Origin of the sequence: Spirosoma oryzicola, from assembly GCF_021233055.1 — a bacterium.
GTDB classification, from domain to species: domain Bacteria; phylum Bacteroidota; class Bacteroidia; order Cytophagales; family Spirosomataceae; genus Spirosoma; species Spirosoma oryzicola.
The window spans coordinates 4,014,203-4,071,873 of sequence record NZ_CP089538.1; the positions used below are offsets into that span (position 1 = coordinate 4,014,203).

At 51.1% G+C, this 57,671-nt stretch carries 50 protein-coding genes (2 of these 50 running past the window's edge); 31 read left to right on the forward strand and 19 right to left on the reverse strand.

The features are described 5' to 3' along the window. Together LQ777_RS16995 and LQ777_RS17000 are read right to left on the reverse strand one after the other, a co-directional pair. Positions 1-206 carry the 5' portion of a hypothetical protein gene (locus LQ777_RS16995; RefSeq protein ID WP_232559128.1) on the reverse strand. The gene continues 169 nt to the left of window position 1, outside the view, so the window shows 206 of its 375 coding nt (coding positions 1-206); its start codon is at positions 204-206; the stop codon falls past the left edge of the window. Between the two features lie 9 nt (positions 207-215). Then, complete coding sequence (locus LQ777_RS17000) at positions 216-1,532, reverse strand: hypothetical protein (protein ID WP_232559129.1); 1,317 nt, start codon at positions 1,530-1,532, stop codon at positions 216-218. 182 nt (positions 1,533-1,714) lie between these two features. Between LQ777_RS17000 and LQ777_RS17005 the strand changes: the two genes are divergently transcribed. The 8 genes from LQ777_RS17005 (at position 1,715) to LQ777_RS17040 (ending at position 10,826) form a co-directional block, all read left to right on the forward strand. Beyond that, positions 1,715-3,532: an Ig-like domain-containing domain gene (locus tag LQ777_RS17005; protein WP_232559130.1), complete on the forward strand. Its 1,818-nt coding sequence runs from the start codon at positions 1,715-1,717 to the stop codon at positions 3,530-3,532. Positions 3,533-3,634: 102 nt separating this feature from the next. Beyond that, positions 3,635-4,429 (forward strand): 16S rRNA (adenine(1518)-N(6)/adenine(1519)-N(6))-dimethyltransferase RsmA, encoded by a 795-nt coding sequence (gene rsmA / locus LQ777_RS17010; RefSeq protein WP_232559131.1) that lies wholly within the window; start codon positions 3,635-3,637, stop codon positions 4,427-4,429. 77 nt (positions 4,430-4,506) lie between these two features. Beyond that, a complete protein-coding gene (gene mgtE, locus LQ777_RS17015) occupies positions 4,507-5,859 on the forward strand; it encodes a magnesium transporter (protein WP_232559132.1) in 1,353 nt (450 codons plus the stop codon). Between the two features lie 36 nt (positions 5,860-5,895). After that, entirely contained in the window at positions 5,896-6,348 is a 453-nt protein-coding gene (dtd, locus tag LQ777_RS17020; RefSeq protein ID WP_232559133.1) for a D-aminoacyl-tRNA deacylase, read from the forward strand. Positions 6,349-6,553: 205 nt separating this feature from the next. Next, the gene (locus LQ777_RS17025) at positions 6,554-7,195 is read left to right on the forward strand and encodes an O-methyltransferase (protein ID WP_232559134.1); all 642 of its coding nucleotides are present in this window, start codon (positions 6,554-6,556) and stop codon (positions 7,193-7,195) included. A gap of 44 nt (positions 7,196-7,239) precedes the next feature. After that, positions 7,240-9,660, forward strand: coding sequence for a LysM peptidoglycan-binding domain-containing protein (locus LQ777_RS17030; protein WP_232559135.1), 2,421 nt, complete (start codon positions 7,240-7,242; stop codon positions 9,658-9,660). A 207-nt stretch (positions 9,661-9,867) separates the two neighbouring features. Further along, the gene (locus tag LQ777_RS17035) at positions 9,868-10,434 is read left to right on the forward strand and encodes a DUF3109 family protein (protein WP_232559136.1); all 567 of its coding nucleotides are present in this window, start codon (positions 9,868-9,870) and stop codon (positions 10,432-10,434) included. Positions 10,435-10,490: 56 nt separating this feature from the next. Then, a complete protein-coding gene (locus tag LQ777_RS17040) occupies positions 10,491-10,826 on the forward strand; it encodes an MGMT family protein (RefSeq protein WP_232559137.1) in 336 nt (111 codons plus the stop codon). Between the two features lie 157 nt (positions 10,827-10,983). Here the strand turns inward: LQ777_RS17040 and lgt are convergent, their stop codons facing one another. After that, positions 10,984-11,832, reverse strand: coding sequence for a prolipoprotein diacylglyceryl transferase (gene lgt, locus LQ777_RS17045; protein ID WP_232559138.1), 849 nt, complete (start codon positions 11,830-11,832; stop codon positions 10,984-10,986). Positions 11,833-11,929: 97 nt separating this feature from the next. Here lgt and yidD point away from each other — a divergent pair, with 97 nt between their 5' ends. From yidD to LQ777_RS17060, 3 genes are all read left to right on the forward strand, one after another. Beyond that, complete coding sequence (gene yidD, locus LQ777_RS17050) at positions 11,930-12,139, forward strand: membrane protein insertion efficiency factor YidD (protein ID WP_232562866.1); 210 nt, start codon at positions 11,930-11,932, stop codon at positions 12,137-12,139. 473 nt (positions 12,140-12,612) lie between these two features. Continuing rightward, on the forward strand, positions 12,613-12,990 hold the full coding sequence (locus tag LQ777_RS17055; RefSeq protein ID WP_232559139.1) for a co-chaperone GroES: 378 nt from the start codon (positions 12,613-12,615) through the stop codon (positions 12,988-12,990). Positions 12,991-13,112: 122 nt separating this feature from the next. Continuing rightward, a complete protein-coding gene (locus LQ777_RS17060; RefSeq protein ID WP_232559140.1) occupies positions 13,113-13,496 on the forward strand; it encodes a DUF4174 domain-containing protein in 384 nt (127 codons plus the stop codon). A 50-nt stretch (positions 13,497-13,546) separates the two neighbouring features. Here LQ777_RS17060 and LQ777_RS17065 read toward each other — a convergent pair whose 3' ends face one another. After that, a complete protein-coding gene (locus LQ777_RS17065) occupies positions 13,547-15,526 on the reverse strand; it encodes a sialate O-acetylesterase (protein WP_232559141.1) in 1,980 nt (659 codons plus the stop codon). 171 nt (positions 15,527-15,697) lie between these two features. Here LQ777_RS17065 and LQ777_RS17070 point away from each other — a divergent pair, with 171 nt between their 5' ends. Further along, a complete protein-coding gene (locus LQ777_RS17070; protein ID WP_232559142.1) occupies positions 15,698-16,585 on the forward strand; it encodes an SDR family oxidoreductase in 888 nt (295 codons plus the stop codon). A gap of 21 nt (positions 16,586-16,606) precedes the next feature. Here LQ777_RS17070 and LQ777_RS17075 read toward each other — a convergent pair whose 3' ends face one another. The 5 genes from LQ777_RS17075 to LQ777_RS17095 all read right to left on the reverse strand — a co-directional run bounded on the left by LQ777_RS17075 (position 16,607) and on the right by LQ777_RS17095 (position 21,653). Further along, the gene (locus tag LQ777_RS17075; RefSeq protein ID WP_232559143.1) at positions 16,607-18,076 is read right to left on the reverse strand and encodes a phytoene desaturase family protein; all 1,470 of its coding nucleotides are present in this window, start codon (positions 18,074-18,076) and stop codon (positions 16,607-16,609) included. 84 nt (positions 18,077-18,160) lie between these two features. Continuing rightward, positions 18,161-19,447 (reverse strand): O-acetylhomoserine aminocarboxypropyltransferase/cysteine synthase family protein, encoded by a 1,287-nt coding sequence (locus LQ777_RS17080; protein ID WP_232559144.1) that lies wholly within the window; start codon positions 19,445-19,447, stop codon positions 18,161-18,163. A gap of 88 nt (positions 19,448-19,535) precedes the next feature. After that, the gene (locus LQ777_RS17085) at positions 19,536-20,423 is read right to left on the reverse strand and encodes a cyanophycinase (RefSeq protein ID WP_232559145.1); all 888 of its coding nucleotides are present in this window, start codon (positions 20,421-20,423) and stop codon (positions 19,536-19,538) included. 155 nt (positions 20,424-20,578) lie between these two features. After that, a complete protein-coding gene (locus tag LQ777_RS17090) occupies positions 20,579-20,851 on the reverse strand; it encodes a hypothetical protein (RefSeq protein WP_232559146.1) in 273 nt (90 codons plus the stop codon). A gap of 73 nt (positions 20,852-20,924) precedes the next feature. Beyond that, a complete protein-coding gene (locus tag LQ777_RS17095; RefSeq protein ID WP_232559147.1) occupies positions 20,925-21,653 on the reverse strand; it encodes a peroxiredoxin family protein in 729 nt (242 codons plus the stop codon). A 296-nt stretch (positions 21,654-21,949) separates the two neighbouring features. Between LQ777_RS17095 and LQ777_RS30530 the strand changes: the two genes are divergently transcribed. Next, a complete protein-coding gene (locus LQ777_RS30530) occupies positions 21,950-22,075 on the forward strand; it encodes a hypothetical protein (protein ID WP_255720716.1) in 126 nt (41 codons plus the stop codon). 38 nt (positions 22,076-22,113) lie between these two features. Here the strand turns inward: LQ777_RS30530 and LQ777_RS17100 are convergent, their stop codons facing one another. Together LQ777_RS17100 and LQ777_RS17105 are read right to left on the reverse strand one after the other, a co-directional pair. After that, positions 22,114-22,983 carry a hypothetical protein gene (locus LQ777_RS17100; protein WP_232559148.1) on the reverse strand — a complete coding sequence of 290 codons (870 nt, stop codon included), beginning with the start codon at positions 22,981-22,983 and terminating at the stop codon, positions 22,114-22,116. A gap of 224 nt (positions 22,984-23,207) precedes the next feature. Further along, positions 23,208-23,741, reverse strand: a complete 534-nt coding sequence (locus LQ777_RS17105; protein ID WP_232559149.1) for a DUF2911 domain-containing protein — start codon at positions 23,739-23,741, stop codon at positions 23,208-23,210. Positions 23,742-24,097: 356 nt separating this feature from the next. Here LQ777_RS17105 and LQ777_RS17110 point away from each other — a divergent pair, with 356 nt between their 5' ends. From LQ777_RS17110 to LQ777_RS17125, 4 genes are all read left to right on the forward strand, one after another. Next, positions 24,098-25,126 (forward strand): YheT family hydrolase, encoded by a 1,029-nt coding sequence (locus LQ777_RS17110; RefSeq protein ID WP_232559150.1) that lies wholly within the window; start codon positions 24,098-24,100, stop codon positions 25,124-25,126. Between the two features lie 30 nt (positions 25,127-25,156). Continuing rightward, the gene (serA, locus tag LQ777_RS17115) at positions 25,157-27,076 is read left to right on the forward strand and encodes a phosphoglycerate dehydrogenase (protein WP_232559151.1); all 1,920 of its coding nucleotides are present in this window, start codon (positions 25,157-25,159) and stop codon (positions 27,074-27,076) included. A 77-nt stretch (positions 27,077-27,153) separates the two neighbouring features. After that, positions 27,154-28,230 (forward strand): aminotransferase class V-fold PLP-dependent enzyme, encoded by a 1,077-nt coding sequence (locus tag LQ777_RS17120; protein ID WP_232559152.1) that lies wholly within the window; start codon positions 27,154-27,156, stop codon positions 28,228-28,230. A 163-nt stretch (positions 28,231-28,393) separates the two neighbouring features. After that, complete coding sequence (locus tag LQ777_RS17125) at positions 28,394-29,092, forward strand: porin family protein (protein ID WP_232559153.1); 699 nt, start codon at positions 28,394-28,396, stop codon at positions 29,090-29,092. Positions 29,093-29,139: 47 nt separating this feature from the next. Here LQ777_RS17125 and LQ777_RS17130 read toward each other — a convergent pair whose 3' ends face one another. Beyond that, on the reverse strand, positions 29,140-29,625 hold the full coding sequence (locus LQ777_RS17130; RefSeq protein WP_232559154.1) for a DinB family protein: 486 nt from the start codon (positions 29,623-29,625) through the stop codon (positions 29,140-29,142). 246 nt (positions 29,626-29,871) lie between these two features. On the opposite strand from LQ777_RS17130, the gene LQ777_RS17135 reads away from it, so the two are divergent. Then, on the forward strand, positions 29,872-31,005 hold the full coding sequence (locus LQ777_RS17135) for a spore photoproduct lyase family protein (protein WP_232559155.1): 1,134 nt from the start codon (positions 29,872-29,874) through the stop codon (positions 31,003-31,005). A 41-nt stretch (positions 31,006-31,046) separates the two neighbouring features. Here LQ777_RS17135 and LQ777_RS17140 read toward each other — a convergent pair whose 3' ends face one another. Next, on the reverse strand, positions 31,047-33,092 hold the full coding sequence (locus tag LQ777_RS17140) for a M13 family metallopeptidase (RefSeq protein ID WP_232559156.1): 2,046 nt from the start codon (positions 33,090-33,092) through the stop codon (positions 31,047-31,049). Positions 33,093-33,267: 175 nt separating this feature from the next. On the opposite strand from LQ777_RS17140, the gene LQ777_RS17145 reads away from it, so the two are divergent. Beyond that, positions 33,268-33,723, forward strand: a complete 456-nt coding sequence (locus LQ777_RS17145; RefSeq protein WP_232559157.1) for a DUF4920 domain-containing protein — start codon at positions 33,268-33,270, stop codon at positions 33,721-33,723. Between the two features lie 596 nt (positions 33,724-34,319). Further along, positions 34,320-35,597: an amidohydrolase family protein gene (locus tag LQ777_RS17150; RefSeq protein ID WP_232559158.1), complete on the forward strand. Its 1,278-nt coding sequence runs from the start codon at positions 34,320-34,322 to the stop codon at positions 35,595-35,597. A 34-nt stretch (positions 35,598-35,631) separates the two neighbouring features. Here the strand turns inward: LQ777_RS17150 and LQ777_RS17155 are convergent, their stop codons facing one another. From LQ777_RS17155 to uxuA, 3 genes are all read right to left on the reverse strand, one after another. Further along, entirely contained in the window at positions 35,632-36,498 is an 867-nt protein-coding gene (locus LQ777_RS17155; protein WP_232559159.1) for an alpha/beta fold hydrolase, read from the reverse strand. 99 nt (positions 36,499-36,597) lie between these two features. Next, entirely contained in the window at positions 36,598-38,025 is a 1,428-nt protein-coding gene (gene uxaC, locus LQ777_RS17160; RefSeq protein ID WP_232559160.1) for a glucuronate isomerase, read from the reverse strand. A 154-nt stretch (positions 38,026-38,179) separates the two neighbouring features. Next, a complete protein-coding gene (gene uxuA / locus LQ777_RS17165; RefSeq protein WP_232559161.1) occupies positions 38,180-39,361 on the reverse strand; it encodes a mannonate dehydratase in 1,182 nt (393 codons plus the stop codon). A 147-nt stretch (positions 39,362-39,508) separates the two neighbouring features. Between uxuA and LQ777_RS17170 the strand changes: the two genes are divergently transcribed. The 4 genes from LQ777_RS17170 (at position 39,509) to LQ777_RS17185 (ending at position 44,262) form a co-directional block, all read left to right on the forward strand. After that, complete coding sequence (locus LQ777_RS17170) at positions 39,509-40,870, forward strand: MFS transporter (protein WP_232559162.1); 1,362 nt, start codon at positions 39,509-39,511, stop codon at positions 40,868-40,870. A gap of 64 nt (positions 40,871-40,934) precedes the next feature. Further along, positions 40,935-41,927: a sugar kinase gene (locus LQ777_RS17175; protein ID WP_232559163.1), complete on the forward strand. Its 993-nt coding sequence runs from the start codon at positions 40,935-40,937 to the stop codon at positions 41,925-41,927. A 79-nt stretch (positions 41,928-42,006) separates the two neighbouring features. Then, complete coding sequence (locus tag LQ777_RS17180; RefSeq protein ID WP_232559164.1) at positions 42,007-42,669, forward strand: bifunctional 4-hydroxy-2-oxoglutarate aldolase/2-dehydro-3-deoxy-phosphogluconate aldolase; 663 nt, start codon at positions 42,007-42,009, stop codon at positions 42,667-42,669. A gap of 84 nt (positions 42,670-42,753) precedes the next feature. Further along, the gene (locus LQ777_RS17185; protein ID WP_232559165.1) at positions 42,754-44,262 is read left to right on the forward strand and encodes a tagaturonate reductase; all 1,509 of its coding nucleotides are present in this window, start codon (positions 42,754-42,756) and stop codon (positions 44,260-44,262) included. 54 nt (positions 44,263-44,316) lie between these two features. Here LQ777_RS17185 and LQ777_RS17190 read toward each other — a convergent pair whose 3' ends face one another. Then, positions 44,317-45,351 carry a glycerophosphodiester phosphodiesterase gene (locus tag LQ777_RS17190; protein WP_232559166.1) on the reverse strand — a complete coding sequence of 345 codons (1,035 nt, stop codon included), beginning with the start codon at positions 45,349-45,351 and terminating at the stop codon, positions 44,317-44,319. 261 nt (positions 45,352-45,612) lie between these two features. Here LQ777_RS17190 and rbsK point away from each other — a divergent pair, with 261 nt between their 5' ends. The 3 genes from rbsK (at position 45,613) to LQ777_RS17205 (ending at position 49,479) form a co-directional block, all read left to right on the forward strand. Then, complete coding sequence (rbsK, locus tag LQ777_RS17195) at positions 45,613-46,548, forward strand: ribokinase (RefSeq protein ID WP_232559167.1); 936 nt, start codon at positions 45,613-45,615, stop codon at positions 46,546-46,548. Positions 46,549-46,618: 70 nt separating this feature from the next. Next, positions 46,619-48,175, forward strand: a complete 1,557-nt coding sequence (locus tag LQ777_RS17200; protein WP_232559168.1) for an ADP-ribosylglycohydrolase family protein — start codon at positions 46,619-46,621, stop codon at positions 48,173-48,175. Positions 48,176-48,255: 80 nt separating this feature from the next. Next, entirely contained in the window at positions 48,256-49,479 is a 1,224-nt protein-coding gene (locus LQ777_RS17205) for a hypothetical protein (RefSeq protein ID WP_232559169.1), read from the forward strand. Between the two features lie 9 nt (positions 49,480-49,488). Here the strand turns inward: LQ777_RS17205 and LQ777_RS17210 are convergent, their stop codons facing one another. Beyond that, positions 49,489-50,943 carry a sulfatase family protein gene (locus LQ777_RS17210; RefSeq protein WP_232559170.1) on the reverse strand — a complete coding sequence of 485 codons (1,455 nt, stop codon included), beginning with the start codon at positions 50,941-50,943 and terminating at the stop codon, positions 49,489-49,491. A 215-nt stretch (positions 50,944-51,158) separates the two neighbouring features. Between LQ777_RS17210 and LQ777_RS17215 the strand changes: the two genes are divergently transcribed. Continuing rightward, positions 51,159-52,403: a cation:proton antiporter gene (locus LQ777_RS17215; RefSeq protein ID WP_232559171.1), complete on the forward strand. Its 1,245-nt coding sequence runs from the start codon at positions 51,159-51,161 to the stop codon at positions 52,401-52,403. Between the two features lie 155 nt (positions 52,404-52,558). Here the strand turns inward: LQ777_RS17215 and LQ777_RS17220 are convergent, their stop codons facing one another. After that, complete coding sequence (locus LQ777_RS17220; RefSeq protein WP_232559172.1) at positions 52,559-53,173, reverse strand: porin family protein; 615 nt, start codon at positions 53,171-53,173, stop codon at positions 52,559-52,561. A 223-nt stretch (positions 53,174-53,396) separates the two neighbouring features. Between LQ777_RS17220 and LQ777_RS17225 the strand changes: the two genes are divergently transcribed. The 3 genes from LQ777_RS17225 to LQ777_RS17235 all read left to right on the forward strand — a co-directional run. Then, the gene (locus LQ777_RS17225; protein WP_232559173.1) at positions 53,397-53,840 is read left to right on the forward strand and encodes a DMT family transporter; all 444 of its coding nucleotides are present in this window, start codon (positions 53,397-53,399) and stop codon (positions 53,838-53,840) included. Between the two features lie 70 nt (positions 53,841-53,910). After that, a complete protein-coding gene (locus LQ777_RS17230) occupies positions 53,911-54,513 on the forward strand; it encodes a hypothetical protein (RefSeq protein ID WP_232559174.1) in 603 nt (200 codons plus the stop codon). Between the two features lie 218 nt (positions 54,514-54,731). Next, positions 54,732-57,671, forward strand: the 5' portion of a protein-coding gene (locus tag LQ777_RS17235) for a serine hydrolase domain-containing protein (RefSeq protein ID WP_232559175.1). It continues 60 nt past the right edge of the window; only the first 2,940 of its 3,000 coding nucleotides appear in the window; its start codon is at positions 54,732-54,734; its stop codon lies off the right edge, out of view.

Consider the following 57,671-nt stretch of genomic DNA (forward strand, 5'->3'; position numbering starts at 1 on the left):
GCGATAATCAGAGCGATAACCAGCGTAATGATCCAATGACTGGTTCGGTGAAAAACGGCCTGCCAACGGCCAAGTAACAGATAGAAGGTGGCCGCTAACGCCAGCATAATCACCACTGTCAGTAAGCCGACAGGCGTAAAAACAGTGTTGCGATACGTTGGGTCAGGGTTTTTGCCGATCAGCAATTCGTACAAAGCAGTGAACATGGGGCTTGTTTATTGTTCGAGGGTAAGATTCAGTTGAAGAAACGATTTATCATTGCCGGAACGGGTTTCGTACGCATCGCGGACACCATTCATCAGGTGTTCAAGCGCAAATGTTTTCCCTTCCCGACCGGTTGCGGTACGGTCGTCCATCGTCGATTGATTCAAGTACCACGTATCGTACCGAACGGGCAGTTTGATCGTAACGGGTGTTTTTGGCTCGAATAACTGCGTAACCCGAAACGTCAGCACGTGCGTGGCTTCGCTCAGCATCTTCGCTTCGTTCGTTTTTAGCTTTTCCGTGTCTTTGACAGCATCCTTGGGTTCGATCCGGAGTAGTTTCACCCCCGCATTACCCGCCGACACGTTTAGATTTTTGGTCAGGTAGGCTTCCGTCTGGGCGTAAGACGGCAAGCCGCTCAGGTTAACACCGATGGCAAATTCTGCTGGCCGGTCCGTTCGCACACCCTTGAGATTGGTAATCCGTGGCTCATCGGCGTTCCAGTTTTCGCCTTTCCGGTTCAGGGTGTAAAATAGATCGTAGTCCGTAATCGTACCGGTTCCGCCAAAGTCAAGCTGCTTATCGGGCTTTGTAGTCAGCGTGGCCTGTAGTTTCTGATTGAACAGGTTCAGAACGCGCTGTTTGCCGATCACCCAGATATAAAACGGTCGCGATTCGCCGTTTAGCTTCTGCTTTTTGTTCTGGTAATCGTAATACGTCCCGTTGAAAGCCGACGAAAAGGCGTAGACCGTCGCGTTGATCGTGTCTTTGCTCAACTGAGCGAACTGCCGGTTGATTTCGTTTTTCAGCACGCTCGACGCGTCCGTGGCGTTGATCTGCGGATTTTTCTTGATGTCTTCGTCGGGAAACGATAGAATACAATCCGACACCAGTAAGGCGACGCTGTTGTTACGCGCTTTTTCGCCTACCTGCCGGAAAATCGTGTGCAATTCGGAACTACGGGCGTTCGCCAGCGGAACCGTCGCCAGACTCGTCACGAATTTGTCAACGTCGCCGGGATACGCCTGCGCTTCGGTGCTGATGGTATAAAGGGCGAGGGGTTTACGAACCGGCTCGATCTGGCTGAGCTTGTTCGCAAATTCGGAAACGATATTTTTGAACTCGGTACTACCGTTTAGATAGCCACCCATACTAGCCGACGTTTCCAGAAAGAAATTAATCTGGTTAATGGTATCGGCTTTGACAGTAGGCGTTTCCTCTTCTTTTGGAGCCAGATTACAGCTCTGCAAAAAGGTGGCCAGCCCTACGCCCAAAAGCAGGTTATACCAGCCTATTCGTGTGCGGATCATGAATAATTTTTTCGTCATTACGAGAATGTGTGCGGAGCAAAAGTACCAAACAGCCCCGTTCTCTACCCTCCGTTCTGGCGGAGAGCTTTAATTTTTCTTAAAATTCTACTTAAGGTAACGAAGCACACAGCCATTTTATGTCAGCCGGTACAGTTTAACGATGAACGGACGTTTACCTTTGTAGTCTGATTGCATTTGATATGACGCTCCGCCATTTTGTAATACTTTTTTTACTGTCGCTTCCGATTCTTCTCCAAAATTGTGCTCAGGTTGCTCAGCCACCCGGTGGCAAGAAAGATACCCTTGCGCCCACGCTGGTCAGCAGTATGCCTGCCGCCCGCCAGTTGAACTACACCGGCAAGTCGGTCGAACTGGAATTTGACGAGTACGTCAACACCGAAAATATCCAGCAGAAAATTACGATCACCCCGCAGGACAGCAACACATTCGTCGTGAAAGTGCTGCCCAAAGGGTTACGCCTGAACTTCAACCGACCGTTTCAGCCAAACACAACCTACACCATTAACTTTTCTGACGGCATAAAGGATATCACCGAACGAAATATTGCGAAAGATGCGAAGATTGTGTTCAGCACCGGTCCGGCTATCGACTCGCTGTATCTGAGCGGTAACGTTGTAGACGACGAAAGCCGATTACCCATTCTGAACTTCGTAGTGGGTCTGTTTGCGCCAACCGACACCCTACCGATCAACCGCAAGCGCCCCGCCTATTACGCCCGAACGGACAGCAGCGGAAACTACCGCATCGAAAACGTGAAAGCCGGTCAGTACAAGGTGTACGGCTTCGACGATAAAGATTTGAACTTGGTCAACAATACCCCCGGTGAGCGGGTCGCTTTCCGCGATAGTGTAGTGAATCTGAACCGTAATTATACCGATGTTAACATGATCGCTTTTCGGGGCTACGGTAAGCCCCGCATCAGCCGACGCGAACGCACCGACGAAACGTTGGGTCTGGAATTAAGCAGCGGTATTGCCAGCTACAAGCTACTGTTCGGGAAAATGGTACCAGTAACATCAGCCACATCCACGGCGGCCACATCCACGGCGGCTTCGACTTCTGCCACATCGACGACCGCAGCACCCAAATCTACGTCGGCCGTCTCCACGACGGCTGTTTCCACGACGGCCACATCCACATCGGCCACATCCACATCGGCCACATCCACATCGGCGGTATCAATGACCTTCGTGCCATCTGGCGATACGCTTGTGTCGTTTCTGGAAAGCCCCAAGATGATCCGGTTGTTTCGTCCGGCCAACCGGGCGGCCAACGATACGATCAATATGGTGGTCATGGCCGAAGATTCGGTTGGCAACATCACGGAATTGAGGGAACGGGTGTATTTTTCGCCGATCAAGTCACGCGCTAAAGACCGCCGACCCCTCACGGTTCAGGTGTCGCCCCAGGCCAGCGACCCCATCGACAACAACCTGGATTTTAAGCTTCAGTTCTCTAAACCGGTTTTTCGGTATTTCACCGAACTTATCGTCATTGGTCCTGATAGTACCAAGCCGTACAAATTTACGCCGGAAGAACTGGTATGGAGTAACAGTTTCAGCCAACTGGAAATCAAACGAAAAACAAACCTCAAGGATACGCTTATTTTCAGGCTCCAGAAAGGCTCATTCATTAGTGTGCAGGGCGATACACTCGCCCGCTACAACGCCCGCTACCGAATTGCGGAGGAAGATAGCTACGGCCTGATTGCGGGCCGCGTCAATCGACCCGATAAAAATTTCATCGTTGAGCTTCTGGACGAAAAATACACGGTTGTCCGAACGGCGTATGGAGCAACCTATTACAGCTTCCCCCGGCTTAAACCGGGGCGCTACCGGGTTCGACTGATCATCGACGCCAACGGCAACCGAGAGCGCGACATCGGCAATGTGCAGAAAGGAATTCAGCCCGAAACGATTATCTACCATCCCGGTGCCGAAGAAGGTGGTATTATTCCCCTCAAACAGAACTTCGAGCTAACGGATATTGATTTCTGAGTGCCGGGCATTCAGACAAGCGTTGCCGGATTTCGAGCGCGGCCCCGTACCTTTGCACTGCTTTGCTCCGGTGAAGCATAAACCGCATTACTTTACAGCATCGTGTACGTTAAGCCTAAAAAAGAACTCGGTCAGCATTTTCTGAAAGATCTCAGCATTGCCCAGCGCATTGCTGAACTGCTGTCTGGACACGGAAATTACACAAAAGCCCTCGAAATCGGGCCGGGCATGGGTGTACTGACGCAGTATCTTCTGACCGACACCCGATTTGAGACGTACGTTATTGAAATAGACCGCGAATCCGTCGATTACCTGAAACAGCATTTTCCGAAGCTGGAGGGGCATATTCTGGCATCCGATTTTCTGAATATCCGTCCCGATCTGCTTCCTACCAAGCAACCGGACAATACAGAACCGTTTGCGGTGATCGGCAATTTCCCGTACAATATCTCAACGCAGATTCTCTTCAAAGTACTCGACATGCGCAACCGCGTGCCGGAGCTGGTGGGTATGTTCCAGCGCGAAGTGGCTCAGCGGGTGGCGTCGGGACCGGGCAACAAAGACTACGGGATTCTGAGCGTATTGCTTCAGGCCTGGTACGACATCAAGTACGAATTTACGGTTGCACCCGATGTGTTCAATCCGCCACCCAAAGTACATTCAGGCGTTATTTCACTTCGACGCAATGACAAAACGGATCTCGGCTGCGACGAACGTAAATTCGTTCAGGTTGTCAAACACGGGTTCAGCCAGCGCCGAAAAACTCTCCGCAATGCCCTCAAACCACTCAACCCGACCGAAGCGGCCCTTGCCAGTTCGTTTATGGACAAGCGTGCTGAGCAATTGAGTGTAGCCGATTTTATCCAACTGACCCAGTTAATGATGACGACGGAGTGATAAATGATGAATTGACGAAAACAAGGTGGTCAGATTCACCATTCATACGTTATCATTCATGATTCATCGACGGAGCCGTGACTTTCGAACTTACCAAAGATTATCTTGATCATATCCAATCAGCGATTGAAGCGGGCGACGACACGCTGCTTCGTACTGAGATGGAAGAACTGTTTCCCGCCGATATTTCGGGAATCCTGTACGAACTCGAACCGGAACCGGCCCATTACCTGCTCAGCCTGCTCGACAAACCCGTTGGCGCGGAGATTCTGGCGAACCTCGACCCAACAGACCGGACGAACCTGCTCAAAACGTTTACCTCCGAAGAGCTGGCTCCATTCATTAACCAGATGGACTCCGATGATGCCGTTGACCTACTCAACGAGCAGCCTATTCAGGTACGCGAAGAAGTGATTGGGCTGCTGGAAGATCGGGAGCAAGCCCGTTTTATTCTGGATCTGCTGCACTACGACGACAGCGTAGCGGGCGGCCTGATGCAGAAAGAGTTGATCAAAATAAATGTCAACCTGACGGTCAATGCCTGCATTGAGGAAATTCGCCAGCAAGCGGAAGACGTTGAAAATGTGTACGCTGTGTACGTCGTTGACGATGTTGGCAAATTGCTGGGGCTGGTTTCGTTGAAAAAAATCGTGCTCGCGCGTAAAACCACAAGAATCGACGATATCTACGACGATGACGTTGTATTCGTGGAGACCTACCGCCCCGTTACGGAAGTGGCCGAAGTGATGCGGAAGTACGACTTAGACGCCATTCCGGTGGTGAACATCCAGCAGCGCTTGCTGGGCCGGATTACGATTGACGACGTGGTTGACGTGATTACCGAACAGGCCGAAGAAGACATTCAGGTTATTTCAGGTCTTTCGGGGGAAGTCGAGGAAGACGACAACATCTGGCAGCGCTCAAAAATTCAGTTGCCCTGGCTTGTAGCGGGCGCCGTCGGCAGTTTGCTGGCAGCCACGGTTATCAACGGCTTTCAAAGCGAACTGGGCAAGGTTTCGGCCCTGGCGGCTTTTATTCCGATCATTGGCTCGACGGGCGGTAACGTTGGCATTCAAACCTCATCGCTGATTCTGCAAAGCCTGGCCGACACGTCGGGTCTGAGCACAACCATCGCCAAACGGCTCCTGCGAACCTTGCTGGTGGCCATCATCAACGGGTTGGTAGTTGGTTTGATCGCCGGAACGTACACCTTTCTCATTGGTGAACCCCGCCTGTTTTTTGTCGTCGCCACGTCCTTGCTGGCCGTTGTATTGCTGGCTTCCTTCATGGGTACGATAACGCCATTGCTTCTCAACCGAATCGGTATCAATCCGGCGGTAGCGTCAGGACCATTCATCACAACCGCAAATGACCTAATTGGGATCGGCGTTTACTTCATGATTGCCCAGTGGCTGCTCACCGAAGTTTAGTATCCATATTCCTTTTACGCAATCCTCTTTTTCTCTATGCTTGCCGTTATTCAGCGCGTTTCCCAGGCATCCGTTACCATTGACAATACCGTTAAAGGTCAGATCGGAACCGGTTTTCTGATTTTGCTTGGCATCACTCACACCGACTCTCGTGAGGATGTGGAGTGGCTTAGTAAGAAGATTGTTGGGATGCGCGTCTTCAACGATGCCGATGACAAAATGAATCTCGACCTGACGACCGTTGGCGGAGACATTCTACTCATCAGTCAGTTTACGCTTCACGCCAGCACCAAAAAAGGCAATCGTCCTAGTTTCATCGAAGCCGCCCGGCCTGAAGTAGCCATACCACTTTATGAAGCCATGATTAGCCAGTTGACGACAGACCTCGGAAAGCCGATTCAGACGGGCGAATTTGGAGCGGACATGAAAGTATCGTTGCTCAACGACGGTCCGGTTACGATTGTGGTCGACTCTAAAAACAGGATTTAACCCTGCGCTATCGTCAATAAACCGGCTCCCGTTGTCGGGTTCAGCCTGACGGCGAACGATGTAACTGCCGGTGTTTTCCTATCGCTAAATTTTAGGTACTACGAAACCAAATTCGACGTTCGTTTCCTAAAAACAATTACTTTTACTTAAACAGCCCATTGTTCATGCCACTCACTTTCCGTGAAGGCATAGCCATGTCAGCCGAATGGATTTTCTACCCTCTGACCTTACTGCCTATGCCGAAGCGCACACGTCGCCCGAAAGCGATTTGCTGCGCCAGCTTAACCGAAACACCCGTGCCCATATCATGGCCCCCCGAATGCTGTCGGGGCATGTGCAGGGGCGATTCCTGTCGATGATTTCCTGGATGATCCGGCCCCGCCGTATTCTCGAAATCGGTACATACACGGGTTATTCAGCGCTGTGTCTTGCGGAAGGGTTGACCGACGACGGCAAACTAATCACCATCGACCATAACGAAGAGCTTGAGGATTTTGCACGTTCCTACTGGCAGCAATCGCCGTTGAGCGCTAAAATCGACTTTTATCTGGGGCAGGCTTCGGCTATTATTCCAACCCTCGACGAAACCTTCGATCTGGTTTTTATTGACGCCGACAAGCGCAACAATGCGCTGTATTTTGATTTGATTATCGACAAACTTCGACCGGGCGGTTTTATTTTGGCGGACAATGTCTTGTGGAGTGGCAAGGTTGTTGAACCCATAAAACTGTCTGATCGCGATACCCCTCTTGTCCTGGCTTTTAACCAAAAGGTTCAGGACGACCCGCGCGTCGAAAACGTGCTGTTACCCGTCCGCGACGGGATTATGCTGATCCGCAAACGCTGACTTACGATTGACCAAACAAACCGCCGAAGCGGTACGCAGACTTTATGAGAACATTGACGTATTCCTTCACCCTTCTATTCACGCTAATTAGCCTGATTGCAACGGCCCAAACATCAACATCGATACCGGTTGTACCCGAACAGGTAACGTTTGCTGACATTTCGGTCCGGTTCGATCCCGATGCCCGACGCATCATCCAGCAGGATGTCAACGCGCTGCTCTCTAACCGACAATACTGGACCGCCAAACTGGACCGGGTAGCGTTGTATTTTCCGATGATCGAAGCAATTCTGATCGACGAGGACGTACCAACGGACTTCAAATACCTGGCCGTTCAGGAAAGCTCACTTATACCCGACGCCGTGTCAACATCGATGGCGGTTGGCTACTGGCAGTTCAAGCGCGAAACCGCAACCGACCACGGATTGCGCGTGGACGACGAGATTGATGAACGGAAAAGCATTACGGCTTCGACCCACGGTGCCGCAAAATATTTGAAGCGAAGCAATACACAGTTCAACAACTGGGTCGCTTCGCTGTACTCCTATTACCTCGGCACCGGCGGTATTTCCAAATTGATTCCTCCCGATTGGTCCTACGCCCGCGAAGTGGCGCTCGATGGCCGTACGGACCGCTACATCCTACGCTTCTTCGCCCACAAACTTGCGATTGAAAATGCCCTGAAATTTCACCAGGCTGGCAATCAGTTCGCCTTGATCGAATACGGTAACGGCGGGGGCAAAACACTGAAATCCATTGCCGAAGAGCTGGGAGTCGATGAATTTGAGTTGCGAAAATACAACCGTTGGGTGCAGGGCGAAAGCGTCCCAACCGACAAAGCCTACGTGATGGCAATCCCCGTTGCCAACAACCAGATTAATGACATCCGCCAGAAAATTGTCAACGTCGGCGACAAAAAACGACCTGATTTTGTCCAGAACGACGTTGGATTTCCGGTGTTGCGTCGGGTAACAACCGGTCGGACTAGCAAAAGCGATCCAATTCTGTACGAAATCAACGGTTTACCCGGTATTCAGGCCCAGGCCGGAGACAACAGTGCGTCATTGGCGCGCAAGGCTAAAATCAGCCTGTCGAGCTTCCTGCGCTACAATGATATGAACGAACAGGACCCGATCATTGTCAACGACGTGTATTACTTGGCGAAGAAGATGAAAAAGGCACTGGTTCCTTTCCATACCGTTCGTCAGGATGAAACCTCACGCAGTATTTCGCAACGCTACGGTATCCGGCTTAAGAAACTGATGCGTTATAACCGGCTCGACCGCCTTCAGAAGCTGACGGTAGGTCGGGTGATGTGGCTTCGCGAGCGCCGACCCGCCAACAAACCCGTTGAGATTATCAATACCCCAACACCACCGGTTTACGATCAGACACCTACCCCCCCTACCCGAACCGAGGCAACGGTAGCCGACCGCGCGCCAGCAGAAAGAACCAACCCGAATCGGTCGGTAGATGGACTGGGAAATGTACCCCGGAACGCGTCGGAGCGCAAAATGTACCAGCCAAAACTGGTTGGTGGCGGTGTCACGCCGAATGATGGAACGTCGGAACCGGCCACAGCCCCCCGGCCCGAACCTACGCGCACAGTGACGAGTCCATCGTTCGAAAGCCCGGCCCCCAGCAGTCAGCCCGCGTCAACTCAACCGAATCGGTCAACGAACAACGAAGGCTCGCAACGTGTAGTAATCGTTCGTACGCCCGACTCCTCCGAACCACCACGCACGGTTCCGGTTGCAACCACTCCAGAGCGCGAACAACCAGCTGCACCCGTTGCGGAGCGCGCTACAGATTCGCCCGTTGCAGCACCCAAGGCGACAAAGTCGTCGGATACGTATGCCAGCAATCGTCCGGTCAGAACAGCCCCAGCGCCGGAACCCGAACGGGGTTCTTACGAAGGTCCGCGCGAACAGCAGGCCGATGGCTCATTGACCATTCCATCGACTCCGCCCGCCCGCTCTGGTTCACCAGCCGTGGTGAAGAACGAAACCCGCTCGACTCCGCCCGCCGAGAAGCCACTCCCCGAACCCGTAAAGCCGTCGGCATCGGTCATGAATCGTCCAGCGACACCAGCGGCTACAAGCACCAATCGGACGGCTTCGACGCACACGGTAGAACCCGGTCAGACCTATTACAGCATTTCAAAACTCTATGGTCTCACGGTTGATCAATTATTGACCCTAAATGACCTGACAGCCAACGACGGACTGAGAGTTGGTCAACAGTTGGTCGTCAAAAAAGCAGCGGGTAGCCCGGTCGCGTCGGCACCAACCAAATCGGCAGCAACGGCATCCCAGGGAACTGCCACCTACCATACCGTTGCAAAAGGTGAAACAATGTTCCGCATTTCGAAACAGTATGGCGTCAGCATCGAACAGATTCAGGAGTGGAATAATCTAACAGATAACACCGTTAAGGAAGGCCAACGAATTAAAATAATGAAGTAGCCCAACGGAACGTCATCAAATCAACAGAGCCGCCCTTACGGTTAGGGGCGGCTTTGTCGTTTATCGTGTGTATCTTTACGTAAGAAAACAATCGTTCGGGAGCAGATACCAGTAAGGGTCGTTCAATCCTTTTCCTGAGCTATTTAACGAGCGCGGTCCAAAAGCCGCGTCTGATTCAATACAGCGGTTTTGAGCCGCGTCATAGTTATGATTCTGATTGATAATACGTGCATCAGCGACGACGTTGCCGAAAAGTTTTTTGTCTGCAACTTAGATAAATGCAAAGGAGCCTGCTGCGTTGAGGGCGACATGGGCGCTCCACTCGAAGGCGACGAACCGGCTATTCTGGACCGGATTTTTAACGATGTAAAACCGTATCTGTCGCCGGAAGGCATTCGGGAAATAGAGCTGCGCGGGGGGTACGAATCCGACGGCGACGGCGGTTTTGTCACGAATACCGTGGGTGGTCGGGAGTGCGTATACGCCACCTGGAACGAACGGGGTATTTTGAAATGCGGTATTGAGGAAGCTTACAACGACGGAAAAGTTAATTGGAAGAAGCCCATATCCTGCCACCTGTATCCAATTCGCGTTACCAAATACGAATCGTTCCATGCGCTCAACTACGACCGCTGGCCGATTTGTAGTCCAGCCTGTGGTTTCGGCGAACAGCTAAACGTTCCTATTTACAAGTTTGTCCGTGAAGCCTTGGTTCGGGCTTACGGCGAAGAATGGTACGGTCAGCTAACGAAAGCCATTGAGGAAAAAGAATAGTGTATGTGATCTGTTGGCTGATCGGCCTAGTCGTTAGCCAACAGGTTTCTGTCTATATGCCTGAACAGCGCAACTATTTTGAGGAAGTGTACGAAGTCGTGCGGCTGGTTCCGAAAGGACGCGTAACGACGTACGGCGCTATTGCTCGTTATCTGAGTTTACGGGCCGGTGCCCGCATGGTTGGCTGGGCCATGAACGGCAGCCACAACTATCCGAATGTACCGGCGCACCGGGTTGTCAATAGCGTCGGCGTGCTGTCGGGTAAGCATTTTTTCGGTGGTCCAACCATTATGCAGCAACTGCTGGAAGATGAAGGCGTAGCGGTAGTTGACGACCGGGTAGTCGATTTTGAAAAGCGGCTTTGGGACCCTTCTCTAGAACTGACCCTGTAGCCAGCACTTCGCCGTTGGGTCAAACTCACCCGGTTTCTCACATGAATTTAAAGCAGGCTTGCGCCCGTTACTCTTTTCAGTGAACGTACCGAACAAGCCAGATACCAAAAAAGGGACCATTGAGGTCCCTTTTTTGGTAAAACGAACGATGGCCTTGTCAGGACCGCACTTTCTTGGGCGTATCGTCCGGCTCCGCCAATACAACCGGGGTTCGGTAGCTGCGTACCAGAAAATAAATGCCCATCAACACCGCCGGGATGCTCAGTAACTGACCTACGTTTAGCGGTAGGCTATCCTCGAAAGGCACCTGATTTTCTTTCAGGTATTCATAGAAGAACCGAAGGCCAAACACCCAGATCAGGAAGATACCTAACATGCTGCCGCGTGGTGTACGCTCTTTATAGTGATTCCAGAACCACAGCAAAACAAAAAATATAACCAGACAGGATAGCGACTCATAAAGCTGTGCCGGGTGACGCGGAATCTTGGCGTATTCGCTGTTATTCATAAACACAAACGCCCAGGGGACGTCCGTTGGTCGACCGACAATCTCCGAGTTCATCAGGTTACCCAGGCGAATACTGGCACCACCCAATGCTACAACAATGACAATTCGGTCGGTCACCCAAAGAAACGACTGGTTCGTCAGGCGGCTTTCTTTCCGGCGCGAATACAGCCATAAGCTCGTCAGGATACCAACAGTAGCGCCGTGGCTGGCCAGCCCCCGGTACGGCGGCAGAATCACTTCGAGTGGATTTTTAAACAGAACTTCGGGTTCGTAGAACAGAAAGTGACCAATGCGAGCGCCCAAAATTGTGGCCACCACCATGTAAATCAGAAGGGTGTCGGTATCAGCAACGGGTTTGTTTTCTTTCTTGAAGATGTAGGTCATAATCTGCATCCCGATCAGAAAACCCAGTGCAAACAACAGTCCGTACCAGCGCACTGAAAACGAACCAATGTGAAAAATTTCGGGATTAACGTCCCAAATCACGTATTGCAGCATAATGAATCAGAGTCAACGCCGATTAGTAACGAGCGACGGCGGGCAAAGATACGGATTGCGGGAAAGTTTTCCGTTGTTTTCGTGTTATAGGCGCATGATGAAATCAATTCTGATTGGGCTGGTCAGGATTTATCAGGCCGCGATCTCTCCTTATTTTCCTAATGCCTGCCGGTACACCCCCACCTGCTCGCAATACACCATTGAAGCCATTCAGAAACACGGTCCCATACGGGGCGGCTGGCTAGGCATGAAACGGATTGGTCGCTGCCATCCGTGGGGCGGGCAGGGCTACGACCCCGTTCCGTGATCAACGGGGCATCCTACCACTGAGAGCCGCTTAAGCGATTGACTGTAGGCTGCGCGGACTCAGGGAAACCGTTTTTTGTAAGCAATGTAAATCACGATTTGAATGACAAAGCTTACAAAGAGTAAAGCGTTAGCGTAGTCCGGTCTCGAAAACGATAACCAGAAAAAGCTTAACGAAACGACTAACGCCAACAGGGCTGAAATAACGCGCCAAACGACGGCCTGATTTAGTTTCATGTGTGACGTGTATCTGTTTTGCTTCGCTAAACTATTGCTGTTCATTCAAGTATTGTACCAACGGCTGTTGAAGCAGATGCAAAATAGCTCAACTATCACTCAAAAAATTGGCTTTTGCTGTAGTCAACCGCTGGGCGGCAAACGATGAACGAAATAACTGTCAATTTGTCGGTTCACGTCGCTTTTGCCTTAAAGTTGCTGTTGGCCTTTACAATTACTTGTTGATTACTAACTGACATGGTTAATATTACCCCAGACAATAAACTGAAACGCCTGATCGTGGTAGGCGACCGGGTGCTTATAAAGCCCAAAGATCCAACGGATCGGACAGTCAGCGGCTTATACCTGCCCCCAACGGTGCAGGAGCGCGAACAAGTTCAGTCGGGTTATGTTATTAAGGTGGGACCGGGCTACCCTATTCCTGCCCCCACTGACGACGAGCCGTGGAAAGAAACTGAAGAGAAAGTCAAGTACATGCCACTTCAGGCGCAGGAAGGCGATGTAGCGCTTTATCTGCAACGAAACGCCATCGAATTGCAGTACGAAGGCGAACAGTACGTCATTGTGCCGCAGTCGTCGATACTGATGCTGGAACGGTCGGAAGATTTGTTGTAAAGCGGCTCGCTGGCCGTAGTATTTTTCGCTTTATGCGGTCTGGCAACCGCCTTACCTGAAACACTATGCGCTACCGTTGGTTGATACTTCTGATTCTTCTATTAATCGGACTCATCCCAAGTATGGAAAGTACAGCAAATCAGCAGAAGTCGCTCAGGGCGATTTTAAGCGAAAAGAAAGACCACCGGCGCGTGTTGCTCCTCTATGGCCGCGACGATGTTCAGCACTACCTTATCGAACAACAGGAAGCCCTCAATGAAGTAAGAGATGGCCTCGATGAGCGGGATCTCGATGTGATCGTCATTGTTGCTTCCCTCCTACAGGAACCCGACCGCCAGTTTTTGATGCATGACTACAAGTTGGTTCCTTCCGAAGATTTTATCGGCTGGCTCATCGGCAAAGACGGTGGGGTCAAACAAACATACATGAAGCCCGTTTCGCCAAAGGACCTGTTCGATACAATCGACAGTATGCCCATGCGGAAGCAGGAACAGAAACACGAATAACGTTCAGGAGGCTAACATAGCCTCCTGAACCCTAGTTACCGCCTGCGCAATCATTGATCGCCAAATTTGGTTGCTTCGGTCACTCCTTTCCAGGTGTCTGTACGGAACGGCACCGCTGGAAACGACTCTTTATTGTACAAATTCACATCACCGTTGTCATCGGCCCAGCCGTACCGGACAGCAACCGGTGCCGTTACCGAATCGGCGTGGACAATGATCGTATTTCCTTGAAGGTAGGCTTTGGCGTAGTAGAATTTTTGGTCCGCTCCCGCGACCTCAAAGCCTCTTAAGTAGCCGTATTTATCCTTTACCAGCAAGCCACTGCCCACATTCCGAAACGTCAGTACCGCCCGATTTCCGTCCACGCGCATAGCATCGAACATGGGGCCGCGCGAAGCGTCACCTACTGAATTTTCTCCTTTGGCAGCTCCGCTGTAGGCTACCCGCATCGCTTCGGCAGCCAACCGTTTGCCAACGTCCTGTTTGTTTTTCGGGTGAATATCGTTCGACTCACCAATGTCCGACGTTACGGCCATACCCGTATTCGGTAATTGAAGCGTCATCGTTTGTGCTTCCCGGAGTTCGGCCCAACCACTGCCACGCTGACTGTTACCGTTGGATGCATTGTAGCTAGCCAGTTGCACGAACAGAAAAGGAAAATCGTTACCCCAGCGCTGCCGCCAATCCTGAATCATGAGCGGAAAAGCTTTTCGGTATTGATAGGAACGCCCCGCGTTTGATTCGCCCTGGTACCAGATAACACCCTCCATCGCGTACGGAATTAACGGATTGAGCATGGCATTGAACAACTGTGTGGCGTAGGTGTTCGGGCCAGGTTTAAACGACGACGGAAACACAGCCGCTACCCGATACTTCCACGGCCCGGCCAGCGGAATGGTTAGATTGTCACCGGTAAGCTGCATTTGCTCAGGTTTCCCGGCAAAGCCACCCGCACCGCTTTCATCCGTAACGCGAACGGCAATAACATTTCGACCCAGTTTTAGCAACCCGTCAGGAATAGCGTATGAACGCGGCTGGCCCCGTTTTGCTCCCCCGACGAACTGCCCATTGACGAACGTAGAATCCTTATCATCAACAGAGCCGAACTGAAGCGTTACGTTTTTAAGCGTAGCCTCTTCCGGTATGGTTATCTCCCGCCGGAACCACACCACGCCGTCGAGGGTGGGTAAACCGCCCCACTCCCAGTCGCTGGGTTGATTCATGGATTTCCACTGGTCGGTATTCAGCGTAGGATCTGCCCATTTTTTTTCTTCGGCAGCAGTCGGCAATCCGCCCTGCTGCTTTTCCAGCAGCAAGCGAATTCGTTCTTTACCGCTCTGGATTACTTCGTCGTCTGTGGCCGGAAGCTTATTGGCGACAAGACGAAGTTCGTCGTTCTGGTTGAGCGCTTCCCGACTAGTCCACGTCTCGGAGTGGGTTCCTCCCCACGTCGTATTGATCAGGCCGATCGGTACGTTTAGTTCCTTCTGCAACTGCCGGGCGAAGAAATAACCAACGGCGGTAAATCCTGGTGCCGTTTTGGGACTACACACCGCCCACTCACCCTCAATATCATCTTTCGGCGTCAGGCTAACAGCTTTCTTCACCGACAACTGGCGAATAGTTGGATAGTTGGCCTCTTTTGCTTCTTCTTTCCCATTCGTAGCGGCCTGCAATGGCCATTCCATGTTCGACTGGCCCGAACAAACCCATACTTCGCCTAACAGCACATCCTCGAAGGAGACCGCATTCGTTTTGCCTTTTACCGTCAGTTGATAAGGTCCACCAGCTTCCATCGGATCAAGCAGTACCTTCCATTTTCCTTCCTTTCCTGCCTTGACCGTTTTTGTCTGGTTGTTGAAAGTAACGGTTACTTTCTCTCCTGCATCGGCCCACCCCCACACGGGTACTGGTTTTCGACGTTGCAACACCATGTGCGAACCAAACACACGGGGCAATCGAACATCGGCCCAGGCAGTGTCCAGGCCCAGAAGGCTTACCAATAAGACAGTCCATTTAAAACCTTTCATTCATATACAGGATTTAGTTGATTATTCGTCGGCTAATTTACATCGACCATGAAACATTGGACACCGGGTACCTGATAAAGCTAATCGAGCGCTCATTGAGCGTGGTACTGTACGTACTAAAGCCTAAAAGTGGCTTTTTTCCTTATTTATCCAGTTTTTTTCTCAACGAACGTGGCAGACGAACGCATCCTGATTACCGGCGCAACGGGAAATGTAGGCGGAGAAACGCTACTCGCGCTGAAAAAAGATACCACTGGATCATCTGTCGAGTTAATAGCTGCTGTGCGCGACCCGGCTAACGCAAAGGCCGTAATGCAGATTCTGCCAGATCGTTTTGTCAAACTGGATTTTACCAATTCGAATACGTTCGCTTCTGCTCTTACGGGTATCACCCGCGTATTGCTGATCCGGCCGGCCGAATTGTCGGATGTAGATGCTTATTTTAAGCCATTTATAGCTGCGATGAAGCAGGCAGCCGTTCGACACGTAACTTTTTTATCGTTACAGGGTGTAGAACACAATCCGATCGTTCCGCATCATGCGATTGAAAAGCTTATCGTCGAGGCCGGATTATCATTCACCTTTCTTCGGCCCAGCTTTTTCATGCAAAACCTTTGCCATACCCACCGCGACGAAATCCGACTGCGCAACGAGATTTTTGTACCTGCTGGCAATGGTCGTACCAGTTTGATTGACGTACGTGATGTAGCTGCCGTTGCCGCCCGGACACTGACAAGCCAGAGCAATGAATACAGGAATAGAGGGTACGAACTAACCGGTTCCGACGCGTTGACTTATTACGAGATTGCCCAGCTACTGAGCCGGTTGCTGGATCGTCAGATTATCTATAAAAATCCGTCTATGCTGGAATTCATCTGGCAGAAGTGGCACCGGGAGAATAGGTCGTTAGCGCATACACTGGTTAAAACGGCCCTTTACACCGTAGCGCGACTGGGCAAAGCCGCTGACCTCACGAATGAAACTGAACAACTGCTGGGTCGTCCACCGATTACATTCGAGCAATTTGCTATTGACCACCGCGCGGCCTGGCTGCCTTAAACCGATTGGTTACAATACACTTTACCCGGTTGCTAGTGGAACCGACACGGGCAAACCGAATCCTTCGCGTAGGGCAACCCGAGCTGCATGATAACCGCACATACCGTGTACTCCCCCACCCGGTGGCGTAGACGATGAGCACAGGTAAATGCCAGGCGCTGATGTCCGGTAAGGCGATAAGGTTACCACCGGGCGCGTGTACAACTGCCGGATGTCGATAATACCACCGTTGATGTCACCCCCCACGTAGTTTGGATTATACGCTTCCAGCTGGGCGGTGTTTATCGTATGCCGGGCCAGAATCCGGTCCCGAAAACCAGGCGCATACCGTTCGATTTGCTGTTCGATTACTTCCGTTCGGTCAACCGTCGACCCGTTGGGTACATGGCAGTAAGCCCAGGCGGTGTGCTTCCCTTGCGGAGCGCGCGTTGAATCAAACAGGCTTTGTTGCGCCAGCAATACATAAGGCCGATCCGGGTGATGGCCAAGTGACGTGAGCCGTTCGGCCTCCGCAATTTCTTCGAGTGTGCTTCCCAGATGAATGGTTCCGGCTTGTCGGCATTCGGGAGCGGTGAACGGAATTGGACCGTCCAGTGCCCAATCGACCTTGAACACACCCATTCCGTACCGATAATGCTCCAGCTGCCAGCGGTACAACCGGTTGAGCGGGCCGGACGAAAACCGATCCCCCGCAATAGCCAGCAGTTGCTTCGGCGTCACGTCGAACACGACTACCTTCGAGGACGGCAGCTGGCTTATCGAGCGAACCGGTGTGTTGGTTTCAACTTTACCGCCAATCGACTGAAAGTATGATACTAACGCATTGGCGATAGCCTGCGAACCTCCTTTGGGAACCGGCCAGCCGCGTAAATGACCCGTCGTCATTAGCACCAACGCGATGGCTGAAGTAGTCAGATTCGAGAGCGGCTGAATAGCGTGAGCCGCCATACCCGCAAATAAACCACGGGCTTCTCGGGTCTTGAATCGCTTCGCCAACTGCACCGCCGAGGGCAAGGCATCCAGCCCGAACAGCGCTAGATCGATGGGGTGTTTAGGAAAGCGTAAAGGTCCCAGCACATCAGGAGCCAACGTCGGCCAGTGACGCGCCAGCGGTTCCAGTAAACGCAGGTATGCCTGTTCGTCAGTCCCCAGAAAGCGAGCTGTTTCTTCAACGGATGAGCGCAATGCCGCTGCCGTTCCATCGTCAAACGGATGTGCCGCTGCCAGGGGTGGGTAAATAAATTCCAGACCGTGTTCGGCCAGTGGCAGACGCTGGAAAAATGGCGAGCCAGCCGCCAGCGGGTGAACCGCCGAGCAAATGTCATGCACAAAGCCGGGAAGTGTCAGTTCTGCCGAACGCAATCCTCCGCCAATGTCGGCTTTGGCTTCCAATAAGAGCACGGATAGACCGGCCTGCTGCAAGGTAATTGCCGCACTTAGTCCATTCGGTCCGGAACCCACCACAACCGCATCGTAATCGGGCTTACTCAAAATACATGTACTGTTTATAGTTTATAGCCTCTGGTTTGGCGTCTTCGCAATAACGCCAAACCAGAGGCAGAGGCTATTGACCAGTTACAACTGGGAAAACGCCTGCTCAATATCTGCTTTTATATCGTCAATATGTTCGATACCCAGCGAAACCCGCAGCGCGGTAGGCGCTACCCCCGCCCCCGATTGTTCTTCTTCGTTCAACTGCGAATGCGTCGTTGAAGCCGGGTGAATGATCAGCGTTTTTGAATCGCCCACGTTCGCCAGATGGCTGATGAGTTTTAGACTGTTGACAAATTTTTCAGCCCGCGCTTTATCGCCTTTCAGCTCGAAAGAAAGCACACCACCAAAACCACGTTGCAGGTATTTTTTGGCTAGTTCGTGGTACGGATTGGTTTCTAAGCCCAAATAATTGACCGATGCAACTTGCGGTTGTTGCTGAAGCCACTGCGCCAGCGCCAGGGCATTCTCGGTCGTGCGTTCGATGCGAAGCGAAAGTGTTTCAAGGCCCTGAAGCAACAGGAACGAGTTGAACGGACTTTGGGCGGGACCCCAGTCGCGCAAACCTTCTACCCTGGCCCGGATAATGAACTGGATGTTGCCAAACGGTCCGCCAACGCCGAACGCGTCATTCAAAACCAGTCCGTGGTAACTCGGCGATGGCTGCGTAAACTGTGGATATTTGCCGTTGCCCCAGTTGTACTTACCCGAATCAACAATGACCCCGCCGATGGTCGTGCCGTGGCCGCCAATCCATTTGGTAGCGGACTCCACGATGATATGAGCGCCGTAATCGAACGGGCGGCAGATGGCTCCGGCGGCTCCGAACGTATTATCGACAATAAGCGGTAAATCGTATTTTTCGGCTAGCCGGGCAAATGCGTCAAAGTCGGGAACGTTGAAGCCGGGGTTACCAATCGTTTCCAGATACAAGAATTTTGTCCGGTCGTCGATCAGTCGCTCAAAGCTTTCGACCTTATCCCCGTCGGCAAACCGGGCTTCTACACCGATATTTTTAAATGAATTCTTGAACTGGTTGTACGACCCACCGTACAGATACGTCGTAGTGACGAAGTTATCGCCAACAGTGGTGATGTTGTTGATAGCGATAAACTGAGCCGCATGGCCCGACGCAACGGCTAACGCCCCAACGCCCCCTTCCAGTGCCGCAATGCGCTTCTCGAACACATCGCCGGTTGGGTTCATGATTCGGGTGTAGATATTCCCAAACTCCTTTAAAGCAAACAGATTCGCGCCATGCTCCGTGTTGTTGAAAGCATAGGAAGTGGTCTGGTAGATGGGCACCGCCCGGGCGTTTGTTGTGGGATCGATCTGCTGTCCGCCGTGCAGTTGAAGCGTTTCAAATTTCATGCTACTAGGTACTGGGTTTTGTTGAAGGTTACGATTCGATTTAGTGTCGTTGAGTAAATCAGAAACGAACTATCGCTGCGGTTATACTCTATTTGGCGGGCTCGTTAAACCGTACCGGCTGCTGGTTGATTACCTTCCGCGCCTGCAAATCGAACTTCTGTCCTTTTCCGAGAAAGAAAAATGGCCCACCGGTACTGTTCTGTCCCGATGGATATTTGGCGTTGTTAGCAATCTGTTCCGCCGTATAGACCGCGACATACGATGCACCGATTACCTCGAACGTGTTCTGCTGCACCACGATAGCCGTTCCTTCGTCGATACCAACGCCTAGCAATTCTGGCCGTGATTTGATCACGTCGATCAGGTCAAACTGGCGGTTACGACGCAGTACGTGCTGGTCGATGGTCACGTTATGGATGAAATCGAGTCCCTGCGTGTGGTCACCGATCATGATTGAGTTTCCTTTCGTATCGCCCCGGACCATAAACGAACCCTGAATAGTCGCACCGGCCGAGGTTCCTCCGATAACACCACCCCGGCTAAGCACCGCGTTAAATTCTTTGTGGGCTAGTGTGTTCAGGTAAGAATCGGTCAATCGCCAGTGCCGCCCACCAACGAACCACACCCCCGTAGCTTTTTTCAACGGCGCGACAAACGATTCCTGGTTGGCAACTTTCGGATCGCGGGTGTGCAATACAGTGATGTTTTTTACGCCGAGACTTTGCAGCCGTTCGGTTTCACGCGGAGCCTTACTGGCCGACGAGTCTTCGCCCGCCGTTGGAATGATGACGATGTTCGCAGCAGCTGGTCCACCCGCCAGTTCGACAAATCGGCTCCAAAGTTCGGGTGCCATATTTCCACCACCAACGATAACCAATGAACCCTTTTCGGGTCCTACGGTCTTTAATTGGTTTTGTGCGTTGCTCAGCGAGGAAAGTAAAGCAAAAAAGAGGATGAGGGTAGATACTTTATTCATTGGTTTTAGAGGAGGTTACTTTGTCTTGTCAACACCGACGCTGAACACAAGAGACAGCCCAGGTGATCCATTTTAGCAAGCTTTATAAGTGCAGGTTATGTGTTGATTGAGAAAAGGATTGACTTCTACGATGATCATCAAAGCGGTTTAAGCGATTATGTATACGCATTCAGATTGATAAGTGGACGCTCATCAACGTAGGGTAAAAGATCATCCGTATCCGTGATTGTTCGAAACAAGGTAACGACAAACCGACGCCGACATACCCACATCTCAACAAAAAACAGGTCAACCGCGTACAAATGCAACCGGAAATCAGGGAGATGACGGGTAGCCACTGGCTGACCTTTTTGCCAAATCGTTGCTGCCTGCTCAGGAAATGGCAATTTGTCAAAGGTGGCCAGTGGCTTGTCAGAATTATTAATCACGGATCGAATGAATGTTTCCGGCTTGGGAAATATAGTAGCCTATCTCAGCTGTCTTTATGGATAGAATTTACGCTTATGGATTGAGGAACTGCGTACCAGCAGCCGCGAGAAACCCCAATACCCAAAGAGCAACAAATCGTTGGGCGTAGGTATTTAATCGGCTTAGCGGCTTATCGTTAAGTTGTAACTCAACGGGAATGAGCGACCAGACCTGAGCAATAATTTCATCAATATCAATGGGCGTATCGAAGTTTTCATCCAGAAAATCATACTCGATTCGGCGGTCTGAGCCAATCACGTAAACAGCCGGGATAAACGCTTCGTCGGAGATCCCGGATACCCGATCCCAGACGGGACTGTCTTCATTGTAAACCCCAAACTGACGGGACACCTGCTGATCGGCATCATGAGCGAATAGAAAATCCAGCTGTTTCCCCTGACGCGCTAACGCTTGTGGCGATTCGATCGAAAGAACAACCAACTCGACCCCGATCTGTTGAAGTGCGTCGTTAAGCCGGATAAGCGATTCGAGGTAAGGACCAGCGTACCGTCCCCAGCATGGGCAGTAGAAGCTAACAACAACGGGTTTTTCAGCTACTAAATCCAGCAGAGAAACGGACTGTCCAGAACCGGGCTTAGGGTAATTGAAATTGGAAGCCTTCCAGTCGCCGGACCCACCCGAGAGACTAAAAAAAGGAGCGATATCTCCTGTTTTCAACGGTTGTACGTCCGTATTGGACTGACGAGGCTTTGTAATAACTGTCCGAAAATCACCGAGTTCATTTTGAAATTGGAGTGTCATAGGTATTTGTGCTTTAGCTGCCTTACAGGATAAAATATTTATCCTATATATTTAGTAGTGTATTGTTGTAAATAAAAATCATTTATTGCTTGTCAAGCTAGCGAGAGATTGGTTTACACACCAGTTGACGTGATAAATTTCGCGGTGAGCAGAGGTAATACAGAGGAATCGAAATTGAATAGAATCAACAACAGCAAGCCATGTGCATGGCGCACATTCGAAACCGAGAAACGGATATTTCAGAAGAAAATACCGGTTGAAATGCTTTCGTGTTCATCCTTGTAATTGACTGCCTGATGACTCAGTCTATTAAGTTCATGGGCAAAGGTGAACAGTATTTTTCTGTTTCGCAAATTTTTCGGGTAAAAAAGTCAGACTTTTTCAATATCAACAGCCTGATTATCAACCCTAAAACCCGATAGACTATTCGCATTGTAAAGCTAACTATACTAGGGTACTGCTACTTAATGCGCTGTTTACCTTGTACATCGAGCACGTGTGCTAGTGTTTGGCGAACGACAAAATTATAGCGAAGTGTTACGCCATAGCTCATTCCGCTACCCGTTCCAAGCAGTTGAGCCTGCTGTACATCACGCCCATTAAGAAAGTAAGATACGTTGGTCGTGAGTGAATTTCCCAGCCCCCATAGTTTATGAACCGCAAAGCCCATGTCGAATCGGTTGCTAAGCCGGAGATTGTATTCGACACCCGTTTCGAGCATAGCTGTTGGATTCGTGTTCAAAGCGGTACGACCGGTCAATCGGATCGTATCCGGCTTTTCCCAATGGCTATCTTTATTTCCGTAACCCGCTAAAGCAAACTGCCCTTTATCCTGTCCATTGTTGGGCATCAGCCACAGGCCGCCCGTCAGCCAAAATCCGGAACGACGCCAGGGGCCACTAGTTGACAAAATCATTCGTTTTCCGCGCAGGACGAACCCCTGTCTGTTGTTCGTAAACCGGAATGCGTAAGGATAGGAAGCACTGTTGACAACCACCTCCGTATGGATAGGCATATTGGCATAGCCTGCTTCAACCGCCCATTGCTCACGGTGAGACCAGCCAACCAATGCACTACCCGCCAATGTTGTAACGCGATCGCTGTACAGGAGGCCATTGAATGAATTATCAAGTTTAGCACGGTCTGTCCGCACAAACCCGCTCAACGACACATACCAGCGGTCGCGGGTGTAGGCACCGCCATAGCGAGTGAGCAACCGATCGTATTGGCGCTGCGCACTGGGAAGCTGGTAGTAGTCGGCCATTTTCTGCGCAAAGGCAGGCCAGCCAGCCAGTGTTATAAGTAAAAAAAGAAGGTAGCGTTTCATCATCCAATACGACTGAGGTTGTTCACTAAAGTAACTACTTAATTTGCTGTCTGTTAACTTTTTACGCAAATTTTAATGCGCTCGTTGCAAGATAGACCCCTGGTTGCTCAAAAACGATGGAATTGGCTCCGTTCTTTTCTTACAAAAAGTACACCCAGCTCCTCCTGTGAGCAATTGGGTGTACTTTTTAATTTTAAAAACTAAAGCGTCCGGATGGGCCCGTAAGCTTACGATCCATGCTTCGTTACAGGCACCGATACCGTCATGTTGTCCCATGCGATGGCGATGCTGCTGTTCGATGGCGTAATCGTCAGCTTCTCCATTGGTGATTTACCAGTTGATACCGGTACGGTTACCATAGCGACGTCATTACCTTTAATTTTTTCGTAATCGTACGCTCCCCACTGACCCAGCGTGCTATTCAGCAGTACTTTCCATTCTTTCTCACCAGGAATCGTGTACAGTGTGTACGTACCGGCTTTTACCATTTTACCACCGAACATTACGTCGTTCTTGAACGTCACTTCGGTCGCTTCGTTGGCTCCCGTCCGCCATACTTTACCGTATTTCTCCAAGCTGGTCGATCCTTCGGGTCCGAAAATAACCCGACCTTTTTTGGACGGCTGACCATAAACGACCTTGATCGACTTGTCGGGGCTTTCGGCGGTGATCTTTGGACTCGCTGGCGCTTTTTTATCCTGCGCCTGCACCAGTGATACCATAGCGAACAGGAAACTAAATACTGCAATCAGGTTTTTCATCCTACTACATTGATTTGGTTAGTTGTATTATGTACGTTACAAAATAAGCGATAGTTTTCGGGTAGGTCTGTAAAGATTACCGGTGCAAACTGGATTTTTACTGACTGGCCTTACGGCCTGCAACCCTTCCCACTTTCTGCTATTCTGTTACTTTAAAACCTCTGCAATTTTTTCTCCAAATGCGGCTGAACAAGGCTAGTTATTCCAGTAACCAGTACTTTCCAGACGGAATTACAAACCTGATTGCTATGGCTGCTGGCTGTTCTGCCGGTCGATGAAGGATTGTTTCTGCATAAAATAATGGTCTGCTTCATCGTTTTCTTTACCTTTGCGGTTTCAATCACCCGCGTGTTGTAATGCCGCTGATTGCGCCGTCGAGTTACCAGCCGCCTGCCCGTTTGTGGAATGGGCACCTGCAAACCATCATTCCCTCGCTTTTTCGCAAGGTTACGGTTTCCTACAACCGCGAACGGATCGAAACGCCCGATGATGATTTTCTAGATCTGGACTGGAGTGGAGAACAAAGTAATTGGGACGCCGTGCTGGAAAGCGACGTAGCGCGTTCCAAACCGCTGGTTATCCTCTCTCACGGACTGGAAGGCAGCTCAACGAGTCAGTATCTGGCTGGAATGGTTAGTCACTTAACCAAACAGGGTTTCGACTGTCTGGCCTGGCATTACCGCTCGTGCAGTGGCGAAATGAACCGCCAGCAGCGTTTCTACCACATCGGCGAAACGGGTGATCTTCACTTCATCATTCAATACGCGCTCTCGAAAGGCTATCAGACCATTTACCTGATGGGTTTCAGCGCCGGGGGGAACGTAACCTTAAAATACCTCGGCGAACAGGGCAAATCACTTCATCCAGCGATTCGGAAAGCGGTGGTGTTTTCGGTACCGGTTGATCTGCTTGGGTCGGCCCACCGGCTCGAACAGTGGGACAGCCTGGTGTATAATTACCGATTCAACCGAACGCTAAAACGAAAGGTATTGCAAAAAGCTGCGGTCATGCCGGGGGTGTTTCCAACGGAACGAATCGAGAAAGTGCGAACGATTCGGGAGTTTGACGATTTGTTTACCGCTCCGCAGAATGGTTTTCGCGACGTAACCGATTACTACACACGGAGCAGCTCGTTGCAATTCATACCGGGCATCGCCGTTCCAACGCTGATTGTCAATGCGAAAAATGACCCGTTTTTGTCGCCGGAATGCTTTCCCGAGCAGCTGGCGCGGGAACTACCCACCGTATGGATGGAGTTTCCGGAGCAAGGCGGTCATTGCGGGTTTCCACCGCGAACCGGTGGCATCAACGGTACCTACTGGTCCGAAGAACGGGCGGCATCGTTTTTACTAGAATCTAATTTGACACAACCATACGTAGATTAATCAAGTCGCTGCGATAGCGGTTTCTCACCCATGCTCACCAAATCACCGAACGTCGGCTCGACCGAACAAACGTATTATATCATCGATTTCGACAGCACCTTTACCAAGGTAGAAGCCTTAGACGTGCTGGGCGAGATCTCGCTTATTGGTCGCCCTGACCGCGACGACGTGCTGGATCAGATCAAATCGATCACTGACCGGGGTATGTCGGGGGAGATTTCGTTCACTGAATCGCTCGAACTACGGTTGAATCTGTTGAAAGCCCACCGCGATCATCTTCCGGCGCTGATCGAGACCCTGATGGGAAAAATCTCGGATTCATTCCAGCGAAACAAACAGTTTCTGGCCGAGAATGCCGATCACATTTACGTCGTGTCCAATGGGTTCAAAGAGTTTATCGTTCCGATCGTTACCTCACTGGGCGTGCTGGCGGAAAACGTGTTTGCCAATACATTCGTGTTCGACGAAGCCGGTAGTATTGTTGGTTTTGACCGCGAGAATCCGCTCTCGGCAAACGGTGGTAAATCGCAGGTGATTCGCGACTTGAAACTCGACGGTGAAGTGTACGTCATTGGCGATGGGTATACCGACTACGAAATCCGGGCGGCTGGTCTGGCCAATCGGTTCTACGCATTCACCGAAAATGTGATGCGTCCCCGCGTCGTCGAAAAGGCTGATTTTATTGCTCCTTCGCTGGACGAATTTCTGTACCATAACCACCTGAGCCGCAGCCAATCGTACCCTAAAAGCCGCATCAAGGTTTTGCTACTCGAAAACGTGCACCCGGTTGCCGTCAAACTGTTTGAACAGGAAGGATTTAACGTCGAAATCCGGAAAGGTGCGCTGGACGAAGATGAGCTCATCGAAGCGATCCGCGACGTATCGATTCTGGGTATCCGGTCCAAGACCAACGTAACGCAGCGGGTACTGGAACACGCTAACAAACTGATGACGGTCGGCGCGTTCTGCATTGGTACCAACCAGATTGATCTGCCCGCCTGCACCGAACGCGGTATCGCGGTTTTCAATGCGCCCTACAGCAACACCCGCTCGGTCGTTGAACTGGCGGTTGGCGAAATCATCATGCTTATTCGGAACATCGTTCCCAAGAGCAACCTGATGCACCAGGGCGTATGGGACAAATCGGCTAAGAATAGCTTCGAAGTACGGGGTAAAAAACTCGGACTGATCGGCTATGGCAACATCGGAACGCAGTTGTCGGTCGTTGCAGAAGCACTCGGTATGGAAGTGTACTTCTACGATGTAGTCGATAAACTGGCGCTCGGCAATGCCCGCAAGTGCAAATCGCTGGACGAACTGCTGGCCATCGCCGACATCATTAGTTTGCATACCGACGGTCGGAAAGAAAACAAAAACCTGATTAGCTACCGCGAATTCGGGTTAATGAAAAACGGGGTTATTTTCCTCAATCTGTCACGGGGTCACATTGTCGATATTCCGGCGCTGGTCGATGCCATTGAGCGGGGCAAGATCGGAGGGGCAGGAATTGATGTGTTCCCGTACGAACCCAAAACCAACAACGAAGAGTTTATTAATGCGCTGCGCAATCAGCCCAATGTCATCCTGACGCCACACATTGGCGGTAGTACGGAAGAAGCGCAGGAGAACATTGGCAACTTTGTGCCGGCCAAATTGCTCGAATACATTAACAACGGCAGCACCTACGGTAGTGTCAACTTCCCTGAGATTCAGTTGCCGCTGCTGAAGGAGTCGCACCGGCTGCTGCACGTTCACGCCAATGTACCCGGTATTCTGGCGCAGATGAACAATATCTTTGCGAAATACAACATCAATATTCACGGCCAATACCTCAAAACGAATGAGCAGATCGGCTATGTGATTACCGATGTAGCCAAAGAATATGCCGATGAGGTCGTTGAAGACCTCAAAAAAATCGACCAGACGATTAAGTTTAGACTTCTGTACTAGAAAGTAACCAAGCGAAAGAGTGATCAACAGACCGACACACTCTTTCGCTTGATTGCTCTTTCACTCTTTGGCTCTTTATGAAACAAACGTACTTTACGCCCGGTCCGGCTGAGCTGTATCCAACCATCTATCAGCACCTTCAAACGGCGATGGACGAGCAGCTTGGGTCGATTTCGCACCGAAGCCAGAAATTCCGGGATATCTACAAATTCACCGACGAGCAACTACGCACGTTGTTGAACGTTCCCGAAACGCACGGCATTTTTTTTACCGGCTCGGCCTCGGAAGTGTGGGAGCGCATCTTGTTCAACTGCGTTGAGCACGAGAGCTTTCACCTCGTCAACGGGTCCTTTTCGAAAAAGTTTTACGACTACGCCAACGCGCTGCACAAGTACGCTCATGTCTTCGAAAAGCCGTTCGGCGAAGGTTTCGATGCCAACGAAATTGAGGTGCCGGAATACGCCGAGCTGATTTGCCTGACCCACAACGAAACCTCGTCGGGTGTGCAGACCCGTACGCAGGACATTCACAAAATCAAGCGCAAATACGCCAAGAAGCTGGTCGTTGTCGATATGGTTTCGTCGGCCCCCTACCCTGATCTGGATTATGGTTTGGTCGATTCTGCGTTTTTCTCGGTTCAGAAAGCGTTTGGTATGCCAGCCGGTTTGGGCGTATGGATTGCCAGTCAAACCTGCCTTGAAAAGGCGGAGCGGTTACAGAAGTACGACAGCATGACCGTCGGGGCGCATCATACCCTGCCTACGCTCTGGAGTCATTACAAAACATTTGAAACGCCCGCTACACCAAACGTGCTGTTCATCTACCTGCTGGGAAAAATAGCCGAGGATCTCAACAAGATCGGTATTGACACCATTCGCAAACAAACCGAAGAAAAAGCCCGGATGCTGTACAAGTTCCTGGATGATTCGGCAGACTACACTCCCTTTGTGCAGCAGGAACGGCATCGGTCACAGACGGTTATTGTAGCGAATACCCAAAAACCCTCTGCCGATGTCATTTCAAACGCAAAACAGGCGGGTATGGTGGTTGGAACGGGTTACGGCAAGTTCAAGGACTCACAAATCCGAATTGCCAACTTCCCGGCAACATCGTTTGATCAGGTAGAAGCCTTAATCAAGCAGTTATCAAAATAAGAATTTGTTTTAGTCTCTTTTCAAGGATAAGCCGTCTTCTTCATTTAAGGCGGCTTTTTCTGTTTTGTAGCGGCAAACGCTCGTCCAACAGCCGAAGCAAACCTTCTTTATCCTTTACAGTTTACTAAGTCAACGTTTCTATAAAAAATACATAAACTCAACGATGATGAAACAGCTGCTATCAACGATTACGCTTCTTGCCTGTTTTTCGCTGGCAGGATATGCCCAGAACAACGCCGACTCAACGGAACGCTCAAAACCGCTGATCGACGAACGTACCCGTCAGGAAGCTCGCCAAAAAGCGAACCAGGTAGAAGAAAAGCTAAGCGAGGAAATCGAAAAATCGCGCAACTACATGCAGGACAACCAGCTTAGCTGGTTCCAGCCAGGCAATCTTTTCCTGGGGGGTGGCGTTGGATTTGGGGCTACCAGCGGAAAAGTATACACTGACATCAACGCTCGATTGGGCTACTTTTTCCAGCCTGGCTTCGCGGCTGGGCTGCGATTCGACTATGATCGGCTCGTTGGTAACAAATACCACGCGCGTCAAGCTGGTATTTTCGCCCGGTATTACCCATTTCGTACGCGGGTCAGCAGCTTTGTTGGCGCGAGTTTAAATGGTGGCCGCGAATTCTCCGAAAATATCGCATCGGACACCAAGGCAACCTACACCAGTGTTGGCCTAGAGCTAGGCGTTATGTTCTGGATTCTGCACCGGTTGGGAGCTGAGGTAAGCTACGAAGGTAACTTTTACAACAAATTTGACCCAACATTGGGGCGTGGTAAAGGGGGTCGGCTTAAGTTCGGCGTCAATTATTACTTTGGCCAGGTGGGTAACCGGGGCCTACGCCTTGCCCGGTAAGCAAATGACATACTGACCTAAAAAGCCAATTCAAAAGAATTGGCTTTTTAGGTTTTTGGCAGCAGACGTAAGTGGTGTTGCGTATGCGCGCTTGTAAAATACAGCATTTCACGAACGGTCAGCATACCGAGCACAGGATGGGGAATAAGAAATGTATTAAGGTCGTTGTCTGACCATCCTTCGGAAGCCTCCACGAGTGATGCGTAAATGGCCGAAAACCGATCTATCATCCCTTGTTTCGTCACTTCCATATCTTCCGGGCGGGGCGACATGCTTGCGGGGGCTTTGTTGCCAAAGGTTAAAACTTTTTGGTAAGCTGCCGCGATTTCTTCATAGTGCCGGGATGGCCTGTCTGCATTACCCCATTGGTCAAAAACCTCACGCGGCCCTGCCATCAATCGAGCAACTGGTCGGGCCGACAGGTAGAGATGCTGCATTACTTCGGCAACAGACCACTTTCCATCGACTTGTTGTGTAAACTGAGCTTCAGAACGCTCGTTTGCTACATCAATAAAAGCACGACAATCGGTCATGAGCTGGTTCTGTATGTTGGTCTTGCTCCTATTTTCCATACCTACATTTCCTCTAAGATTACGGTTCTATATTTATTTAACGCTTCATTAATATAATCTGTTATTCTATTAATAACTCGTTCTTTATCACCAAGATAACACCCTATCAAATATCAGCCAAATGGATTTATAACGTCCCAAACTATGTTATAAAAGAGTAGCAGGGCTACGTTTTTCCCCTCCTGCTGTTCCTTATATACTCTCGTTATGACTGGTGAACAAACCGAACAAGTGAAGCCTCAGTTGGCCAAAGAACCGCTCGTTAAATCAGCCCGTGTTTGGATGCCAAAACGGGTTGTTTTCACAGCCGATGCGTTGAAAGAGCCTTTTGGCCAGGCAATGTACGAACGAATTTCGGCCTTTGATCTACCCATCGAAGTAGCTAAGAACAACCGCATTACGGGTTTGCGTGGAGCAGACGAGCGGGAGACCTATCGTATTGCTAAAAATACGCTTGCCATTGTCAACGCACCACCGAGCGCTTTCCGTTTGCAACCCATTCCGCCGTCAGCAGACTGGCAAATGAACCTGGCGGAAGGATGCCCCGCTCATTGTCACTACTGCTATCTGGCGGGTAGTTTGGCCGGTCCACCCGTAGTTCGTGCCTATGCAAACCTGCCCAAGATGCTTGCGCATACCGCTACCTACGAGGGTACCTTTCCGCCCAACAAAAGCTGGCAGGGCCACGATCCCAACCGCCCCACCAGCTTTGAAGTTAGCTGCTACACCGACGTACTGGGTATTGAGCACCTGACGGGTAGTCTGGCCGAATGCATTCGCCATTTTGGTACGCGTGAGCAAGGTCAGTTGCGCTTCGTCTCTAAATACAATCAGGTTGATAGCTTGCTAGACTTACAGCACAACGGTCAGACACGTGCCCGGTTTAGTTTGAATACCGACTCGGTGGCCCGGCGGTTGGAAGGAGGTACGGCTTCGGTTGAGGCTCGGTTGCAGGCGATGCGAAAGCTGGCGCTTCCCCGCGAATTAGGCGGTGGCGGCTATCGGGTCGGCGTAGTTCTGGCTCCGATCATGCCCATTCCTAACTGGCGCGAGGAATATACGGCTCTACTAGACCGCATTAAAACGTATCTTGACTTTCCCTGTGACCTAACGGTTGAATTTATCACTCACCGGTTTACTCCAGGCTCCAAGGACGTGCTGATGCAATGGTATCCAAATACATCGCTCGACATGGACGAAGCGGGCCGGGCCGAGAAACGAAACAAGTTTGGCGGTACCAAATACGTCTATCAACCCACCGACATGAAAGACATGAAAGCGTTTTTTTATGCTGAATGGGCGAAGTGCTTTCCCAACGCACCGATGCTTTACTGGACGTAATTTTCCTGACCCCTCTCTTAGAAGAGGGGTCAGGAAACTAGCTACCACACCTTTGCCTGTTCGACTTCGGGCTTGTACAGCTTCTGTCCCGGCTTTACGCTAAACGCCCGGTAAAACGGTTCGAAATTTGTCAGCGGACCGTTGACCCGAAACTTAGCGGGCGAATGTGGATCAGTAGAGATTCCAGCCCGTTCGGTTTCGTCACGTACCTTGATGCGCCATACCTGCGCAAAGCCCAGGAAAAAGCGTTGATCGGGTGTGAAGCCGTCAATTTTATCGGTGCCCTTGCCCTGCTTAGTGAGTTTGAACGCCTGATAGGCTAGCGTGATACCGCCCAGGTCGGCCAGGTTTTCGCCCAACGTTAGCCGACCGTTTAACTGTAAATTGTCAAGAACCGTGTACTTGTTATACTGGTTGACAACCGTTTGCACTTTCGTCTTGAATCGCTCGGCATCCTGTTTGGTCCACCAGTCGCGAAGGTTACCATTCGCGTCATATTGACGACCCTGATCGTCGAACAGGTGGGTCATTTCGTGGCCGATCACCATTCCGATACCACCGTAGTTGATGGCATCATCGGCATCTTTGTCAAAGAATGGGAACTGAAGAATTCCCGCTGGGAAAACGATTTCGTTGTTAGTCGGATTGGCGTAGGCATTCACCGTTGGCGGAGTCATACCCCATTCGGTGCGATCAACGGGTTTGTTGATTTTTGCAAACTCTTCCTTGTAATAGTGCTTCCGGGCCCGCTGCACGTTACCAAAATAATCGTCCCGCTTGATATCGACATCCGAATAATCTTTCCACTTGTCGGGATAGCCGATTTTCTTGACGAATTTATCCAGCTTTACCAGGGCAACTTCTTTGGTTTCGGGAGCCATCCAATCGAGCTTTTCGATGCGCTCGCGGTACACCTTTTGCAAATTATCGACCAGCGTCAACATCCGCTCTTTGGCTTCTGCCGGGAAATATTTCTTAACCCATAATTGTCCCAGGGCTTCTCCCAGCGAACCGTCCGTACGGTCAGCAATGCGCTTCCAGCGTTCGGATAGCTGAGGCTGTCCGTAGAGCGTTTTGCTGTTGAAATCGAAACTGGCCTGCTCAAAGGGTTTGCTCAACAAACTGGCGTTGTGGTCCAGCAGGTCAAACACAAGCCGGTCTTTCAGTACACTAATCGACGCTGTCGGTAATGTTTTGTCCAATGCCTGGTAGTAGCCAGGTTGCGCCACCAAGACCGTATCGATTTTCTCCAGACCCATCGTGCTGAGCAACGTCCGCCAGTCGAGGTTGGGCATTCGTTTGGTCAGGTCAGCAACGGCAAATTTGTTGTAATTCGCAACCGGATCCCGCAGATCGGCGGGCGCTTTGTGCGACTTGGCCAGGGCCGTTTCAAATTCCAGAATGGCGTCGGCTTTGGTGCGAGCCGAAGTCGGATCGACGCCAACCATCGTAAAAAGTTTAGCCACGTAAGCGACGAAAGCTGTTCGAATTTTCTTCGTGGCCTCGTCGGTGCGGGTGTAGTACTCTTTCTCGGGCAACGACAAACCCGCCTGACTGAAATTGATCCGATTGATCGAACTCTGCCGGTCGTCGGAACCGACGTAAAACCCAATGAACTCCCCGCCCCGATTACTTTCGTCAGCAGCTAAGTAGTTCAACACCTGCTTGTAATCGGTCAGAGCCGCAATTTTTGCCAGTTCGGCTTTTAGCGGTTCGTAGCTGAGTTTGTTAATGGTAGCCGTATCCATCCCGCTGGCGTAGAAATCGCCAACTTTCTGTTCGACACTTCCCGATTTAGCGTCAGACTTGGCGGCTTCTTCCAGAATGGATCGCGTTTTGCGCTGGTTATCTTCGTAAATCTGGTAAAACGAGCCCCAGCCGGTCTGATCATCGGGAATTTTCGTTTTCTTCACCCAGGCTCCGTTGGCGTACGAGAAAAAGTCATTGCCAGGCAAAACAGTCGTATCCATTCCCGATTTGTCGAAAAAGGTGGTACGCGAAGGCACGTCGTCCTTCTCTTTTTTCTGGCAGGCTGTCAGGGCCAACGCACACAGGCCGACGACAAATACCGCATTGATTCGTGTCATAATTCGCAGTAGAGTTTCATGAAATGGCAGTCCGGTATGAACTTAAAGAGCAAGATCAAAAAACTTACTGAAACTTGGTTCGCTTTTTGATAAATGTCCGCCAACGAGGTATCACATGACAAACCACAATCTTTCCTTATCTTCGTTTATCAATTCGTCAAATTTTACTTTCACCATGAAAAAACTGCTCATTCTCAGCTTACTCGTCGGTGCATCGTTTGGTGCTTTTGCGCAGGGCGAAGCGAGTTATCACGGCAAAAAAATTACCGAAAAAGGAGCTATCCCCGCTACGCAGTTATCGGCAAAAATGAACGGCAAAGACAAGCTGGATACGAAAGTCGAAGGCACTGTCGAGTCGGTCTGCAAAATGAAAGGCTGCTGGATGAAAATTAAAACGGGCGACGGACAAACCATGCGCGTCATGTTTAAAGACTACGCCTTCTTCGTTCCGAAAGACATCGTTGGCAAAACGGTCGTTGTAGAAGGCACCGCCGAAAGTACGACTACGCCGGTTGACGAACTCCGTCACTACGCCGAGGATGCGGGTAAATCAAAAGAAGAAATCGAGAAAATCAACCAGCCCGAAAAAGCTCTGACATTTATGGCCGACGGCGTGATCGTGAAAAAATAATTGATCGATCCAACCTTTTTTCAGGCGGACGAATCCTTGTCAAAAAACACCAGGGATTATGTTTAATTTCACAAAGGCGCTTTCTGGTTTACTCATCGTTGGAACCGTACTGCTTGCGGCTTGTCACTCTGGAGACACAGTACCGCGTGAAAAACTTCCTGCTGACCACTTGGCTCTTCAGGCTGGAACATCCATACAAACATCAACTGGCTTAAATATCCGGGCTGATTCGGTTCGTGTATCCATTTGCCCGCCTAACGCTGACTGTTTCGCTCCTGACAATGCTAGTGTCTTGCTACACTTGTCAAAAGCGTCTCAGAGCCAATCTGTTCGGTTATTTGCATGGATTCCTAATTATAGGCGTATGCCTACTAACCAACCGACGCTTATGGACTCAACAAGCATTGACTTTGGCGGACAACGATATAAGGTCATTTTACGAGATGGACGGTATAATGCTAGCTCTAGCTCAGAATCTTCGCAGGAAGTTATTGTGCAGGTTTCGCCGATTGACTAGCTCACTTTAACTAATTTCAGTAGATTAAGGGCTGCAACGATCCGTTGCGGCCTTTTTTGTACCCAACCAACAATCTTTTATGAAAAAACTATACCTACTGGCAGGATTATCCCTGCTGGCAGCTCCTCTGTTTGCCCAGCGTACACTCATTCACTGCGGAAACCTCTTCGATGGCGTCGGCAACTCGCTGCAACCTCAAATGACGGTTGTTGTTGAAGGTAACAAAATTACCGCTATTCAGAAAGGCTATACCAATCCTGCTGGTAAAGACGCCGTTGTCGATCTGAAATCAAAAACTGTCCTGCCTGGCCTGATCGACATGCACGTTCACCTCGAAAGTCAGACGCGCCGGGGCGGAGCCATTGATGGCTTTACGAAGAACGTGCCGGATGTGGCTTTCCAGGCGTCAAAATACGCCAAAACAACGCTTCTTGCCGGTTTTACTACGGTGCGAGACTTAGGAGGCAGCGGTGTCAATATTTCGCTTCGCAATGCCATCAATGCTGGGCTGGTTGACGGTCCTCGTGTGCTGACCGTTGGCAAATCCATTGCAACAACCGGCGGTCATGCCGATCCGACGAACGGCTACCGTAAAGATCTCATGGGCGATCCGGGACCAGAAGATGGTGTGATCAACAGCGCAGCCGATGCCCGCAAAGCCGTTCGGCAACGGTACAAAGACGGAGCCGACCTGATCAAAATTACGGCAACGGGTGGGGTGTTGAGTAACGCAAAAGATGGGTCTAACCCCCAATTTACGGAGGAAGAAGTGAAAGCGGTGGTCGATGCGGCCAAAGATTACGGTTTTGCCGTGGCGGCTCACGCCCACGGGGCCGAAGGCATGAAGCGAGCCATCCGCGCGGGCGTGCAAACCATCGAGCACGGCACGTTTATGGACGACGAAGCGATTGAACTATTCAAAAAGCACGGTACGTACTTTGTTCCGACGATTATTGCCGGTAAAACCGTCGCCGATTCCGCCCGGATGTTTGGGTATTACCCCGCCCTCGTGACGCCGAAAGCCCTGGCAATCGGACCGAAAATTCAGGCTACGTTTGGTAAAGCTTACAAAGCGGGAGTTAAGATTGCCTTTGGAACCGATGCCGGCGTGTACATTCACGGTTACAACGCCAAGGAGTTCGAATACATGGTCGAAGCCGGTATGCCCGCCGTAGAAGCAATCAAAACAGCCCTGCTAACCAATGCCAAGCTGCTTGGCCTGGATACGCAAATTGGCTCGATTGAAACGGGCAAACTGGCCGACATCATTGCCGTTAGCGAAAATCCGTTGCAGAATATCAAAACGTTGCAGACCGTTCAGTTTGTGATGAAGGACGGAAAGATTTACAAGCAGTAGTCGTTCACGCCTAGTCACCTCTAAATAGGGGTGACTAGATACGCGTATCCTCTTTTAGTAACGCATTGACTCGTTCGGCTTCTTCGTGCTGAACCCAGTGGGTAGCGTTTTCCAGATAAACAACACGTCCTTCATCGCAAAGATCAAGACTAAGTTGGGCCATTTCGCGCTTTAAAAATCGGTCTTTGACACCCCAGATAATCAGCGTCGGCACGGTGACCCGAATCGATTTCTGACGACTTGGTGGTTTCCGTAGAGCCGCCCGGTACCAGTTGACCATTGCCGTTAATGTACCGGGTTGCGACCAGGCCGTTTTATAGTGGCCGAGATCGTCGTTCGTAAACGTCCCCCGGCGGCTGCTTCCACGCAGGGTTCGCGCCAGAAACGAGTAATTGCGTAATCCCAGTAATTTTTCGGGCAGCCAGGGCAGTTGAAAAAATCCGATGTACCAGCTCCGTTTTAGTTGACCCAGATCACGACTGGCAAACTTTTTCATAACAACCGGGTGGGGTACGTTCAGCACAACAAGCCGCTCGACCCGCTCTGGATATACCACAGCGGTCCACCAGGCGACAGCCGCGCCCCAGTCGTGACCGACGACCCTTGCTTTTTGCCGACCTGCTGCGTCGATTAATCCAATTATATCGGCGGCTAAACTATCAATTGCATAGGAAGCTACCCCTTTCGGTTTGTCACTCAGGTTATAGCCGCGCTGATCGGGTACCCAAACGCAAAAACCGGCTGCGGCTAGTTCACTAATCTGCTGGTGCCAGCCGTACCAGAACTCGGGAAAACCATGCAGCAGAATAACCAACGGCCCATCAACTGGACCCGCCTGAACCACGTGCAGCCGAATGCGCCCGGATTGTGTATTGTTGATGTCGACAAATGTGTGTTCCATAGAAAAACAAATGTCGTTTTTGAGTGAATGTTTTTTGTGCGTTTTGGGTGTGGTGTCAGGTTCTCAAACCTGATACCACACCCAAAACGCCACTTACTGTTAGAAACCGAAATACCGCTCGGCGTTGCGATAACAGATGTCCTGTACAATCTGCCCGATCCAATCCACATCATTCGGTAGCTCGCCGTTTTCAATATCGTTCCCGAAGATGTTGCAGAGAATGCGTCGGAAATATTCGTGTCGGCTGTACGATACAAAACTCCGCGAATCGGTCAGCATCCCGACGAAGGCACTCAACAAGCCCATGTTCGACAAGGCGTTGATCTGTTTTTCCATCCCGTCTTTCTGATCCAGGAACCACCAGCCCGAACCGAACTGTACCTTACCGCGTACCGAACCGTCGTTGAAGTTGCCGATCATGGTAGCGATCACTTCGTTGTCCGCCGGATTGAGGTTATACAGAATCGTCTTTGCCAGTTGGTTGCGATCATCCAGACCACCCAGAAAGCGCGACAAGGCAACAGCCTGCGGAAAATCGCCGATGCTATCCCACCCGGTGTCCGGACCGAGATCGCGCAACCGCCGAACGTTGTTGTTCCGGAGCGCCCCCAGGTGAAACTGCTGCGTCCAGCCTTTCTCGTGATCCCATTCGGCAAATTGAACGAGCATGAACGACTTGAACTTTAGTATATCGGTAGGGCTAAGCACCTTTAGTCCATCACTCCAGTTGAGCAATAGATTGTCGAAAATCGTTTTGATTTCGCTTTCTACGTACGGTTCGGCATAGACAGTTTCGAGACCGTGATCGGATAAGCGGCAGCCCATTTCGGCAAAGTAATCGTGCCGGGACTTGAGCGCATCCATGTAATCAGTTAGGGTACGAATTTCGCGGTTCGTCACCTCCCCCACTTTCTGAACATAAGCCCGAAACGCAGCCGGATCATCAACGGCCATAGCCTTGTCAGGTCGGAACGTAGGCAGGATCTTTACTTTAAAACCGTCCCTGGCAATAGCGCGGTGGTGCTCAAGTGAATCCGTCGGATCATCCGTCGTACAGACCACCCGGACATCGAAATGTTGAAGCAGAGCGCGTGTCGATAGGTTGGGCAATTGCTCATTACAGCTATCGTACACCGACCGGGCCGTAGAGGGGCTTAGAATATCGGTCAGGCCAAACGGGTTTTTAAGCTCCAGATGCGACCAGTGGTATAGGGGGTTCCGCACTGTGTACGGCACGGTTTCCGCCCATTTCTCAAACTTCTCCCAATCGGATGCATTGCCCGTGCAGTACCGTTCATCGATGCCGTGGGTGCGCATAGCCCGCCATTTATAATGGTCGCCGTAGAGCCAGAGCTGCGTTATGTTCTCAAACCGTTTATCGGCAGCAATCTGATCGGGCGGCAGATGACAGTGGTAATCAATGATTGGCATGGGCCGGGCGTACTCGTGGTAAAGCCGCCGGGCTGTCTCCGTCTGAAGCAGAAAGTCGTCGGACAAAAACGCGGGAGAAGACAAGAGTGTATTCATGGTTGGAAAAGCAAAAACCGGGTAGTTTCTCCCGGTCTCTGTATTTATTTTTTAAAAGGGTGACTCATGAACTGAAAACGATTCACCTTCGGCGTAATTGCCATTATCTACCTAGCTAGTCTGTGTAGGACAAACAACTAATCCGGGCAACAGGCTATTGATGCATTAGCCCCGTCATCAGGCCGCGTAGTTCTGCCAGTCCGCGCAATCGGCCAATAGCGGTATAGCCCGGATTGGTCCGCTTACCCGACGTCAGATCATCGAGCATCCGGTGACCATGATCGGGGCGGAACGGCATTCGCAAATCGGTTCGGCCTTCGTCTTGCCGCCGTTTCTGCTCGTTCAACAAAGCCCGCATCACGCCTGCCATCGGCACATCGCCCTCGAGGTGGTTCGCTTCCTGGAAACTACCGTCGGCATTCCGTTCGGTACTGCGCAGGTGAACAAAGTGAATCTTATCGCCCAGCCGTTCGGCCATGCCCACTAAATCGTTATCCGCCCGAACGCCGTAGGAGCCCGTGCAGAAACAGATTCCGTTCGCCGGTGAGTTGGCCGCAGCCAGCAGCGCACGGGCATCGGCTTCGGTGCTGACCACGCGGGGCAACCCGAGAATCGGGTATGGCGGATCGTCGGGATGAATGGCTAGTCGTACACCAACCGATTGAGCTACGGGTACGATCTCCCGCAGGAAGGCATACAGATTCTGCCGTAAGTCGTGGTCGCTGATGTCTTTGTACGCATCGAGCGCATTCCGGAATTGTTCTACGGTATAACTTTCTTCGGAACCGGGCAGCCCCGCAATGATTGTGCGCGTCAGGCGTTTCACCTGCGCATCCGTCATCGAATCGAGCATTGCCCGCGCCCGTTGCTTTTGGGTATCGTTGTACAGGTATTCCGCGCCCGGACGTTTCAGAATATACAGCTCAAAAGCAGCAAATTCGGTAGCATCGAACCGTAACCCCGTCGAACCGTCGGGCATAGGATAATCGAGATCGGTCCGCGTCCAGTCGAGGACAGGCATGAAATTGTAACAAACCGTATCGATACCGGCCTGCGCTACATTCACAATCGATTCTTTGTAGTCTTCGATGTAGCGCAGGAAATCACCGGATCGCGTTTTGATCCCTTCATGAACAGGAATACTTTCGACAACCGACCAGGTCAGGCCCGCCCGTTCAATTTGTGATTTGCGGCTCTGGATTTCGTCTATCGACCAGACTTCGCCGTTTGGAATATGATGCAGGGCGGTTACAATGCCGGTAGCGCCAGCCTGTCGTACGTCGTTTAGCGATACCGGATCATTCGGTCCAAACCATCGCCAGGTTTGTTCAAGCATTTTATAATCAGTAAGTTAGTATATTAATAAGCAAGCAAGTTTGACACGTACAGACCATTTGACGGCTTGCAACTACCGACTTACTGACTAATTTTAGGTAAAAAAGCGTATTTCTATGCTTTTCTCACTAATTAGCAGTCATTTGTTTTGCAAACGCTCACAACATCCGGTCGTTTCCGCTGGCGTATCGTCGCGCTGTTGTTCCTGGCAACGACCATCAACTACATTGATCGCCAGGTGCTTTCCTTTACGATGACCGATGAGGTTTTTCGCAAAGAAATGCTCGATTTACCGCTTGACAAAGAGCTGACCAAGGAAGCCATCGACCGGTTCAAGATCCTGTACAGCGATGTGGATGCGGCTTTCAAATTTGCCTATGCCATCGGTTTTCTACTGGCGGGCTGGCTTATTGACCGGATTGGTACCAAACGCGGCTTTGCCCTGGGCATTATTGTCTGGAGCATCGCGGCTACCTTGACGACGTTTGTGCAAACGATGACCGGTCTGCGGTGGACACGGGGTATTTTGGGGCTGGGCGAATCGGCTAATTTCCCGTCGTCGGTCAAAACCATATCGGAATGGTTTCCCCGGCGCGAGCGCTCGTTTGCCAATGGACTTTTCAACGCCGGAACAAACGTCGGCATCATCCTGACGGCTCTCGCCATTCCTTCCCTGATTCTACGCTTTGGTTGGCGAAGTTCCTTTTTTGTAACGGGTTTACTCGGTTTTGGCCTGCTTATACTCTGGTGGTTTACCTACAGCAAACCCGAACGGAACCCAAAGCTCTCCCCCGCCGAACTAGCTTACATCCGGAGCGACGAGGAACGTCGTGTGCCCGTAAAACCCTCCTGGGGGCAATTGTTGAGCTACAAACAAACCTGGGCCTTTGCCATTGGTAAGTTCCTGGCCGATCCGATCTGGTGGTTTTACATGACGTGGCTTCCCGATTTTTTCAACTCAAATGACGCGCTTGATCAGAAGCTCGATCTGAAAAGCTTCGGCGTTCCTTTCCTAATCATTTACCTCGTTTCCGATGCCGGGAGCATTTTCTTTGGCTGGCTGAGCACCCAGTTTATGAGCCTGGGCTGGTCGGCCAATCGCGCCCGCAAGACCACCATGCTTATCTGCGCCTTGTGCGTTGTACCCATATTTTTTGCGGCTCAAACCAACAGTCTGACCATCGCTATCGCCCTCATTTCGCTCGCTACGGCTGCGCACCAGGGTTGGGCGGCCAACATGTACACCTTTGCCTCCGACCTGTTTCCGAGAAATGTTGTGGCATCGGTAACGGGTATCGGCGGTATGTTCGGGGCGGTGGGTGGTATCCTGCTCGCGCTGCTGTCTGGACGAATTATTACGGCATTCGGGTATTTGCCCATGTTCATCGTTGCCAGTTGCAGCTACCTGACCGCTTTGCTGCTTATTCACCTGGTCCTGCCCAAACTGGAACCGGTCAAAGCCGAAGAATTGGAAAACCGGGGAAAATGGAGCTTGTTAAGTGCCAAATAAATACTACACATTTCTCAACGGATGCCCGTAACTTGCACATTCTAATCTACCCTTCTTACCATTCATGAAAGTCATCACTTTCGGCGAAGTTATGCTCCGGCTTAGTCCACCGGGTGTTGAGCGTTTTGTACAAACCGATTCATTGACCATGCACTTTGGCGGGACCGAAGCCAATGTGGCCGTCTCCCTGGCGCAGTTAGGACTCGAAACCGCCCACGTCACTCGTTTTCCCGATCATGCTTTAGGTCGGTCGGCGGCTGGCTACTTACGTCAGTACGGCGTAGGAACGCAGCATATTCGTTTCGGTGATGGTCGACTTGGGTTGTATTTTCTGGAAACGGGTGCGGGAAGCCGGGCCAGCCAGATTATCTATGACCGTGTCGATTCGGCGTTTTCGCGCATCACGCCCAACGATATTGACTGGGAGGTTGTCCTGAGTGGTGCCGACTGGTTCCACTGGACCGGGATTACGCCCGCACTCTCGCAGGGCGCTGCGGATTGTTTGCTGGCTGGTATTCAGACCGCGAATCGACTCGGCGTTCCGGTTTCGGGTGATATCGTTTACCGCAGTAATCTCTGGCAATACGGTCGTACTCCGCAGGAAATTATGCCTGCCTTAACCGAAGGCTGTACGCTTGTTTTGGGTAACAAAGCGCTTTTTTCGGAACTGTACGGCGTGGTAGGCAGCACGTTTATCGAAGCAGGACGGGCTATGATGAAACGTTTTCCAACCCTGAAGTACATTACGGATACCAAACGCAATTCCCTGAGTGCATCGCACAATGAACTGTCGGCCAAGCTGTTCGACGGCAATACCGTTCATAAATCAAGAGTGTACAGCATTCAACCTATTGTGGATCGGATTGGCACAGGTGATGCCTACATGGCCGGACTGATTTACGGTTTGCTTACTTTCAACGATCCACAGCGAGCGGTTGAGTTCGGCGCAGCGGCTTCAGCCTTGAAGCATACGATTCCCGGCGATGTGAATCTGGCCACCGTCAGCGAAATTGAAACGCTGGAAGCGGGTGACAGTTCCGGAAAACTGCGACGCTAAAACACGCTTGTGCTTTGTAGAATTTAGTGGCCGACCGTCGATTAATGACCGTCCGCCCAAAACGATAAACTTCATAAAAATGGCCCGCATTCCCCGACTAACGCTTTATCAAACCATCCGTCAGACCCCGCTTGTTCCCGTCTTTTACCATCCCGACGATGAAGTCTGTCTGGGTGTCGTGTCAGCCTGTTACCGGGCGGGTGTTCGGGCGTTCGAATTCACCAACCGGGGCGATTTTGCCCACGAACGTTTTGCGAACCTGAGCCGGATTTGTGCCCGCGAGTTTCCCGGTCTGGCACTTGGTGCCGGTACCGTACTGGACGCGCCAACGGCTGCGCTTTATCTGCAACTCGGTGCTGACTTCATTGTCGGTCCAACTTTCAGTGAAGAAGTTGCCCGGCTGTGCAACCGTCGAAAAGTGGCTTACATGCCTGGTTGCGCGACATTAACCGAAATTACTACCGCTCACGAATGGGGCGTTGAAGTGGTCAAGATCTTTCCGGGAGAGGTGTTGGGACCTCAATTTATTCGGAGCCTAAGCGGACCGCTGCCGTTTGCCAGTGCGATGGTAACGGGTGGCGTTGAACCCAACCGGGAAAGCCTATCCAAGTGGTTCGGTGCGGGTGTTGTCGCCGTTGGGATGGGTTCACAGCTTTTCCCAAAAGATGTACTAGCAAACCGTGCGTTTGATAAAATAGAGGCTACAGTTAGCGATGTACTGCGTATTATTGCTGAATTGTGAAGTATCAACCCGACGTTTTCATCTTTACGCAATAGTTAACGAACTTCTTAGATGATTGCAGAACAGCCTGCCACCCACCCACCCATGTCAAAACTCAACCGTTCGACGCATCCCGCTCCTGTTTTTCCGGAAAAGGTCTTACAGTTCGGTACAGGCGTCCTATTGCGTGGCCTGCCCGATTATTTAGTGCAAAAAGCCAATGCTGAAGGTCGATTCAACGGCTCGATTGTCGTCGTTAAATCAACCGATAGTCAAACCAGCGAATTTTCGGATCAGGATAATCTGTACACCGTGGCCGTTCGGGGTGTTCAGCAAGGTGAAAACGTAGCCGAAACAACGATTGTGTCGGCGATCAGCCGGGTGATGGCGGCTCAGACCCAGTGGAATGAGATTTTGATGCTGGCTCGAAACCCAAAGTTGCAGATCATCATTTCCAATACCACCGAGGTAGGCTTAAACTATACCGAAGAAAGTATCTTCCAGCATCCTCCCCAATCGTTTCCGGCGAAGTTGACGGCCTTTCTGTACGAACGATTCCGTAGCGTAGGCGGCTCGAAAGCCAAAGGTCTGGTAGTTATTCCAACGGAGCTGGTCACCGACAATGGTTTGATCCTTCGCGAAGCCGTGGAAAAACTGGCTCAATTCAACGAGTTGGGCAAGCTGTTTACGAAGTGGCTTAAGTTTCACGTTCGCTTTTGTAACTCGCTGGTTGACCGCATTGTCACGCGCCCAACCGACGAAGCTAAGCAGGAACTTCAACAGGAGCTTGGCTATGAAGACGACCTGCTGACGTTTACGGAACCGTATCACCTGTGGGCTATCGAAGGCGACGACCGCGTTCGGGAAACGCTAAGCTTCGTGGACGGAAGTACGCCACAAGTAATTATTGACGAGGATATTAATTTTTACAAAGAGCGTAAGTTACGGGTACTGAACGGTACACACACGCTCACCATGCCACTGGGCTACCTGCTCGGTTTGGAAACGGTAGCGGATGAGATGAAGCACCCGGCAATGAGCAAATTTGTCGAGTCGTTGATGCTCAAAGAGATCGTGCCGACCGTCCCAGATTACGGCGTTCCGGGTATGGACAAAGCCGATGTTGCCCAGTTCGCTCACGATGTACTGGATCGGTTCCGCAATCCGTACCTCGATCACCTGCTGCTGAACATTTCGCTTCAGGAAACGGCAAAGATGCAGGCTCGAAACGTAGCGACCATTCAACGGTACTACGAACAGTTCAATGCGGTGCCCAAATTTATAGCGTTGGGTTTCGCGGCTTACCTGCGTTTTATGAAGGCCGTACGGCAGGAAGAAGGCCAGTTCTTTGGCGAGATTGCCGTCGGTGGTGGGGTACTCAACTACCCGATCCGCGACGAACGCGCTGGTTATTACTACGGCGACTGGCAGACCGTCAAGGAAAATGATTCCGCAACCGTTTTTTCGTTTGTCAAAAGCGTACTGTCCGACAAATCGCTCTGGCAGGCCGATCTGACAACGTTGCCGGGCTTCACCGAAGCGGTGGCTGACTACCTGAACGAGATTCTCGAAGCGGGTGCCGAAGCGGTGCTCAACAAAGCCGTATCGGAATAATTTTTTCGTACAGCCAGCGTCAGGTTGGTCAACCCGATGCTGGCTGTACGCTACCTAATTGGCAAGTAGCGATAGCAATAATTCCGGTTCGTTGGTGGTGATGAAATCAGCGTGCCGCTCCAAAAACCACATCAACGTTTCCCGATCATTCACGGTCCAGACGTTAACTGTCAGGTGACGCTTTTGCGCGTCGGCTATCCAGTCTTCGTTTTTCTTTAGTACACTGAAGTGGTAATCTAAGCCAAACAGATTGTCGGCAGCCAGTTGCTCCGGTGATTTGTCGCCGTACAGGTAAGCAACCCGTGCATCCGGATTAAGCGCTTTCACTTTCTTACAAACGTCATAATCGAAAGCGATGTAATCGACCCAGGCCTGCGCTTTTAATTGGTTTACGGTTTGCAGGACACGCTCCGTCAACGCCATCGACCGTTCTTTCCCCATTGTCGATGTTTTTATTTCCAGAATCAGCCGGGTACGGTTTTGTTTCATGCCTTCGGTCAGATAAGCTTCCAGCGTGGGCAGGGGCTCTCCGTTGCTGAGTTTGATTTTAGCCAGTTCCGAAGAAGGCGTTTTCTCGATAGCAAGCCCTTGAATGGTCGCGTCGTGATTGACGAACAACACCGAATCGGCGGACATGTGCACGTCGAACTCGCTACCCATGCAGCCTAGCCGAATCGCATTTTGTAGCGCCGTAATCGAGTTTTCACTTGTCTTGGTTTGTTTCCAGGCTCCCCGGTGTGCAATTACCTGATTGCGGATAAATTCATCTTTCACAATCCGAAACGTATCGCGCACGCTACCAGAAGCCGTTTGTCCTTCAACGATAAGATCGTACCAGGGCGTGGCCGTTTTCGCGGCTTTCGGCGAAATAGCCAGCTGATTGCTTTTGTTCAGGGTGAATAAACCCGCATTAGGCCCCCGCAGGCTCAGACGACTTACCGGACCAGTAGCCCGAAGCGTCCCTACCGCCGTTTGTGTGGGCGAATACGTATAATTGGAGAGCGATAAGGTGTGCTGAGCGTTGGCAGCCAAGTGACTTAAGCAGCTAGTGAGCAGTAAATTGAGTACAGTAATTCGAAAATTGACCATGACCGGGCACTGATTAGTAAGCGTATTGGTAAGAAAAGAGAAGCAAGGTAGCCTTCATACTCCAAACTCAGTTGAAACTAAGATTATCATTACCCGGTACTAGACAACATAGCCATAATGCGAACAGAAACTTACCGGGCGATGCAACTCTGTCTTCGGCAACGACAGCTTACCCATCAATCGTCTGAATAGACAACTATTCAGCTTGCAATATACTTTTTGCCAGATAAATTTGCACCCGCCCCTTAACTCATTTACCGAATGCCAGATCAGATTCTTGTCATTGGAAGCTCAAACACCGACATGGTCGTAAAGGCCGAAAAACTACCCGCGCCGGGCGAAACCGTCATGGGGGGTACATTTTTAATGAATCCCGGTGGCAAGGGGGCCAATCAGGCTGTAGCAGCTGCCCGACTGGTTGAGGCTTCGAAGGGAGGTTCGGTAACGTTTGTTGCGAAAGTAGGCAACGACATTTTCGGCAAACAGGCCCTTGACGGATTCGAGCGGGAAGGCATCAACACAACCTATGTACAAACCGATAGCGATCATCCGTCAGGGGTAGCCCTGATCAACGTCGATGCATCCGGCGAAAACAGCATTACGGTAGCTCCGGGCGCGAATGCCAATCTGCTCCCGGAAGAAACCGAAGCCGCCTTGCAGTCGGCAGAACCCGGCGCGCTGGTATTACTTCAGCTGGAAATTCCGCTGCCGACTGTCGAATACGTCGTTCGGAGAGCGTCTGAGCGAGGTTTGCGCGTCATTCTGAATCCGGCCCCCGCCCAGACGCTGCCACCTGATTTATTTCCGCATTTGTTCCTGATTACGCCCAACGAAACCGAAGCCGAACTGCTAACGGGCGTTCGGGTAGTTGATCTTGCTACCGCCGAAAAAGCAGCGCAAAAGCTCCAGGAAATGGGCGTTTCCAACGTGGTTATTACCCTCGGCTCAAAAGGAGCTTACCTAACTACCGACAGCCAGTCCGGCCAGCTCGTCGAAACGCCCGTTGTCAAAGCAATTGACACAACCGCTGCGGGAGATTGCTTCAACGGAGCATTGACGGTAGCTTTATCCGAAGGAAAAACGCTGGCGGATGCTGTAACATTTGCCTGCCGGGCGGCTTCCGTATCAGTTACACGCATGGGCGCTCAGGCATCGGCCCCGTACCGACACGAACTGGAACCACTACTGAGCAAGTAGTAACGACGTTATCCAGCCTGCTGACTGTAATCGTAGATAACGCATAGTCTTTTATCCCTCACCTTTCTTTATGAAAAAGTTACTGTTATCGGGTATCCTGCTCGCTTCATTGTCGGGCGCTGTACCACCAGTTAAGAAATCGAAAACCCCTCCTAAATCGGTAACGATGGCTAAAACGGCCATTCAGGATAAGATCAAAGGCGGTTGGGCCGGGCAACTGATTGGCTGCACATTTGGCGGGCCGACCGAGTTTCAGTACAACGGCACGATGATCAACGACTATCAGCCCATTCCGTGGTACGACGGCTACATCAAGCACACAATGCTGAACAATCCGGGCCTTTACGACGACATTTACATGGATCTGACGTTCGTGGATGTGTTTGAACAGAAAGGTCTTGATGCACCGGTTGATGAACATGCGAAAGCGTATGCCAACGCGGGATACATGCTCTGGCACGCGAATCAGGCGGGGCGATACAATCTGCTGAATGGTCTTAAAGCACCCGAGTCGGGTCACTGGCTGAACAACCCCCACGCCGACGATATTGATTTTCAGATCGAAGCGGATTTTTCGGGTTTAATGGCTCCCGGAATGCCCAATTCCGCCGTTCAGATTGGCGATCCCATCGGGCACATTATGAACTACGGCGACGGCTGGTACGGGGGCGCGTTTGTCGGGGCTATGTATTCGCTGGCGTTTGTTTCCAACGATGTCAATTACGTTGTCAAAGAAGCGTTGAAGACCATTCCGGCGCAGAGTACCTTTTACCAGTGCATTGCCGATGTCATCAAATGGCATGAGCAGTACCCCACTGACTGGAAACGCAACTGGTTTGAAATCCAGAAAAAATGGTCGGATGAAATCGGCTGTCCCGAAGGCGTGTTTCATGCCCTTGACATTGACGCAAAAATCAATGCCGCTTACATCGTTCTCGGCTTACTGTACGGCGGGGGCGATTTCACCAAAACGATGGAAATCAGCACCCGCGCTGGTCAGGACTCGGATTGCAATCCATCCTCGGCGGGGGGTATTTTGGGAACGATGCTCGGCTATGACAAAATTCCGGGTTACTGGAAACAAGGCTTGCGGGAAGCCGAAGACATTGATTTCAAATACACAACCCTATCGCTCAACGATGTGTACGCGCTAAGCCTGAAACACGCGCTCCAGGTTGTTGAACGGAACGGCGGTAAAATCAACGGCGATCAGGTAACAATTGCGGTCCAGACGCCCAAAACTGTTCGACTCGAACAGGCGTTTACGGGTCATTATCCGGTGCGGGTTACGCCCATTCGTAAAAGCCTGGAGAACGAATACACGACTGAATTTGACGGCATCGGTTTTGTCATTCGGGGCGAGGCAAAACCAAAGAACCGGAGTAACTGGGGCTACGAAAGCACATTTGCCTTTAATGCCGAACTTTACGTTGACGACAAAAAGATTGAAACCGCTAAACTGCCCGTTAATTTTATCCATCGTCGCTATGATCTATTTTGGAAGTATCAGCTCCCCAAAGGCAAACATACGGTGCGGGTTAAGTTGCTGAATCCAGATGCCGAACACGTGGTTTCTATGACGGACCTGCTCGTTTACAGCGATCAGCCCGTTAAGTCGAAATTATAGCAATACAGGATTAGCGTATAATCGGGTATGCAGGGCGAGCAGGGCTCCCGTAGATGCAGCCGTTTTTGGTTTTGTTGTGTATGAAGCGCTGTCTACTCTTTCTGGTCGTAGCTCTGCTGCCTATCTTTTCAGGCTGGGCACAGCCCAACCCACCAACGTTGTACCCAAACCCGGAAGCAGCTCTGCAACTTTACCGCAGTAACCTGACCCGACTACGCCAGGAACATCTCAACCACCGCAATCTGCCCGACTTATCGTTTTTTCTGTTCGGCATGGGCGACCGGGCCAAGTACATTTACCGGGCCGGGCGATTGATCGACGCCTTAACCGGGCACATCGAGGAGCAATGGACGGTCAAAAGTGAGCTGATTGTTCCGTCCGAATACCTGGTTCATCTGACCCTGGACGATAACAGCACCGTTCAAATCCGGGAAGACGAAACGGGAGTCTGGTTGATTCAGGCAGCGGCAACCAATAGCAATAAACTACCTAAAGTCAGACGCATACGCAATACGAAACGAACGGTAAACCTACCACGTTTTGCTAGCAACACGTTCGGACCAGTCCTGCGGGTATTACACCACGACCTGTTGATTAACCTCGTAGCGGGCTCCGACGGTGTTAGCCGACCCGTATCAAACGTCATGGTTTACCCAAAACCTTCGTACGGTAATGCTGCTCTTATGGGTATGGTTCTGAAAAAAACAGACAACCTACGGCTTATCCGCGACTGGATCTTATCGATACGCGATCCGTTCGATTGGAATAAACCAGGAGTCGCCGAGGTCGATAATGTGGGTCAGGTGTTGTTTTTAGTATCGCTGGTTTCGGACCGCAATCATCCGGTTGTGCAAATGGCTCTGGACTCGGTCAACCGGTTTCGAAAAGACAAGTACATCCTTGGCAAAACCGATAACGAGGACCATCCGGTTTTCCAGACCAAGTGGCTGAAGTACGGGCTGAAATCGTTGGGACTACCCGATCCATATGTCATTCCGAAGCAATACGACAGTTATTCGGCGCTGTTGTGGTGGGATTTTACCAATGAGCACGTTGCAGGACCGAAGTTCGACGAAGAAGTCAGTGCGACTAAGCCGTATCTGGTTTGGGCTGAAGATCATTTCTACCACGAAAAACGCGGTATGCTGGGTACCGTCGACTACCCCCTCAGCTGGGAACAAAAAGCCAGCGATGCCCATTACCCCGCTTTGACCGTGCTTGACAAAGAGTTGGTGAAGCAAAAGCTGGCTTTCCCTCATGCCCGCCACGCAGCCGAGATGTTTTTACTGCTCAGTGATCAGTAGCCGGCCATTCTAGTCCCAGAAAATGATACCCGTTCGGGTTATCCAGGCGTGGGTTGTCGATTCGTACTTGTCGATCTTATCACCACCGCCCTGCCGACGCGGATCGTTCTCGGCCTGCATCCAGGTATCCAGCCGCTGCTGCAATCCTTTCTTGACTACCGCGTATTTTGGATTGCTGGTCTGATTACGCATATTGTACGGATCGTCTTTCAGGATATACAGCTCATCGGCGGGGCGCTTCTCGAATCCTAGCGCAAACAGTGTCTTAACCGCTGGCTCATTGCGATGATCCATCATGTACACTTTCGTCGGACCACCGTCCACATCACCGAATACGGAAGGCGTTCCCGGAATCGTTTCGTCGCCCGCAGGCATTCGGTCGGGTCGGAAGTTTCGAATGTACAGATACTCTTTCGTCCGGATGGCGCGCATCGGATACCCGGCTCCGTAGTCAAATTCGGCCCGGCACAAACAATGCCGCTCTCGTTCAAGAAACACCTCCGACCGATGAACCGCTTGCTGACCGTTCAATACGGGCAGCAAACTCATTCCATCCAGTTCGGGCCGCTGCTGAACGCCCGCCCAATCCAGAAACGTTGGCATCAAATCAAGCAGATTGACAAACGAGTCATTGCGTTTCGGCTGACTCCCGTTTTTGTCGAAGCGGCTGATGAGCAGCGGAACGCGCGTGCCGTAGTCGTACAGATTGGCTTTGGCGTGCGGAAAAGGCATGCCATTGTCCGACGCGACGACAATCATCGTGTTTTCCAGCTGACCCGAGCTTTCCAGTTTTTTGAGCAACTCGCCAATTTCCCGGTCAAACCGCTCTACTTCGCCCAGGTAATCGGCCACATCCCCTCTCACTTCCGGCACATCCGGCAAAAACTTGGGCAGGTTAATTTTTTGAGGATCGATACCCGCTTTCTTGCCGCTTCCCTGATCGAAAGGGCGGTGCGGGTCGTTGGTGCCGAACCAGAAAAAGAACGGCTTTCCCTTGGGTAGCTTGTCTATAAACGTCTCGAATACTGCCGAATCGCCAGCGGGATTTTGGGTATAGCCCATCTTTCGAAAATCGCCGGGAGACCAGCCTTTACGGTCGTACGCCACAGCGTAGCCCGCTTTGTTCAATAACTGAACGTAGGTTGGAACGCTGTGATCCAGCCGTCCACACAGATTAACGCCTTCACCCAGGTTGTGCGGATACCGTCCGGTCAGCATAGCCGCCCGCGAGGGGGTGCAGGATGGCGAAGCGCAGTAAGCGTTGGTAAAAACGGTTCCGTGCTGAGCCAGCCGGTCCAGATTAGGGGTTCGAATCGACTTGTCGCCGTAGATACTGGCATACGGATAACTCCAGTCATCGGCCAGAATAAACAGGATGTTAGGTCTTGGTTTCTCTTTTTGGAATGAAAAGAGGCCAAGAGCGGCAATCAAAATCACCCCAATCAGAGCGGCCAGGTATTTCATCAGCTTTCTATAGTTTGCCGCAAATTAGCACGAACCCCTGGCTCCTGAAAGCTTCCCTACGGTAACCTCGTTGTTGGTCTAAGTACCGATTCGTGAAAACACCATATGGAAATGAGCAGTTAAGTTAGAGAAGCCCCCAGATTCTATTGTTACATTGGGCAATCAGTAATGCGCAGGTTAGCCCGTTATCGATTGCCTTTTAACCATTTTACTGCATGGATCTTTTCACTGCTACCAGCATACTGGTTGGACTTAGCGCGCTGCTTTCTTACATAAACGCCCGCTTTATACGACTTCCCGGAACCATTGGAGTTGTTTTCTTGACACTGGTTCTTATTATTTCGGTGGTGATCATCGGTAGCCTCTCGTCGGGGTTTGCCCAACTGCTGATTGGCATCACCGAGCAGATCGACTTTACTAAAACACTCCTCGATGTCATGCTGGGCTTCCTGCTCTTTGCCGCTGCGCTGCATTTTGACCTCGACGATCTGAAACAGCAATTCCGTCCGGTACTGGTCTTGAGTACCGTCGGGGTCATTTTTTCAACGGCTTTGTTTGGTGTTGGCTTTTACTTCCTGACCAACCTTTTTAATTTTCCCGTTCCGCTTATGTATTGTTTTCTGTTCGGTGCGCTCATTTCGCCTACCGATCCAGTAGCCGTTGGGGCCATTCTTAAAGATTCCCCTATTCCACGCCGACTGGAAACAATCATCACGGGCGAATCGCTGTTCAACGACGGTGTGGGCCTGGTGCTGTTTATCTCGTTGCAGGAAGTGGCCAACCCGGATGTTAGTTTTTCTTTCTCGGACGCTGTCCTGCTTTTCTGCCGTGAGGTATTCGGAGGCATATCGCTGGGTATCCTGATGGGGTTAATCGCTTACCGCCTGATCAAAGCGTCGGACGATTTCCACACGGTTGTTCTGTTATCGCTGGCAATGGTTATGATCGTTTCGGTTATAGGCAATGCCCTGCACGTATCAGTTCCTTTGGCCGAAGTAGCCGCTGGGTTGCTATTAGGAAGCCGCTTGTCAGGCTCGTCGCGCACTGACACCCCCAAGTTTTACCTGGATCGGTTCTGGCATTTGATGGATGAAATCCTTAACACGATACTGTTCGTAATGATTGGGCTGCAAATCGTGGTGCTTCCGTTCATCCGCGATTATCTGCTGATTGGCTTACTGACCGTAGTGCTGGCTATCGTAGCCCGGAGCCTCAGCATACTGCTGCCTTACCTATTACAGTTTCAACTGTCAAGACTCAAGCCCGGTAGCTTACGCATTCTTACCTGGGCAGGACTCCGGGGCGGCATATCCGTAGCACTGGCTTTGTCATTACCCGACTCGCCCTATCGCGAATTGATTCTGGCTTGCTGCTACAGCATTGTTATTTTCTCGATTATCGGTCAGGGACTTACACTGAAACGAGTGGTTAGCTCCGCCACAAAAAACCAGGCAGCTTAAGCTTCTTGGCGGGACTTATCGTAGTCGATGGGTTTCCTAAACACCAGAAGGCTCATAGCGTGGTGTCGGTTTCTCAAAACCGACACCACGCTATGAGCCTTCTGGTGTTTGAGACTATCTGATAGGACCATAACTACATCACAGTCTCGACCCGATTAGTGCAACTTGCCACCTATTGTATAACCGGCTTTCAAGCTGAAATATTCATTTTTACCAATCAGTTTCGCGTTCGTAAACTCGTTGATAACGGTTGTATCATCGAGAAAATTGTAGACGGCTTCAACGTTGAATTGCCAGAATTTAATACCTGCCCGCAATAATCCACCCAGCTTGTTCGTGACCGGTAACGCATAGGACAGTGTTGTATTAACCGCGCCCATCACCTGCTGCTCACTGGCCGCAGCCCTGTAAAAGCCTACACCACCGCCCACGTACGGCCGAAAAGCCGTGCTTTTTCCGACCGTATAAGTCAAGGTTAATGCACCTGACATAAGCGATTTTGCCTGCGAATCGAAGAAAATAATGTTGCCCAGTACTTCGGGACGCTGGATAAATGCCTGCTCGAATCGAACACCCACATCGAGGTGTCGCCCGATTTCGTACTGCGGTTCGAGGCTATACACAAATCCCCCTTTACTCCCGTCTTTATCGCCCGACCGATCAGCCGGAGAAGCGTAGCCTAGGGAGGCATTTAGTTTAAACGGACCGAGCGATTGAGCAACCGTTACGGATGAAACAAACATGAATGCAAGAAAAAGCAATTGACGCATAACGACTATGTAGTGGGTGAATACTAGATACCGGTCCGATTCGGACTATCCTGCGCTGGCAGTTATCAATAGTGCAGACCTATTAGCCGTTACCCACAACAAGAGTCATCCGTTGCAGATTACACAAGCATTTGTTGTCAAATGCTCAAGAATCACCCGGCAAGTTGGTTAGAAAAAGAAGTTCGGGCGCAAAGCGATACGACCCGTTGCTACCTTTGCACGCATGAATTACCTCTACGTTTTTTTTGCTTTTCTGGTCGGTCTGGCGATTACCGTCCAAGCGGGTGTTAATGCCAATCTACGTCAGGCGATGGCCAACCCCATTCTGGCGGCTGCAATCTCGTTCGGTTCTGGATTCATTGTACTGGTGTTGCTTCTACTGGCATCGGGCAGTTCGGTACCTTCGCTGGATACCGTCAAGCAGGTAAGCTGGTGGAAATGGATGGGCGGAGCGATGGGGGCGCTATACATGATCACGGTGATTGTCAGTGTACCCAAAATTGGAACGGCCAATCTGGTTAGTCTGAGTGTCGCGGGTCAATTGCTGGCTGCCGTAGTGCTGGATCATTACGGATTGATGGGTTTTGCACTACACCCCGCCAACGGCTGGCGACTAGCCGGACTGGTGCTGATTATGGCGGGCGTGTTACTGGTTGTCCGAAACTAAGTACCCGATTTGCGGTTTAAAGCGTGTGGCTATCTTCAGCCCGCTTCGTCAACGCCTAAAACTGTACTCCGTGATTCAGTATCGCTTTTACCCTTCCCTGCTCAACGTTTTCTCGCGGTATCTACATGGCGGCAACCTGTCGGTGCAGGCGCTCATCGACTCCATTAACCGCGTTCCGACGCCAACTACCGCAGCGCAGGAGCGTGGTGTTTCGTTCGAAGAAGCCGTTATCAAAGGTACTGACGAAGATCGATTTGACGCCGAGATCGTTAAGAAGGTGCGAAAACTTCTCCCCCGGCCCATTGTCGATACGCAGGTTTTCTGCCAATGGGAAATCGACGATGTGCTGTTTTACGGCTACGTCGATGTGATCGGCAAATTCAAAGCCGTTGATTTGAAAACTACAGCGTCTTATCAGCCGGGTCGTTTCGTGCATAATCACCAGAATTTGTACCTCCACGCGCTTAAACGCAAGGGTATCAAGCTAATGGAGTACGTCATCACTGATTTTCGGGATGTGTACGTGGAAAGTTATGCGCTGACCCACCCCATTGATAAACAACTGGAAGAGATTCGCTTGTTTAAAGCCTTTCTGGAAGAGCATCGCCCACTCATTACGGATAAAAAAATATTTATAGCGCCCGGTGAAGACACCGACGCCCGGCGCAAATAATCCGTTTGGCCTGTTTGCGCTCTTCAATTGTACAACCTCTGTTCTAGCGGTCAAGACCCGACTTAGGCACTCACTTTTTACCGATCAGGAAAAACTTAACGGTTTCGCTTACATTTTGGTGAATTTTACGCGATGGGCTGTTGGCAAAGTACCCGGATCGATAGGTCTTAGCCGACCTTTTCGTATTTTTGGGTCTTCACGACCCAATTGATTTGCTCATGCCTTTTTGCCGGTTCCTGATTATTCTTTTCATCAACGTTTTCTTTTCCTTAACGGCTTTTTCGCAGTCAACGCCCCCGCCCTTTTTAAAGCTTACACCCGCCCAGAATCGCTGGGCCGACTCGGTCTTTGCGAGTCTCACGCCCGATCAACGGATCGCTCAGTTGATTATGGTGGCGGGTTATTCGAACCGGAAACCAGCTTACGAAGATTCACTCGTCAACCTGGTGCGCACCTACAAACTCGGTGGCGTGGTCATGTTTCAGGGTGGTCCTATGCGTCAGGCAAAGCTTACCAACCGGCTGCAAGCCCTTTCGACCGTACCGTTGCTGATCGCCATGGATGCCGAATGGGGTTTGGCGATGCGACTCGACAGCACCGTCCGCTATCCGTACCAGATGACACTGGGCGCTATGCAGGGTAACGATTCGCTGATTTATAACATGGGCGCGAGTCTGGCGCGGCAAGCCCGTCGACTAGGGGTCCACGTCAATTTTGCGCCGTCCATTGATGTCAATAACAACCCGAACAACCCGGTGATCAATTTCCGGTCGTTCGGCGAAGATAAGTATGCGGTTGCGCGCAAAGCCCTGGCGTATGTGCGCGGGATGCAGGATAATCACCTGCTGACCAGCCTGAAGCATTTTCCGGGACACGGCGATACGGGCACCGACTCTCACTACGACCTACCGCTGATCAACAAAAGCCGGGCCGAGCTCGATTCGCTGGAACTGTACCCGTTTCGTCAGTTGATCAACGCCGGAGCCGCCGGTGTGATGATTGCTCACCTGAGCATTCCGTCGCTCGACACCACCCGCAATCGGCCCTCGACGCTTTCGCCCGCTATTGTCACGAATCTACTCAAAGATGAACTGGGCTTTCAGGGGTTGATTTTCTCGGACGCCATGAACATGAAAGGCGTTACGAAATATTTTCCGTCGGGAAAAGCCGATGAACTGGGTCTGGAAGCGGGCATGGACGTGCTTGAATTTACGGAGGATGTTCCTTCGGCGTTGGCGCAGATCAGACAGGCCATAACCGACGGTCGCATCACGCAGGAATCGCTGGACGCCCGGTGTCTGAAAGTACTACGGGCCAAGGCGTGGGTGGGGCTGAACCAATACAAGCCTATCGTTCTTGATAATCTGGTGCGCGACCTAAACCCGGTTCGCGACGAGTTGCTTAACCGGAAGCTTACTGAAGCCAGTCTGACGGTGCTGAAAAACGTGGATAATCTGCTTCCTCTCCAGCGGCTGGATACGCTACGCATTGCGTCGGTTGCCGTTGAAAGCGACAAACTGACGGCTTTTCAGAAAATGGCTGCCAACTACACGCAGGTAGATCATTTCAATATTACGTCAAAAACCGCCGACTCAACGTTGGCACAGGTTCGGGATTCTCTCAAGAATTACAACCTTATCCTGGTCGATGTACATCTAAACAACATTCGGCCTACGGCGAAATATGGTCTCCAGGCTAAAACCGCAGGTCTGGTTAGCGAATTGGTGGCGACAGGCAAAGCCGTTGTGACCGTTTTCGGCAATGCGTACGTGCTCGACAAGCTAACATTTCCCTCGGATACGGCACAGACCAGCCGTAACATTGAACAGGCGCGCGCCATCGTGATGCCTTACCAACTGACGCCTTACGCCGAAGATCTTTCGGCCCAACTCATTTTTGGCGCTATCGGTGCTTCGGGAAAACTACCGGTGACAGTCAATCAACGGTTTCGGACGGGCGATGGACTGACCATCAAACCCATCGGTCGATTAAAATACACAATTCCCGAAGAAGTCGGTATCGACAGCCGGTACTTAACGCAACAAGTTGACTCGCTCGTCAACGTAGGGTTGACCCAAAAAGCGTTTCCGGGCTGCGTCGTTCAGATGGCCAAAGATGGAAAAGTGATTTTCCACAAAGCTTACGGCAACCACACGTATGACGCTTCGCTGGGTGCCGAACCCAAGCCAACACAACTGGACGATCTGTTTGATATGGCGTCGGTAACAAAAGTAAGCACGTCCACCCCTGCCCTGATGAAACTGGTTGACGCCGGCAAGTTCAATCTGGACGGCAAGATGGAAGATTACCTGCCCTGGCTCAAAAAATCGAACAAAGCCGATCTGCGCTGGCGCGATGTACTGACCCACCAGGCCCGGCTGAAAGCGTGGATTGCCTTCTGGAAAGACACGAAAGAAGAAGACGGCTCCTGGAAACCTAGAACGTTCAAAGACGAACAGTCCGGTCGCTATCCTATTGAAGTAACGGACAGCCTGTTCGAGTTCAAGAACTACCCGAAAACGATTTATCAGCAGATTGAAGATTCGCCACTGAACGAGAAAAAAGAGTACGTTTACTCCGACCTGTCGTTTATCCTTTACCCGCAGGTGGTCAAGTACCTGACCAAAATAAACTTTGAAGATTACCTCAAAACAAACTTCTACCGGCCACTCGGCGCGACGACGCTGACGTACAAACCACGCCGGTTCTATTCGCTCGACCGCATCGTGCCGACTGAGTACGATTCTCTTTTCCGAAAAACCCTTATCTGGGGGCGTGTTCACGACGAGGGCGCGGCCATGCTCGACGGGCTGTCGGGTCACGCGGGGCTGTTTGGCAGCTCAAACGACCTACTAAAAATGGTGCAGATGTATTTGCAGAAAGGCTCCTACGGTGGTCAGCAATTTATCTCAGCCAAAACCATGAATGAATTTACGCGCTACCAGTTTCCAGAACTGGGCAACCGGCGCGGTCTGGGCTTCGACAAACCGTCGTTTAAGTATTCAGGAAACGCGCCCAAATCAGCCACGAAGGATAGCTTTGGGCATTCAGGTTTTACCGGAACGTTCATCTGGGTCGAACCGGCGTACAATTTGTCGTACGTTTTCCTGTCGAACCGGGTCTACCCAACTCGGAACAATAACCGAATTAGCGAGTTG

Excerpts from the sequence above, each read along its gene's own strand:
- uxuA (WP_232559161.1), bottom strand. The coding sequence starts at position 39,361 with ATGCTTGAACAAACCTGGCGATGGTTTGGACCGAATGATCCGGTATCG.
- LQ777_RS17100 (WP_232559148.1), bottom strand. The coding sequence starts at position 22,983 with ATGATGAAACGCTACCTTCTTTTTTTACTTATAACACTGGCTGGCTGG.
- LQ777_RS17105 (WP_232559149.1), bottom strand. The coding sequence starts at position 23,741 with ATGAAAAACCTGATTGCAGTATTTAGTTTCCTGTTCGCTATGGTATCA.
- LQ777_RS17025 (WP_232559134.1), top strand. The coding sequence starts at position 6,554 with ATGGATTTTCTACCCTCTGACCTTACTGCCTATGCCGAAGCGCACACG.
- LQ777_RS17035 (WP_232559136.1), top strand. The coding sequence starts at position 9,868 with ATGATTCTGATTGATAATACGTGCATCAGCGACGACGTTGCCGAAAAG.
- LQ777_RS17140 (WP_232559156.1), bottom strand. The coding sequence starts at position 33,092 with ATGACACGAATCAATGCGGTATTTGTCGTCGGCCTGTGTGCGTTGGCC.
- LQ777_RS17180 (WP_232559164.1), top strand. The coding sequence starts at position 42,007 with ATGGCCCGCATTCCCCGACTAACGCTTTATCAAACCATCCGTCAGACC.
- LQ777_RS17145 (WP_232559157.1), top strand. The coding sequence starts at position 33,268 with ATGAAAAAACTGCTCATTCTCAGCTTACTCGTCGGTGCATCGTTTGGT.
- LQ777_RS17085 (WP_232559145.1), bottom strand. The coding sequence starts at position 20,423 with ATGAATAAAGTATCTACCCTCATCCTCTTTTTTGCTTTACTTTCCTCG.
- LQ777_RS17065 (WP_232559141.1), bottom strand. The coding sequence starts at position 15,526 with ATGAAAGGTTTTAAATGGACTGTCTTATTGGTAAGCCTTCTGGGCCTG.
- lgt (WP_232559138.1), bottom strand. The coding sequence starts at position 11,832 with ATGCTGCAATACGTGATTTGGGACGTTAATCCCGAAATTTTTCACATT.
- LQ777_RS17200 (WP_232559168.1), top strand. The coding sequence starts at position 46,619 with ATGAAAAAGTTACTGTTATCGGGTATCCTGCTCGCTTCATTGTCGGGC.
- LQ777_RS17175 (WP_232559163.1), top strand. The coding sequence starts at position 40,935 with ATGAAAGTCATCACTTTCGGCGAAGTTATGCTCCGGCTTAGTCCACCG.
- LQ777_RS17030 (WP_232559135.1), top strand. The coding sequence starts at position 7,240 with ATGAGAACATTGACGTATTCCTTCACCCTTCTATTCACGCTAATTAGC.
- LQ777_RS17040 (WP_232559137.1), top strand. The coding sequence starts at position 10,491 with ATGCCTGAACAGCGCAACTATTTTGAGGAAGTGTACGAAGTCGTGCGG.
- LQ777_RS17110 (WP_232559150.1), top strand. The coding sequence starts at position 24,098 with ATGCCGCTGATTGCGCCGTCGAGTTACCAGCCGCCTGCCCGTTTGTGG.
- rbsK (WP_232559167.1), top strand. The coding sequence starts at position 45,613 with ATGCCAGATCAGATTCTTGTCATTGGAAGCTCAAACACCGACATGGTC.
- LQ777_RS17220 (WP_232559172.1), bottom strand. The coding sequence starts at position 53,173 with ATGCGTCAATTGCTTTTTCTTGCATTCATGTTTGTTTCATCCGTAACG.
- dtd (WP_232559133.1), top strand. The coding sequence starts at position 5,896 with ATGCTTGCCGTTATTCAGCGCGTTTCCCAGGCATCCGTTACCATTGAC.
- LQ777_RS17005 (WP_232559130.1), top strand. The coding sequence starts at position 1,715 with ATGACGCTCCGCCATTTTGTAATACTTTTTTTACTGTCGCTTCCGATT.
- LQ777_RS17135 (WP_232559155.1), top strand. The coding sequence starts at position 29,872 with ATGACTGGTGAACAAACCGAACAAGTGAAGCCTCAGTTGGCCAAAGAA.
- LQ777_RS17130 (WP_232559154.1), bottom strand. The coding sequence starts at position 29,625 with ATGACCGATTGTCGTGCTTTTATTGATGTAGCAAACGAGCGTTCTGAA.
- LQ777_RS17080 (WP_232559144.1), bottom strand. The coding sequence starts at position 19,447 with ATGAAATTTGAAACGCTTCAACTGCACGGCGGACAGCAGATCGATCCC.
- LQ777_RS17225 (WP_232559173.1), top strand. The coding sequence starts at position 53,397 with ATGAATTACCTCTACGTTTTTTTTGCTTTTCTGGTCGGTCTGGCGATT.
- LQ777_RS17190 (WP_232559166.1), bottom strand. The coding sequence starts at position 45,351 with ATGGTCAATTTTCGAATTACTGTACTCAATTTACTGCTCACTAGCTGC.
- uxaC (WP_232559160.1), bottom strand. The coding sequence starts at position 38,025 with ATGAATACACTCTTGTCTTCTCCCGCGTTTTTGTCCGACGACTTTCTG.
- LQ777_RS17060 (WP_232559140.1), top strand. The coding sequence starts at position 13,113 with ATGGAAAGTACAGCAAATCAGCAGAAGTCGCTCAGGGCGATTTTAAGC.
- serA (WP_232559151.1), top strand. The coding sequence starts at position 25,157 with ATGCTCACCAAATCACCGAACGTCGGCTCGACCGAACAAACGTATTAT.
- LQ777_RS17210 (WP_232559170.1), bottom strand. The coding sequence starts at position 50,943 with ATGAAATACCTGGCCGCTCTGATTGGGGTGATTTTGATTGCCGCTCTT.
- yidD (WP_232562866.1), top strand. The coding sequence starts at position 11,930 with ATGAAATCAATTCTGATTGGGCTGGTCAGGATTTATCAGGCCGCGATC.
- LQ777_RS17095 (WP_232559147.1), bottom strand. The coding sequence starts at position 21,653 with ATGACACTCCAATTTCAAAATGAACTCGGTGATTTTCGGACAGTTATT.
- LQ777_RS17125 (WP_232559153.1), top strand. The coding sequence starts at position 28,394 with ATGATGAAACAGCTGCTATCAACGATTACGCTTCTTGCCTGTTTTTCG.
- LQ777_RS17120 (WP_232559152.1), top strand. The coding sequence starts at position 27,154 with ATGAAACAAACGTACTTTACGCCCGGTCCGGCTGAGCTGTATCCAACC.
- LQ777_RS17205 (WP_232559169.1), top strand. The coding sequence starts at position 48,256 with ATGAAGCGCTGTCTACTCTTTCTGGTCGTAGCTCTGCTGCCTATCTTT.
- LQ777_RS17185 (WP_232559165.1), top strand. The coding sequence starts at position 42,754 with ATGTCAAAACTCAACCGTTCGACGCATCCCGCTCCTGTTTTTCCGGAA.
- LQ777_RS17055 (WP_232559139.1), top strand. The coding sequence starts at position 12,613 with ATGGTTAATATTACCCCAGACAATAAACTGAAACGCCTGATCGTGGTA.
- LQ777_RS17000 (WP_232559129.1), bottom strand. The coding sequence starts at position 1,532 with ATGACGAAAAAATTATTCATGATCCGCACACGAATAGGCTGGTATAAC.
- LQ777_RS17150 (WP_232559158.1), top strand. The coding sequence starts at position 34,320 with ATGAAAAAACTATACCTACTGGCAGGATTATCCCTGCTGGCAGCTCCT.
- LQ777_RS17155 (WP_232559159.1), bottom strand. The coding sequence starts at position 36,498 with ATGGAACACACATTTGTCGACATCAACAATACACAATCCGGGCGCATT.
- LQ777_RS30530 (WP_255720716.1), top strand. The coding sequence starts at position 21,950 with ATGACTCAGTCTATTAAGTTCATGGGCAAAGGTGAACAGTATTTTTCT.
- LQ777_RS17215 (WP_232559171.1), top strand. The coding sequence starts at position 51,159 with ATGGATCTTTTCACTGCTACCAGCATACTGGTTGGACTTAGCGCGCTG.